General features: G+C 65.8%; 47 protein-coding genes, 1 tRNA gene and 1 pseudogene (2 of these 49 only partly in view). 22 read left to right on the top strand and 27 right to left on the bottom strand.

Annotated features, from left to right (window positions below):
• From ACZY0Q_RS12290 to ACZY0Q_RS12265, 6 genes are all read right to left on the bottom strand, one after another.
• On the bottom strand, positions 1-2,443 hold the 5' portion of the coding sequence (locus ACZY0Q_RS12290) for a LuxR C-terminal-related transcriptional regulator (RefSeq protein ID WP_463917205.1). 296 nt of this gene lie to the left of the window's left edge; 2,443 of the gene's 2,739 nt are visible here — the first part of the coding sequence; it begins with the start codon at positions 2,441-2,443; its stop codon lies beyond the left edge, outside the window.
• 112 nt (positions 2,444-2,555) lie between these two features.
• Positions 2,556-3,152: an aminoacyl-tRNA hydrolase gene (gene pth, locus ACZY0Q_RS12285; protein ID WP_463917203.1), complete on the bottom strand. Its 597-nt coding sequence runs from the start codon at positions 3,150-3,152 to the stop codon at positions 2,556-2,558.
• Positions 3,153-3,231: 79 nt separating this feature from the next.
• Entirely contained in the window at positions 3,232-3,822 is a 591-nt protein-coding gene (locus tag ACZY0Q_RS12280; protein WP_463917201.1) for a 50S ribosomal protein L25/general stress protein Ctc, read from the bottom strand.
• Between the two features lie 318 nt (positions 3,823-4,140).
• Positions 4,141-5,121 carry a ribose-phosphate diphosphokinase gene (locus ACZY0Q_RS12275; protein WP_056348072.1) on the bottom strand — a complete coding sequence of 327 codons (981 nt, stop codon included), beginning with the start codon at positions 5,119-5,121 and terminating at the stop codon, positions 4,141-4,143.
• A complete protein-coding gene (glmU, locus tag ACZY0Q_RS12270; RefSeq protein WP_463917199.1) occupies positions 5,121-6,602 on the bottom strand; it encodes a bifunctional UDP-N-acetylglucosamine diphosphorylase/glucosamine-1-phosphate N-acetyltransferase GlmU in 1,482 nt (493 codons plus the stop codon). The genes ACZY0Q_RS12275 and glmU overlap by 1 nt, the downstream gene beginning before the upstream one ends.
• Before the next feature lie 109 nt (positions 6,603-6,711).
• Positions 6,712-6,783 (bottom strand) — tRNA-Gln (locus tag ACZY0Q_RS12265).
• Positions 6,784-6,933: 150 nt separating this feature from the next.
• On the opposite strand from ACZY0Q_RS12265, the gene ACZY0Q_RS12260 reads away from it, so the two are divergent.
• On the top strand, positions 6,934-7,578 hold the full coding sequence (locus ACZY0Q_RS12260; RefSeq protein WP_463917198.1) for a TetR/AcrR family transcriptional regulator: 645 nt from the start codon (positions 6,934-6,936) through the stop codon (positions 7,576-7,578).
• Between the two features lie 174 nt (positions 7,579-7,752).
• Here ACZY0Q_RS12260 and ACZY0Q_RS12255 read toward each other — a convergent pair whose 3' ends face one another.
• The 5 genes from ACZY0Q_RS12255 to ACZY0Q_RS12235 form a co-directional block, all read right to left on the bottom strand.
• Positions 7,753-9,579: an ABC-F family ATP-binding cassette domain-containing protein gene (locus tag ACZY0Q_RS12255; RefSeq protein WP_463917196.1), complete on the bottom strand. Its 1,827-nt coding sequence runs from the start codon at positions 9,577-9,579 to the stop codon at positions 7,753-7,755.
• A 38-nt stretch (positions 9,580-9,617) separates the two neighbouring features.
• Positions 9,618-10,580, bottom strand: a complete 963-nt coding sequence (locus ACZY0Q_RS12250) for a 4-(cytidine 5'-diphospho)-2-C-methyl-D-erythritol kinase (protein ID WP_463917195.1) — start codon at positions 10,578-10,580, stop codon at positions 9,618-9,620.
• Positions 10,577-11,449, bottom strand: coding sequence for a 16S rRNA (adenine(1518)-N(6)/adenine(1519)-N(6))-dimethyltransferase RsmA (gene rsmA, locus ACZY0Q_RS12245; RefSeq protein ID WP_463917194.1), 873 nt, complete (start codon positions 11,447-11,449; stop codon positions 10,577-10,579). The genes ACZY0Q_RS12250 and rsmA overlap by 4 nt, the downstream gene beginning before the upstream one ends.
• Before the next feature lie 184 nt (positions 11,450-11,633).
• Entirely contained in the window at positions 11,634-12,785 is a 1,152-nt protein-coding gene (locus ACZY0Q_RS12240) for a transglycosylase family protein (RefSeq protein WP_463917193.1), read from the bottom strand.
• A gap of 283 nt (positions 12,786-13,068) precedes the next feature.
• Positions 13,069-14,052, bottom strand: a complete 984-nt coding sequence (locus tag ACZY0Q_RS12235; protein ID WP_463917191.1) for a TatD family hydrolase — start codon at positions 14,050-14,052, stop codon at positions 13,069-13,071.
• Positions 14,053-14,217: 165 nt separating this feature from the next.
• Between ACZY0Q_RS12235 and ACZY0Q_RS12230 the strand changes: the two genes are divergently transcribed.
• Genes ACZY0Q_RS12230 through ACZY0Q_RS12220 form a run of 3 tightly spaced genes read left to right on the top strand, consistent with a single transcriptional unit; the run spans position 14,218 to position 19,230 of the window.
• Positions 14,218-15,324: an AAA family ATPase gene (locus ACZY0Q_RS12230; RefSeq protein ID WP_463917189.1), complete on the top strand. Its 1,107-nt coding sequence runs from the start codon at positions 14,218-14,220 to the stop codon at positions 15,322-15,324.
• Between the two features lie 13 nt (positions 15,325-15,337).
• Complete coding sequence (locus ACZY0Q_RS12225) at positions 15,338-16,747, top strand: DUF58 domain-containing protein (RefSeq protein ID WP_463917188.1); 1,410 nt, start codon at positions 15,338-15,340, stop codon at positions 16,745-16,747.
• On the top strand, positions 16,744-19,230 hold the full coding sequence (locus ACZY0Q_RS12220) for a transglutaminase TgpA family protein (protein WP_463917187.1): 2,487 nt from the start codon (positions 16,744-16,746) through the stop codon (positions 19,228-19,230). The genes ACZY0Q_RS12225 and ACZY0Q_RS12220 overlap by 4 nt, the downstream gene beginning before the upstream one ends.
• A gap of 82 nt (positions 19,231-19,312) precedes the next feature.
• Here the strand turns inward: ACZY0Q_RS12220 and ACZY0Q_RS12215 are convergent, their stop codons facing one another.
• Together ACZY0Q_RS12215 and rsmI are read right to left on the bottom strand one after the other, a co-directional pair.
• A complete protein-coding gene (locus ACZY0Q_RS12215; protein ID WP_463917185.1) occupies positions 19,313-20,812 on the bottom strand; it encodes an NAD-dependent succinate-semialdehyde dehydrogenase in 1,500 nt (499 codons plus the stop codon).
• 171 nt (positions 20,813-20,983) lie between these two features.
• Complete coding sequence (gene rsmI / locus ACZY0Q_RS12210; protein WP_463917184.1) at positions 20,984-21,937, bottom strand: 16S rRNA (cytidine(1402)-2'-O)-methyltransferase; 954 nt, start codon at positions 21,935-21,937, stop codon at positions 20,984-20,986.
• A gap of 46 nt (positions 21,938-21,983) precedes the next feature.
• Here rsmI and ACZY0Q_RS12205 point away from each other — a divergent pair, with 46 nt between their 5' ends.
• Together ACZY0Q_RS12205 and ACZY0Q_RS12200 are read left to right on the top strand one after the other, a co-directional pair.
• Positions 21,984-23,666 (top strand): dolichyl-phosphate-mannose--protein mannosyltransferase, encoded by a 1,683-nt coding sequence (locus ACZY0Q_RS12205; RefSeq protein WP_463917182.1) that lies wholly within the window; start codon positions 21,984-21,986, stop codon positions 23,664-23,666.
• A 67-nt stretch (positions 23,667-23,733) separates the two neighbouring features.
• Positions 23,734-25,176: pseudogene (locus tag ACZY0Q_RS12200) on the top strand (AMP-dependent synthetase/ligase); the annotation flags it as partial.
• Positions 25,177-25,187: 11 nt separating this feature from the next.
• Here ACZY0Q_RS12200 and ACZY0Q_RS12195 read toward each other — a convergent pair.
• Positions 25,188-26,306, bottom strand: coding sequence for a TIGR01906 family membrane protein (locus tag ACZY0Q_RS12195; RefSeq protein ID WP_463917180.1), 1,119 nt, complete (start codon positions 26,304-26,306; stop codon positions 25,188-25,190).
• A gap of 123 nt (positions 26,307-26,429) precedes the next feature.
• Positions 26,430-27,422, bottom strand: a complete 993-nt coding sequence (locus ACZY0Q_RS12190; RefSeq protein ID WP_463917179.1) for a stage II sporulation protein M — start codon at positions 27,420-27,422, stop codon at positions 26,430-26,432.
• Positions 27,423-27,490: 68 nt separating this feature from the next.
• Here ACZY0Q_RS12190 and ACZY0Q_RS12185 point away from each other — a divergent pair, with 68 nt between their 5' ends.
• Positions 27,491-28,291, top strand: a complete 801-nt coding sequence (locus ACZY0Q_RS12185) for an RDD family protein (RefSeq protein WP_463917177.1) — start codon at positions 27,491-27,493, stop codon at positions 28,289-28,291.
• Here ACZY0Q_RS12185 and ACZY0Q_RS12180 read toward each other — a convergent pair.
• From ACZY0Q_RS12180 to ACZY0Q_RS12165, 4 genes are all read right to left on the bottom strand, one after another.
• Complete coding sequence (locus ACZY0Q_RS12180; protein WP_463917176.1) at positions 28,288-29,526, bottom strand: L,D-transpeptidase; 1,239 nt, start codon at positions 29,524-29,526, stop codon at positions 28,288-28,290. The two genes, ACZY0Q_RS12185 and ACZY0Q_RS12180, sit on opposite strands and share 4 nt — an antisense overlap.
• Before the next feature lie 63 nt (positions 29,527-29,589).
• Positions 29,590-31,068, bottom strand: a complete 1,479-nt coding sequence (gene ahcY, locus ACZY0Q_RS12175) for an adenosylhomocysteinase (RefSeq protein WP_463917174.1) — start codon at positions 31,066-31,068, stop codon at positions 29,590-29,592.
• A 132-nt stretch (positions 31,069-31,200) separates the two neighbouring features.
• The gene (locus ACZY0Q_RS12170; RefSeq protein WP_463917172.1) at positions 31,201-31,434 is read right to left on the bottom strand and encodes a Trm112 family protein; all 234 of its coding nucleotides are present in this window, start codon (positions 31,432-31,434) and stop codon (positions 31,201-31,203) included.
• Between the two features lie 79 nt (positions 31,435-31,513).
• Positions 31,514-31,903, bottom strand: a complete 390-nt coding sequence (locus ACZY0Q_RS12165; protein ID WP_463917170.1) for a DUF3499 domain-containing protein — start codon at positions 31,901-31,903, stop codon at positions 31,514-31,516.
• Positions 31,904-32,024: 121 nt separating this feature from the next.
• Between ACZY0Q_RS12165 and ACZY0Q_RS12160 the strand changes: the two genes are divergently transcribed.
• Positions 32,025-32,540, top strand: coding sequence for a metallopeptidase family protein (locus tag ACZY0Q_RS12160; protein WP_463917169.1), 516 nt, complete (start codon positions 32,025-32,027; stop codon positions 32,538-32,540).
• A 4-nt stretch (positions 32,541-32,544) separates the two neighbouring features.
• Here ACZY0Q_RS12160 and ACZY0Q_RS12155 read toward each other — a convergent pair whose 3' ends face one another.
• From ACZY0Q_RS12155 to ACZY0Q_RS12145, 3 genes are read right to left on the bottom strand one after another with little or no spacing between them, the layout of a single operon-like run.
• Positions 32,545-34,137 carry a DUF5719 family protein gene (locus ACZY0Q_RS12155; protein WP_463917167.1) on the bottom strand — a complete coding sequence of 531 codons (1,593 nt, stop codon included), beginning with the start codon at positions 34,135-34,137 and terminating at the stop codon, positions 32,545-32,547.
• Positions 34,130-37,462 (bottom strand): glycosyltransferase family 2 protein, encoded by a 3,333-nt coding sequence (locus ACZY0Q_RS12150; protein WP_463917166.1) that lies wholly within the window; start codon positions 37,460-37,462, stop codon positions 34,130-34,132. The genes ACZY0Q_RS12155 and ACZY0Q_RS12150 overlap by 8 nt, the downstream gene beginning before the upstream one ends.
• Before the next feature lie 29 nt (positions 37,463-37,491).
• Complete coding sequence (locus ACZY0Q_RS12145) at positions 37,492-38,037, bottom strand: WhiB family transcriptional regulator (protein ID WP_463917565.1); 546 nt, start codon at positions 38,035-38,037, stop codon at positions 37,492-37,494.
• A gap of 410 nt (positions 38,038-38,447) precedes the next feature.
• On the opposite strand from ACZY0Q_RS12145, the gene ACZY0Q_RS12140 reads away from it, so the two are divergent.
• Positions 38,448-39,146 carry a TIGR03089 family protein gene (locus ACZY0Q_RS12140; RefSeq protein ID WP_463917164.1) on the top strand — a complete coding sequence of 233 codons (699 nt, stop codon included), beginning with the start codon at positions 38,448-38,450 and terminating at the stop codon, positions 39,144-39,146.
• A gap of 9 nt (positions 39,147-39,155) precedes the next feature.
• Here the strand turns inward: ACZY0Q_RS12140 and ACZY0Q_RS12135 are convergent, their stop codons facing one another.
• Complete coding sequence (locus ACZY0Q_RS12135; RefSeq protein ID WP_463917163.1) at positions 39,156-39,725, bottom strand: GtrA family protein; 570 nt, start codon at positions 39,723-39,725, stop codon at positions 39,156-39,158.
• A 172-nt stretch (positions 39,726-39,897) separates the two neighbouring features.
• On the opposite strand from ACZY0Q_RS12135, the gene ACZY0Q_RS12130 reads away from it, so the two are divergent.
• The 6 genes from ACZY0Q_RS12130 (at position 39,898) to ACZY0Q_RS12105 (ending at position 46,736) form a co-directional block, all read left to right on the top strand.
• Positions 39,898-41,094, top strand: coding sequence for a 5-(carboxyamino)imidazole ribonucleotide synthase (locus ACZY0Q_RS12130; protein ID WP_463917162.1), 1,197 nt, complete (start codon positions 39,898-39,900; stop codon positions 41,092-41,094).
• The gene (purE, locus tag ACZY0Q_RS12125) at positions 41,091-41,678 is read left to right on the top strand and encodes a 5-(carboxyamino)imidazole ribonucleotide mutase (RefSeq protein WP_463917160.1); all 588 of its coding nucleotides are present in this window, start codon (positions 41,091-41,093) and stop codon (positions 41,676-41,678) included. The genes ACZY0Q_RS12130 and purE overlap by 4 nt, the downstream gene beginning before the upstream one ends.
• Before the next feature lie 10 nt (positions 41,679-41,688).
• Positions 41,689-43,335: an LCP family protein gene (locus ACZY0Q_RS12120; protein ID WP_463917159.1), complete on the top strand. Its 1,647-nt coding sequence runs from the start codon at positions 41,689-41,691 to the stop codon at positions 43,333-43,335.
• A 79-nt stretch (positions 43,336-43,414) separates the two neighbouring features.
• A complete protein-coding gene (manA, locus tag ACZY0Q_RS12115; RefSeq protein ID WP_463917157.1) occupies positions 43,415-44,665 on the top strand; it encodes a mannose-6-phosphate isomerase, class I in 1,251 nt (416 codons plus the stop codon).
• Positions 44,666-44,668: 3 nt separating this feature from the next.
• The gene (locus tag ACZY0Q_RS12110) at positions 44,669-45,643 is read left to right on the top strand and encodes a lipid II:glycine glycyltransferase FemX (RefSeq protein WP_463917155.1); all 975 of its coding nucleotides are present in this window, start codon (positions 44,669-44,671) and stop codon (positions 45,641-45,643) included.
• 139 nt (positions 45,644-45,782) lie between these two features.
• Entirely contained in the window at positions 45,783-46,736 is a 954-nt protein-coding gene (locus ACZY0Q_RS12105; protein WP_463917154.1) for a hypothetical protein, read from the top strand.
• A gap of 96 nt (positions 46,737-46,832) precedes the next feature.
• Here ACZY0Q_RS12105 and glpX read toward each other — a convergent pair whose 3' ends face one another.
• Positions 46,833-47,855 (bottom strand): class II fructose-bisphosphatase, encoded by a 1,023-nt coding sequence (glpX, locus tag ACZY0Q_RS12100; RefSeq protein ID WP_181037131.1) that lies wholly within the window; start codon positions 47,853-47,855, stop codon positions 46,833-46,835.
• A 219-nt stretch (positions 47,856-48,074) separates the two neighbouring features.
• Between glpX and ACZY0Q_RS12095 the strand changes: the two genes are divergently transcribed.
• The 5 genes from ACZY0Q_RS12095 (at position 48,075) to ACZY0Q_RS12075 (ending at position 53,366) form a co-directional block, all read left to right on the top strand.
• Positions 48,075-48,755 (top strand): DUF4245 domain-containing protein, encoded by a 681-nt coding sequence (locus ACZY0Q_RS12095; protein WP_463917564.1) that lies wholly within the window; start codon positions 48,075-48,077, stop codon positions 48,753-48,755.
• 9 nt (positions 48,756-48,764) lie between these two features.
• On the top strand, positions 48,765-49,379 hold the full coding sequence (locus ACZY0Q_RS12090) for a carbonic anhydrase (RefSeq protein WP_463917152.1): 615 nt from the start codon (positions 48,765-48,767) through the stop codon (positions 49,377-49,379).
• Between the two features lie 76 nt (positions 49,380-49,455).
• Entirely contained in the window at positions 49,456-50,877 is a 1,422-nt protein-coding gene (locus ACZY0Q_RS12085; RefSeq protein WP_463917150.1) for a class II fumarate hydratase, read from the top strand.
• A 132-nt stretch (positions 50,878-51,009) separates the two neighbouring features.
• Positions 51,010-51,669 carry a TetR/AcrR family transcriptional regulator gene (locus ACZY0Q_RS12080; protein ID WP_463917148.1) on the top strand — a complete coding sequence of 220 codons (660 nt, stop codon included), beginning with the start codon at positions 51,010-51,012 and terminating at the stop codon, positions 51,667-51,669.
• Positions 51,666-53,366, top strand: a complete 1,701-nt coding sequence (locus tag ACZY0Q_RS12075; protein WP_463917146.1) for an MDR family MFS transporter — start codon at positions 51,666-51,668, stop codon at positions 53,364-53,366. The genes ACZY0Q_RS12080 and ACZY0Q_RS12075 overlap by 4 nt, the downstream gene beginning before the upstream one ends.
• A 132-nt stretch (positions 53,367-53,498) precedes the next feature.
• Here ACZY0Q_RS12075 and ACZY0Q_RS12070 read toward each other — a convergent pair whose 3' ends face one another.
• Both ACZY0Q_RS12070 and ACZY0Q_RS12065 read right to left on the bottom strand, forming a co-directional pair.
• Positions 53,499-53,969: an NUDIX hydrolase gene (locus tag ACZY0Q_RS12070; RefSeq protein WP_463917144.1), complete on the bottom strand. Its 471-nt coding sequence runs from the start codon at positions 53,967-53,969 to the stop codon at positions 53,499-53,501.
• A gap of 63 nt (positions 53,970-54,032) precedes the next feature.
• Complete coding sequence (locus ACZY0Q_RS12065; RefSeq protein ID WP_463917143.1) at positions 54,033-54,590, bottom strand: prepilin peptidase; 558 nt, start codon at positions 54,588-54,590, stop codon at positions 54,033-54,035.
• A 59-nt stretch (positions 54,591-54,649) separates the two neighbouring features.
• On the opposite strand from ACZY0Q_RS12065, the gene ACZY0Q_RS12060 reads away from it, so the two are divergent.
• Positions 54,650-55,444 carry a hypothetical protein gene (locus ACZY0Q_RS12060; RefSeq protein ID WP_463917142.1) on the top strand — a complete coding sequence of 265 codons (795 nt, stop codon included), beginning with the start codon at positions 54,650-54,652 and terminating at the stop codon, positions 55,442-55,444.
• A 70-nt stretch (positions 55,445-55,514) separates the two neighbouring features.
• Positions 55,515-56,159 carry a GNAT family N-acetyltransferase gene (locus tag ACZY0Q_RS12055; RefSeq protein ID WP_463917140.1) on the top strand — a complete coding sequence of 215 codons (645 nt, stop codon included), beginning with the start codon at positions 55,515-55,517 and terminating at the stop codon, positions 56,157-56,159.
• Between the two features lie 148 nt (positions 56,160-56,307).
• Here the strand turns inward: ACZY0Q_RS12055 and ACZY0Q_RS12050 are convergent, their stop codons facing one another.
• A protein-coding gene (locus ACZY0Q_RS12050; RefSeq protein WP_463917139.1) for a PhoH family protein crosses the window boundary here: on the bottom strand, positions 56,308-57,671 show its 3' portion. Its footprint extends 67 nt past the window's final position; 1,364 of the gene's 1,431 nt are visible here — the last part of the coding sequence; its start codon lies beyond the right edge, outside the window; the stop codon is at positions 56,308-56,310.

Genomic DNA, 57,671 nt, shown 5'->3' with positions numbered 1-57,671 from the left:
CCATGCAGCGGGCCTCAACGGCATCCAGTTCGAGGGTGGCCGCCAGTTCCCCGCCGGCAAGCAACGTTTTGGCATCGCGGGTCCGGCTGCCCACGGCGATCAGCCGCGAAATTTCCGCCAAGGGGCCCTGGCGATGCCCGGCCACTTGTTCCATCAGCCGGAAGTCAGCTTCGGTGCCGTTGACTGTGGCTCCGAGCAGGCTGATGCCGGCAAGGGTGAACGTGCCTGTTGAGATGTCGCGGCGAGCGGACTGCTTGAGTCGGGTGGCGGCGTCGCTGTCCCCCAGCCAGCGGGCGGCCATATCAGCACAGAATTCAGTGCGGCTCCGGGTGGCATGGTCAGCGGCACCTGCTGTCCGCTGCAGCCTGTCAAGATATTTCCGGGACTGCCCGGCATTGCCGATCTGCGCATATGCCAAGGCGATGGCAGCGTAGGCTGCGCGGAGCATGCTTTGGACGGGCCGCAACTCCAGCTGCGCGGCGGCCGAGAGCAACGAATCAAGAGCCACGGCACCGCGGCCCGAGTACACATAGGCGATGCCGGCTGCGAGCTCCGCGGCGGCACTCCGGTAAGGGAGCCGGTGGAATTCGCGCGCGGACGGCGGATCCAACAGGTCGATGCACCGGCGCCACTGCCCTGCCATCAGGAGCACGTTGTACGCCCTGCCGGCGAACTTTTCACGCAACCCCACGATCTCGGCGGCGTCCGAGATCTGCCCGCCCAGCTGCCTCATCAGGCTCAGTGCGTCCATTTCCCGCCCCGTCATGGACAGTGCGCTCATGAGGATTACCGCTGAGTTCATCCTGAACCAGGTGTCCGGATTCTGCCCGGGGTCCGCAGCGGCTTCCAGCGCGGGCAGGGCGGCGGCATAGTCCCCCACGAACGCCTGGAACTCGAATTCGCTCAGGCTGATCCGGTTGGCCGCAGCAGCCAGTGGCTCCGGCCAGCCCTTTGCTATTCCCGGTTCAACGCCAAGCCGCTCCCGTGCCATCTGCAGAAGTGCCGGCACCCGGGCGGTGTGTTCGGGGAGCCAGACCATAACCCCTGATTTAGCCGCGACAACCCGGGCGAACTCCTCAACGTCCAGGTTGTCCAGCTGCGGCTGGGAAATATCGTCCAATGCCGCCATGGCCTGCACCGGGAGGTCCAAGAGCAGGTAGGCTGCCGCCTTTTGCCGCTGCGCAGGCACCCATTGAGGGTCATTCCGCTTAAGAGCGTCGGCGTACTTGAGGGCACAATGAGGGTCAAAGAGCTGCACTGCGGCTGCGGCAGCGGCCAGCGCCATGACCGGACTTAACTCCGCCTCGCATTCCTGGGTCCAGGCGGCGAACGCCATCAGCTCCTCCACCGTCATCACGGCCGGGTCAGGCTCGTTGCCGCCCAGAAGGAGGCTCCGCAACTCCCGTCGCCGAGTGATGCTCAGCCAGGAGCGGACAACGTCGCCGAGGTATTTTTCGCGCAGTGAAACCCATCGGTGGTCCGAAGAATCGATCTCCAGCAGCCCAGAATCCTCCATGTCCGCCACCACACTGGCACCGTAGACGGTGGTCAGCCTGGACAGTTCCACGCTGCGGGCGCAGGAGAGCATCTCAATGACATGCCGTTCCTCCGGAGACTTTCGCGTCCACTGGGATCGGACAATGTCGTCAAGGCTGGCCGCGCCGTCGAGCACCACCTTGTCCCGAAGCGTCCAGACGGAGTCCGAAAGCACCAGGTTTCCCGAATGCTGTTGCTCAGTGACGAGCGCTTTCAGGAGCAGTGGGTTTCCGCCGACCATGGTGTGGAAGGTGCTGACCAGGGAGGCCGTCACCCGGTGTCCCAGCAGGGAAAGCAGCACCTGGCGGGTCTGCAGTTCATTGAGGTTGTCCAGCCGGACCTCGGTGAGCCGGCGGTCGCTGAGGAGCCAGTGGAAGTCGGCCGGAAGGTCGCTGATCGTGGGTGCCACGGCCACCATGCGGGCGGTACCTGTCAGGAGGATGTTAAGCAGGACGCCTGCGCTCATGTCATCAATGCCGCCGGCGGTGTCCAGGGTGATGACACACTGGCGCCCCGCGGCATCACTTTTGATGAGGGATGTGATGCCGCGGAGGATAGCTGTAGGCGAACCCATGTACGCCTGGGGAAGGCGCGCCAGCAGGAAGGACAGGCAACCGTAGGGCGTTGTTCCGGACGACGGTCCGCTGCGCAGCTGCATCGTCCAGATATCCGGCCCCAGCTCGGAGACGGCTGTCCGGGCCAACGAAGACTTGCCGACGCCGCGTCCGCCGGTGATGACGACGCCCAGGGAGTCGAGGCTGGTCAGGGCCGTACGAACCGCTTCGAGGTTGGCGCTCCGAGCAGGCACGGACCATCGCTGCGGCTCTGATACGCCAGCAGTGTCGGTGCGCAGCTCAACGTCGTTGAGCGGTGACCCACGTCCCCAGCTGAGTGGCTCGATTGACATGAACTTGTCCCCTACATCCCACTAAAGCGGGATAAGCCCCATCGCTCCCCCGCTTAGGAAGAAGACTACCCCTTGGCACACGCAGGTAAACAGGGACAGGCGGTTTTAAGTTTTATTGCTGAACGTCTGACCTGGCCGGATGGAACTTCTGCTGGGCCGCGGCCAGGCCCTCCCTGACCAGTAATTCCACAGCATCGGCCGCCTCATCGAGCAGAAACGGAAGGTCCTTGCGCTCTGCAGTGCCAAAATCGCGTAGGACAAAGTCTGCAGTGTCCATCCGTCCTGGCGGACGGCCCACACCCACCCGTACCCGCAAGTAATCCTTGGTGGCCAGTGCCTTGGACATGTCCCGGAGTCCGTTGTGGCCGCCCTCGCCGCCACCGCATTTCAACTTGATGGTGTTGAACGGGATATCAATCTCATCGTGCACCGCAACAACATGGTCAGGAGCGATGCCGTAAAAGTTCGCCAGGCCTGCCACCGGGCCGCCGGAAACGTTCATATAGCTCATCGGCTTGGACAGCACCACCCGGGGGCCGCCAATCCCCAGCCGCCCCTCGAGGACCTGGGCGCGCGCCTTGTGTGTTTTGAACTTGCCGCCCATCCGGCCCGCGAGTTCGTCCAGGACCATCTGGCCGACGTTGTGCCGGTTGCCCTTATATTCGGCCCCGGGGTTTCCGAGGCCAACGATCAGCCAGGTGTCAGTCATTATTCAATCCTAAGGTGGTCCGGACATGGCTGTGGCCGGCCCCTGACAGGGTCCGGCCACAAATCAAACTGTGCCGTTATTACTCGGCTGAGACTGCGGCTGCGGAATCAGCCTGTGCCTCTTCGTCAGAGACCTCAGTAGCCTCGGAGATGTGGACAACCAGTGCGTCGGCGTCGGCAAGCAGGACCGAACCCTTCGGCAGGACCAGGTCGGAAGCGTGGATGTGCTGTCCGGCGGAGCGGCCTTCGATGTCCACCTCGATGGCGGTGGGCAGGTGGGTTGCCTCGGCCTCGAGGGAGATGACGGTGAGTTCCTGGTTGAAGACGCTGCCCGGAGCCAGTTCGCCAACGATGTGGACCGGGATGTCCACGGTGACCTTCTCGCCCTTGATGACGGTCAGCAGGTCGATGTGCTCGATGATCTGCTTGATCGGGTCGCGCTGGACGTCCTTGACCAGGGCCAGGTGCTCTTCGCCGTTGACGTCCAGGGACAGCAGGGCGTTGGCTTTGCGGACTGCCAGTGTGGTGGCCTTGGCCGGAAGCGTGATGTGGAGCGGCTCTGCACCGTGGCCGTAGATGACGGCCGGGATCAGGTTGGCCATGCGGGCGCGGCGGGCGAAGCCCTTGCCGAATTCGGTGCGGATTTCTGCTGCGAGCTTCTGCTCAGACATGTGTATCTCCTCGGAAGACTAAATGGTGTTCAGCAAGGGCGGAGGTCCGTTACGACCTTCAACGCCGGGCGGCTGTGAGGCAGCCCTTCCAGAAGGGAGATTCAGACCCAGTCGATAACGGAGACCTGCAATCCGGTTTCCGGTTGCACTCCCTCGCCAAGGTGTCGTCAAACAGCTTACCAGCGCCGGGCCCACTTACTGAAAACGGCGGTGGTTGAGCCTGTCTGGTTTCGTCCCCACCCGCCCCCTTGCCTCGCAAGCTCGGCCAGGGAACCCGGCGGGCGTGGGCCCGGACTCAACCACCAAGAGCTTCAAAAGTCAGGCGTTGCCGTCGAACAGGCTGGTGACGGATCCGTCGTCGAACACTTCGCGGATGGCGCGGGCGATCAGCGGTGCGATGGACAGCACCGTCAGCTGCGGGAACTGCTGATTCGCGGTGAGGGGCAAGGTGTTGGTGACCACCACTTCGCGGGCGCCGGATTCGGAGAGCCGCTGTGCAGCGGGCTCGGAGAAGACAGCGTGCGTCGCGGCGATGATGACGTCCTTCGCCCCGGCGTTCTTCAGGACCTGGACGGCTCCGGAAATGGTGCCGCCGGTGTCGATCATGTCATCGATCAGGACGCAGGTCCGGCCCTCGATCTGGCCCACCACAGTCTTGGAGACGGCCTGGTTGGGAACAGTGAGGTCACGGCTCTTGTGCACGAATGCCAGCGGCGCTCCGCCCAGGCGTTCGGCCCACTGCTCCGCGACGCGCACCCGACCGGTGTCCGGGGACACCACGGTGACGTTGTCCGCGGCAACGCGGGTGCGGATGTAGTCCGCCAGGAGGGGGATGGCCATGAGGTGGTCCACGGGCCCGTCGAAGAAGCCCTGGATCTGCGAGGTGTGCAGGTCAACGCTCATGATGCGGTCAGCACCGGCAGTTTTGTACAGGTCCGCCACCAGGCGGGCGGAAATGGGTTCGCGGCCGCGGCCCTTCTTGTCCTGCCGCGCGTACGGGTAGAACGGGGAGACCACCGTGATCCGCTTGGCGGAGGCCCGCTTCAGCGAATCGATCATGATCAGCTGTTCCATGAGGTGGTTGTTCAGCGGCGCCGGGTGGGCCTGGATGACGAACGCGTCGGTTCCGCGGACGCTTTCGCCGGCGCGGACGTAAATCTCCCCGTTGGCGAAGTCATAGGCATCAACGGGCAGCAGCTCGGTACCCAGCTCCTTGGCGATTTCCCGCGCCAGTTCGGGGTGCGCCCGCCCAGCGGCAAGCACCAGCTTCTTCTCGCCGCGTGCCGTAATTTCGCTCATTATCGCTGGTCCTCTTCTGTCGATGCTGGGGTATGTGAGGAATCTGAAGCGGCCGCCTGCGCCAGTTCAGCCGAGCGTGAGCCGGGGCGGTTGGCCACAACCCATCCCTCGGCGTTGCGCTGTGCTGCAACGGACAGGACAAGAGCCCCTGCCGGGACGTCCTTCCGGATCACCGCGCCGGCGCCGCTGTAGGCACCGTCCCCCACGGTGACCGGTGCAACAAAGACCGTGTTGGAACCTGTGCGGACGCCCGAGCCGATCACCGTGCGGTGCTTCTTCTCGCCGTCGTAATTGGCCGTGATGTTGCCACAGCCAATGTTGGTGTCCTCGCCGATTTCGGCGTCGCCGGCGTAGCCAAGGTGGGAAAGTTTGGAGCCGCGGCCAATCGTGACGTTCTTGGTTTCGTAGAACGCACCGATCTTGCCGGTGTCGCCGAGCACGGTGCCGGGACGCAGGTACGTGAAGGGCCCGACGGCGGCGTCCGCACCGATCACGGCGCCGGAACCGTGTGTGCGGGTCACCTTGGCGCCCTCGCCGATGCGGACATCGGTCAGGGTGGAGTCGGGCCCGACGACGGCGTCCCTCGCCACGGTGGTGGCTCCGTGCAGCTGTGTGTTCGGCAGGATACGGACGTCCTCGTCCAGTATCACGGTGGAATCGATCCAGGTGGTGGCAGGGTCAACTACGGTGACTCCGGCGCGCATCCAGGCTTCAACGGTGCGGCGGTTCAGTTCCGCGCCAAGGGCTGAGAGCTGCACCCGGTCATTGGCGCCCTCCACCTGCCAGCGGTCCTCGGTGACGACGGCAGCAACCCGGCCGCCCGACTGCCGCGCGAGGCCCAGTACATCGGTGAGGTACTTTTCGCCCTGCGAGTTGTCAGTGGTGATGTGGACAAGCGCGTCACGGAGGACATCGGCGTCGAAGGCGTAGATCCCGGAATTGACCTCGCGGATCAGGCGTTCGCTTTCCGTTGCATCCTTGTGCTCGCGGATGCCCGTCACGGAGCTGTCATCACCGCGGAGAATGCGCCCGTAGCCTGTGGCGTCATCCAGCAGGGCGGTGAGCACGGTGACGGCGTTGGCCTCCCGCTCATGAGTGGCCACCAGGTCCGCCAGCAGGCTGCCGGTGAGGAGCGGAACATCGCCGTAAGTGACCACCACGGTGCCTGCGAGTTTTTCCTGGGCATCCAGCGCTTGCACGGCCACCTCGACGGCGCGGCCGGTGCCGGGAACGTCGTCCTGGTCCACGATCAGGGCTTCGGCGTCCAGCTCGTTCAGGTGGCGGGCAACCAGGTCCCGCTCGTGGCGGACCACCAGGGCCAGCCGTCCGGGATTAATGCTGCGGGCCGCCAGGAGGGCGTGGCCCACCATGGAGCGGCCGCCGATTTCGTGCAGGATCTTCGGGGTACGGGATTTCATCCGGGTACCGGCGCCTGCTGCCAGAACAATGACGGCGGCTGGGCCGGTAGTCTCGGGGATCACGTACGGGTTCTCCTTGCTTGGTTGCGCGTTGCGCTGGGCGCGGTGCCTGCCCGGCCAAATCGCTGGCGGGGCACCGTGTTCATCCTACTGGACGGTCTTCGCACAGCAGTTCCGCCCATAGGATTCGAACCTATACTCCACGGCTCCAAAGGCCGGGGTGCTGCCATTACACCAGGGCGGACCATGCCACAGGCGCAAAGGCCAAGGCACAAGTATTTATTTTGCCATGGCTTCGGGGCAGCCCGCGACATTGGCAGGAATCACGGCCGCTGGGCCCCTGTCCCGCCCCCGGTTCCAACCGTTTCAGCGGCGCTAGGGCATGATGGAAAATGTGAGCAATAACCCACCCCGGACCCGGATGACAGGCGTGCAGCGGCGCAGCCAGCTGGTCGACGTCGGCCGTGGCCTTTTTGCCGCGCGCGGGCTCGACGGGACCACCATTGAGGAAATTGCGGCCTGCGCCGGTGTTTCCAAGCCCGTGATCTACGAACATTTCGGCTCGAAAGAGGGCCTCTACACGCAGGTGGTGGACTTCGAGTTCCACATCCTGCTGGACTCGATCACCGCTGCCCTGACCGAAGAAGGAAAACCACGGGTCCTGGTGGAACGCGCTGCCCTGGCCCTCCTCACCTACATCGAGGACCGGGCGGAGGGTTTCCGGATCCTAATGCGCGACGCACCGCCGTCGCAGCCCGAAGGTGCCTTCTCCACCCTGCTGTCCCAAGTCACCGCACGCGTGGAACATATCCTGTCCGACGAATTCCACCGCCGCGGCTTCAGCGCCCAGGACGGCGCCATGTACGCCCAGATGCTCGTGGGCATGGTGGCAATGACCGGCCAATGGTGGCAGGACAGCCGCCAGCCCGACAAACACACCGTAGCCGCGCACCTGGTCAACCTCGCCTGGAACGGCCTCACAGGTCTCCAAAAAGACCCGGAACTCCGCACCGAAGATCCAGCGCGAACGAACACTTAAGCCCCTACGTGCAGTCCGTGGTCGCCTTCGCTGCGCAGTGGCCCTTCGCCGTCGTCCGTTGATGTGATGTGTCTAAGCGACGCGGAAGGGCCGGCTGCGGCACCCCCGGCGAGCGGACGTCGAAGGGCCGGCCCCATCACCCAACCCAACTAGCGCCGGGGTACCTGCGGCAGGCTATTCGCCGAGGACTTCCAGGGCTTCCATCCATTCGAGTTCCAGGGCTTCGCGGTCCGTGGCGAGGTCCTTGAGTTTTTTGTTCTGGTCGGCGAGGGCGTCGAAGTCGGAGTCTGCGGTGCTCTTGACCATCTGGTCGTGGATCTTTTTTTCCTGCTGCTCCAGTTTGCCCAGCTGGCGCTCGATCCGGTTCTTGGCCTTGCGGGCGTCGCGCTTTTCGGCTTCCGAGGAACCGGAGGTTGCAGGGGCGGAGCTGCCGCTCGGGCCGGTGACGGGGTTGCCGCCGCCGGTTATTGTGGAGCCGGCAAGTGCCCCTTCGCGGAGTTCGAGGTACTGGTCCACGCCGCGGGGCAGGGCGCGGATCTTGCCGTCGCCCAGCAGTGCCATCTGGTGGTCCGTTACGCGCTCGAGCAGGTAACGGTCGTGGCTGACCACAACAAGCGTGCCCGGCCAGCCGTCAAGGACGTCTTCGACGGCGGCAAGGGTGTCGGTGTCGAGGTCGTTGGTGGGCTCATCGAGCATCAGCACGTTCGGCTCCCCCACCAGCAGGCGCAACAGCTGGAGGCGCCGGCGCTCACCACCGGAGAGGTCCCTGACCGGGGTCCACTGCTTTTCGTTGGTGAAGCCGAGCTGCTCTACCAGCTGGCCCGCCGTGAATTCCTTGCCGCCCACGTTGAAGGACCGCTTTTCGCGCTCGATGACTTCGATCACGCGCAGGTCCGAGACGTCGTCGAGTTCTTTGACTTCCTGGGTCAGCACGGCGGTGACCACGGTCTTGCCGCGCTTGACCTTGCCGGCCGACGGCTCAATCTCGCCGTTGAGGAGTTTCAGCAGGGTGGTCTTGCCGGCGCCGTTGACGCCCACGAGGCCAAGCCGCTCACCGGGGGCAAGCCGCAGCGTGATGTTGTCGAAGAGTTTCTGTCCGGGGTCGCCGCCGAGGAAGTCCAGTGAGACGTTCTCGAGGTCCAGGACGTCCTTGCCGAGCCGGGCGGTGGCCATCTTACTCAGGGCTGTGGAGTCGCGCGGCTCGGGGACGTCGGCGATGAGCGCATTGGCGGCCTCGATGCGGAATTTCGGCTTGGCCGTGCGGGCCGGAGCGCCGCGGCGCAGCCAGGCGAGCTCCTTCTTCACGAGCATCTGGCGCTTGCCTTCCATAACATTCGCCGCGCGGTCACGCTCGGCGCGGGCCAGGACGTAGGCCGCGTAGCCGCCGTCGAACGGGTCCATGATGCCGTCGTGGATTTCCCAGGTCTTGGTGCAGACTTCGTCCAGGAACCAGCGGTCGTGGGTGACCACCAGGAAGGCACCCTGGTTGGCCCGCCAGCGGGTCTTCAGGTGCCTGGACAGCCAGGCGACACCTTCGACGTCGAGGTGGTTGGTCGGTTCGTCGAGCATGATGACGTCGTGGTCCTCGATCAGCAGCTTGGCCAGCGCCACCCGCCGCTTCTGCCCGCCCGAGAGGGCGTGGACGTTGGCATGCCAGTCGACGTCGGAAACAAGCCCGCCCATGACTTCGCGGATCTGGGGATTGCGGGCCCATTCGTAGTCGGCCTGGTCGCCGACGATCGCAGCGCCGACCGTGAGGTCGCCGTCGAGCACGTCGCTCTGGTCCAGGTAACCGATGTTGACTTCGCTGCGCTTGGTCACCCGGCCGGAATCCGGGGTTGAGCGCATCGCCAGCAGGCGCATCAGCGTGGACTTGCCGTCGCCGTTCCGGCCCACCATGCCGATCCTGTCACCTTCCTCGAGTCCGAGGGTGATGCCGTCCAGGACGGTGCGCGTTGCGTACGAAACCGAAAGGTTTTCGCCGCCAAGAAGGTGTGCCAAGAGGACTGCTTTCTGCTGCTCAGTAAGGAAGGGGGCTCTTAAAGGAGGGTATCGGAGATGATGCGGGCGCCGTGCACTGGGCCGTGGACAGCCAGCGCTGTCAGCCCGTAGTGCCGCAGGTCCTCCGCCAGGTTTTCGGCGGCAGACGGATTGTGGGTCAACAGCGCCACGGTGGGTCCGGAACCGGACACGATTCCGGCCAGGGCGCCGAGCGCTTCACCTCGTCCCAGCGTATCGCGGAGCGCCGGGGAAAGTTCAATGGAGGCCCGCTGCAGATCGTTCACCAGGACCCGGCCCAGGGCGTCGGCGTCCCCGCTCCGCAGCGCCTGCAGGATCTTGGGATCCACGGCCGTGGGCTCGGCGACGTCCAGTCCTTCGGCCTCGCGGAGCCGGTCCAGCGTGCGGAAGACCTCTGGGGTGGGCAGTCCATAGTCTGCCGCCACGAGGACCCAGTCGGTTTGGGCTTTGGCCAGGGCCGGCGAAAGGTCGTCGCCAACGCCGAGCCCGACGGCGGTCCCGCCGAGGAGGGAGAACGGGACGTCGGCACCCAGTTCAGCGGCCAGGTGAGCCAACTCGTCCCGCGACAGCCCGCTGTTCCACAGAGCATCGCAGGCCAGCAGGGTGGCCGCGGCATCGGCCGAGCCGCCACCCATTCCCCCGGCCACGGGGACCCGCTTGGTGATTTCGAGGTGCACCCCGGTGGAGTGCTCGGATACATCAGCCATGATCGCTGCGGCCTTGTAGGCCAGGTTCTTCTCATCCAGCGGAATATCCACGCCGTCCAGGTCCAGCGTGCTGTCCGGACTGATGCTGACCGTAATCCCGGGCGTCTCCGTGCTGGTGGCTGCCACTTCCTCATAGAGGGAAACGGCCAGGTAGACACTGGCAACGGAGTGGTAGCCGTCCGCGCGCAACGGTCCCACGTCCAGGGACACGTTGACCTTGCCGGGCGCCTTCACCCGGACCGTCCGTGCGGGAAACTTCCCGGCGGGTGCGTTCACGACCCGGCCTCGCGGGCTTCGGCAATCCGGGCGAAAGCGTGGATGTCGAGGACTTCGCCCCGGGCCGATGGAGCAACTCCGGCGGCAATGAGGCAGCGCTCGGCTTCGGGTGCGCCGCCGGCCCAGCCGGCCAGGGCGGCGCGCAGCGTTTTCCGGCGCTGGGCGAAGGCGGCGTCGATCACAGCGAATACCTGTTCACGGGTGGCGGTTGTTTCCGGCGGTTCGCGCCGGGTGAAGGCCACGAGTCCGGACTGGATTTTCGGCGCCGGCCAGAAGACATTCATGCCGATCACGCCGGCCTTGCGCATGCTGCTGTACCAGGCTGCCTTGACTGAGGGCACCCCGTAGGTCTTTGATCCGGGCCCCGCAGCCAGGCGGTCGGCAACCTCGTCCTGGACCATGACCAGACCGTGCTGCAGGCTGGGGAAGTGCTGGAGCAGGTGCAGGACCACCGGCACGGCAACGTTGTAGGGCAGGTTTGCCACAATGGCGGTGGGCTCAACCGGGAGGGACGTCACCTTCATGGCGTCCGCCTGGACCAGATGGAAAGAGTCTGCCGCTTCAGGGCGCCAGGCCTTGACGGTTTCGGGCAGCTTCGCAGCCAAGACAGGGTCGATTTCAACGGCGACCACCGTCTGCGCGGCGTCCAGAAGGCCCAGGGTGAGGGACCCCAGTCCGGGGCCGACTTCCAGCACGGTCTCGGCTGGCCCGATGTTGGCAACCGAGACGATCCGGCGGATGGTGTTGCCGTCGATGACGAAGTTCTGGCCCAGGGTCTTGGTGGGCCGGATTCCGATTTCTTCTGCCAGCCGGCGTATGTCGGAGGCACCGAAGAGGGGTGCGGGCGCGGCGGCAGTCGGTTCAGTCACCTAGGTATCCTATCCCGGCCGCCGTGGCGGGCCATCCGATTGCCGGGCGGATCAGGCGTGTTACGCGGCGCGTATTTCCGCTTAACGGCGGCGGCCGGCCCCGGGACAATCCGGGACCGGCCGCTGCCTTCTGCTTACCTGGCGGTTGTGGTCAGCTGCCGCCAGCGCATATGCGTACTGGCGCCTAGCTTGTAGCGGCCCAGCCGCAGCCCCAGGGCTGGAGGCCTCGCTGTGCGTACACGCGGTTGGCTATGTCGATCTGCTGCGCCTTGGTGGCGAGGCTGGCGTTGGGCGCGTATGCGCCGCCGCCGGAGCCGATCCAGGTCCGGATGTCGAACTGGAGGCCGCCGTAGTAGCCGTTGCCCGAGTTGATGGACCAGTTTCCGGTGGACTCACACTGGGCGATCTTGTCCCACATGGCCTCGTTCATCATGGCCGGGGCTGCGGCGCCGGTGTTCGCTGCGGCGGCGGCCGCCGGCTTTGCCTTGGTGCCTACCGTGACCTTTTCCGTCACGGGCTGCACGGAAACTGTTTCGGAGACCAGGGTCCGCGAGGCTTCACGGCCGTCAACCATCACCAGTTTGTAGCTCTTGTCCACCTTGCCGGCCACGCCGGCCTGGGTGACCTCTTTCTCGCCCTTGAAGAGCTCGCCGCTCTCGGTGGTCAGGCTGTCGAAAGCAACATCTTCGGTGGTGGCTGCGGTCTGGCTGGTATCCACCCGGGAGACCTTGACCACCATGTTGTTGACCACGTGCGCGTTACCGGGCTGGGAGGTGCGGTCGTCGACGCCGAGGGTGATGCCGGCGTCCTCCAGGACCTGGGCCACGGTTCCAGCAGTGGTGGTGGCCGTGGCGGCCTTGCCGTCGGCAACAATGCTGACGGTCTTGGGCGTGGAGATGGAAACAAAGGATCCGGCCACCGCGAGCTGGGCGTCCTTCGGGACGGAAACGGAGGAGGAACTGGCTACCCCGAGTTCGGTAACCAGGCCGGCAACATCCGGCGCCGTGGTGTTGATGGTCTTTTCGGAACCGTCCAGGCTGACCTTTACGGCCTTGGCCATGTTGACGTTGATTACGGTGCCGTTCTCCACTTTGGCGTCCGCCGCGGGCGAGACGCGGTCAGCCGACTTCAGTTCTACGTTGGCGCTTTTCACTACCTGGCCCACGGTGCCGCCGAAGGACTGGACTGAAGTCACTTTTCCGTCGACGTTGAGGGTAACGGTTTTGTTATTTCCGACGAAGGCCACGAGGCCCAACACCAGCGCACACAGCACCACCAGTTGGGTGCCCACCTTGATAAAACTGAACTTGCCGTCCGTTGTGAAGAGCTTGACCACGATTGCCCGTAACTTTAGATCGATCCGGGCACGGGGAAAAACGCAGTGAAATAGCCGGCGCGTGACCCTGGGGACAAGCTCCGGGCACCGTTGCGCCGCCACACTCCGCGCGGCAGGCAGGCGGCATAAAAGCCCGGCCTGGTCCTGCTGCGAATGAAGTGAAATTATCCGAAGGCCTTCCCCGACCCCGGCTAATAGTTTTCCACTGTAACCGTAGCGTTATAAAGCGGCCAAGAATTTTACATACGTGGTATGCAAAGCAAGCATTCCGACGAGACGCAAATCACGCCCACGATCCGTACGCCCGCACGGTATTTTCGCTGATCCGGGTGCAGAGTTCGGCGAGGTCGGTTCCTGTCAATTCGGCCATGGCACGGACGGTGTACGGCACCATATAGCTGGCGTTGGGACGGCCCCGATGCGGATGCGGAGTCAGGAACGGAGCATCCGTTTCCACCAGCACGAGGTCCGGGTCTGCCACCGCCAGCGCGGCGCGGAGGTTGGCCGCATTCTTGAACGTCAAGGTGCCGGCGAAGGACATGTTCCAGCCCGCCGCGTTGCAGATCCTGGCGAGCGCCTCATCACCTGAGAAGCAATGAAACACCACGCGCTCCGGAGCCCCCTCCTCGCGCAGGACCTGCACCACGTCGTCGTGCGCGTCGCGGTCGTGGATCTGCAGTGTCAGGTCCAGGCGCTTGGCAATATCGATATGCCGCCGGAACGAATAGCGCTGGTGGGCCAGCCCTTCCCCCTCTGTGCGGAAGAAATCTAGGCCGGTCTCGCCGATGGCCCTGATCCGGGGATGGGAGGCCAGTTGCTCGATCTCCGTCAGCGCATCCTCCAGCTCGCCGCGCCTGGCATAATCCGGGGCGTCATTGGGGTGCAGTGCCACGGCTCCCAGCAACCTGCTGTCCAGGTCAACGGCACGGACTGTGAACCGGGAGGACTCCAGGTCGCAGCCCACCTGGACCGCCCCCTGCACGCCGACGGCCTGGGCAGCATCCATCGCCGCGGCGATGCCCACGGGGCTCTCGCCGTCGGGGAAATCCAGGTGCATGTGGTTGTCCATCACGGGGACCGGCAGCGGCTCCGGCGCCGGCGGATAGTCCGGCCGCGCCTGCCTCTTGGAGCCGGCCGGGGCGCCCACTGAGGCGCCCACTGGGGTGCCGGCTGGGGTTGCGGCTGCAGCCTCAGCGGCAGCGTCGGCGGCCTCTGCTGGGTCCGCCCCGACTGCGCGGTAGGCGGCGGGAATAAGCGAATTGCACATCCCTCAAGCCTAGCGTCGGCCGATCCTGTGCAGAATTCCCGGAACTCTCTGTCAGCCAGGGCAGTTGTGTTAGTAGGCTGGTACGAACAGATGCGAACGCCCACCGCCGGGCGAAGGCAGGCCTGCTGTCCCGTCCCGGGTGATCCCCGGGCTGAAAGGTTGCAGATGGACTCCCACCGCCGCACCGCCGTCAACGAGGTAACCCCTGCCAGCCGGAACCTTACCGCTGTGACGGAGCCGGTGGGCCACCTCAACGGCCACAAGGCAGCTGCCATGGACTCCGAAGCGTTCCACGCAGCCAGCCAGCGGATCCTGGCCTCCATCAACACCGTCATCGACGGAAAGTCGGATGCGGCCAGGCTCGCACTGACGGTGTTGCTGGCCCAGGGCCATCTGCTCCTGGAGGACGTGCCAGGCGTGGGCAAGACCCTCCTGGCCAAAACCCTCGCCCGGACCATCGACTGCACGGTCAGCCGCATCCAATTCACTCCCGACCTGCTGCCCTCGGACGTAACGGGGGTGTCCATCTACAACCAGGCGTCGCGGCTGTTCGAGTTCCGCCCGGGTGCCGTGTTCGCCAACATCGTCATTGGCGACGAAATCAACCGTGCTTCGGCCAAGACCCAATCCGCCCTCCTGGAGTGCATGGAGGAACACCAGGTGACCGTGGACGGGGACTCATACAAACTCGACGAACCGTTCATGGTGGTGGCCACCCAGAATCCGATCGAGATGGAAGGCACCTATCCGCTCCCGGAAGCACAGCGCGACCGTTTTATGGCTCGGATTTCCATGGGCTATCCGGACAAGGACTCCGAGATCGAGATGCTGGAAACCCATCAGGCAACCTCCCCGTTGGCCAAGGTCTCCCCCGTGGTCACCGCGGCGGATGTCGCAGCGATGATCGCCACCGTCCAGCAGGTTTACGTTTCCCAGGCCATCAAGGAATACACCGTCTCGGTAGGCCGCGCAACGCGCGAAAGCCCCCTGCTGCGGCTGGGCGCCAGTCCACGCTCCATGCTCCAGCTGCTCCGGGCTGCGAAGGCCACGGCGGCCCTGGACGGCCGCGATTTTGCGCTGCCCGACGACGTCGTCAGCGTGGCGGAATCCGTGCTGGCCCACCGGATCATCCTGGACCGCAAGGCGGCCGGCGCCGGCGAGACCCCACACAGCGTCATCCGGGGCATCCTCTCCCGGCTCCCGGTGAACCAGGACCCGAACAGCCCGGCCCGGGCATCGGCCCCGCCGGCCGGATTGCGCCGGAACCACTAGGCAGGGCTGTCACATGGCGCTGCGTGACCGACTGCCCCGGCACCTGTTCAGCCAGCGCGGCTGGGGGCTCCTGGCCGCAGGCGCCGTCTGCCTTTTGTCTGCGCAGATCATGGGGCGGCGGGATCTGCTGAGTTTGAGTGTCCTGCTCATCGTCCTTCCCCTGGTTTCGCTCGCCGGAATCAGGCTCCTCAAGCCCCGGTTCCAGGTTTACCGCGAGTTCAACCCGTCCCCGGTGGAGACCTCCGCTGCGACCACGGTTCGGCTCGCCGTGGCACGGACGGGTTCCGGTGGCGGCCGGGCCATCATGGAGGAACGGCTGCCGCCACGGTTCGGCGAATCCCCGGCCTTCCATTTTCCCGCCCGCTCCGCCAAGGGCGGGACCAGCAGGTACGAATACCATTTGCGTTCCACCAAACGCGGCCAGTACCTGATCGGCCCGGTAACAGCTGAGTTCACTGATCCGTTCGGGTTGTCCCTGCACCGGCGGTCAATTGACGACGGCGACACCCTCACCGTGACGCCGGCCGCCGTCGAGCTTCCCGTGACGGGCCTCGCGGGAGCCCGCGGGAACGACGGCATCACAGCAACGCGTACCCGCGCCAACCCCAGCGACGATGACGTCATGACCCGCGAATATCGCCCCGGCGATCCCATGCGCAGGGTGCATTGGGCGGCCACCGCCCACCACGGCGCCCTGATGGTACGCCAGGAAGAATCTGTCACGACGCCGGAGGCCACCCTCATCCTGGACCAACGGTTCGCGGCGTTTTCCGGGGGACACGGTTCCGGTTTCGTGGGCAGTGCGGCCGTGGACGGACACGGACACGAGATGATCACGAGCGGCACGTTCGAGTGGGCCGTGGTGGCCGCGATCTCCATCTGCACGCACCTGTCGGAACGGAACTATGCCCTCCGGCTCCTGGACCCCCGCGGCGAACCCGCATTCCTGCGTTCCCCGTCCGCACCGGAACCGGACGCGGAAGAGTTCAGCGGAGTCTCCGGGCTCCAGTCGATCGCCGAAAGCCTCGCTGCCATCCACCTGTCCGGTCCGCACCACGTTGCCCGGGACCACGGTGGCCAGGATGCCGGACCGGCTGATTTCGACGATCACCTGATGGACAAACTCTCGGCCCACCGGATGCGTGGGCCCCTTATTGCCGTGCTCGGCAGGATCTCGCCGAGCGAGGCCAGAGCCCTCGCTCCGGCGGCGGGTTACGGCGCGAATGCCTTCGCCATCATCGTTTCCGACAGGCCGGCGGATGCGGAGGACTCTTTGGAGGCCCTCCGCCGGGGCGGCTGGAGGGCAGTGGCCGTGCCAGCCTCGGTTTCAGTCCCGGATGCCTGGACCCACTTCGACCAGGGTGGTGCGGCGCCTGCCACGGCTGCGGCCGACGTCCGCCGCGGTGCGGGGGTGGGGCGGTGACGCTGGCACCGGAACGCAACGCTTCCCGCGAGAAGGCTGCCACGGGTACCCCGGGACAGGTCCCGGCACGGATGCGGGCCGGGGTGTACCCGTGGGCCATGGCCGGGGCCGTGGCCCTGTCTGTGGCCGGCGCCGCGATTTCCCTCAACGGCGTCCTGCGCGGTTGGGCGTGGTACCTGCCCATCCTGACCACGGTGGTGGTGGTCTGCCTGTCCATCGCCACGCTCCGCGCGCTGAGGGCCCAGCCCCTTGTAGTGGCAGCCGGCGGCTTTGCGTCCCTGATCGCGGTTCTCACACTGACGTTCTTCCGCAGCACGGGCATTGCCGGATTCATCCCGTCCGGGGCAACGCTGGCCGAAGTGGACAGGTTCATCCGCCGGGCGAGCGAGACCGTCCTTGCGGAAAGTGCCCCGGTGGCTCCGAACGCAGGAATCGTGATGGTCAGCTGCGCAGCCCTGGGCCTGACCGTCATCCTCATCGATGCGCTGGCCGTGCCGCTGGGCATGCCGGCAACAACCGGTCTGGGCCTGCTGGCCATCCTGGTGGTCCCCGCCACCGTGAAGCCCCAGAGCGTGGGGCTTTGGGGTTTTGTTGCCACGGTGGCCGGGTATCTGCTGATCCTCGCGTGCAGCCAGTGGTTTGCACCGGATTCCCGCACGTCAGCCGACAGCGGCCGGAATCCCGGCCAGCTGCGGCGGGCCGTGCTGACCGGAACCGTGGCGCTGGTGGCAACCCTGGCGGTGCCGGCGGCAATTCCCGGTTTCGACCACGGCACGTTTCCGCAGGGCTCCCGGCTGAACCCTTGGGGCTCCGGTACCGGCCTGAATCCCATGATTACCTTGGGAAACAGCCTGCGGGCGCCAGCCGGAAGCGGACGGATCACCTATGCCACCAACGCGGCCGGGTCACTGTATCTACGGTCCGTTACTGTTGACAATTTCGACGGCGAATCCTGGGGACCTGATGACCGGGACGCCGAGCGCCGCCCCTTGGCAGGACAGCTTGAGACGGGCTACGAGATCGTCGCCGAGGAGCAGCTCCGCCAGGTGACTGCCGTGGATACCGGGACGTTCACCAGTGCGTACCTGCCGTTGCCGTATGCGCCCGAGTCAATCCGCGGGCTCAACGGTTCCTGGACGTGGGACCCGGCCACGCTGGCCGTTAAGGGATCCAACACCAACTCGCGGGCACAGCAATATGTTGTGGTGTCCTCCGCGCCTAAACTCACAGCCACCCTGCTTCAACAGTCTTCGCAGGCCGTGCGGGGAATCCGTGAAGATTTCACCAGGGTTCCCGGCAACGTCCCGGACATAGTCCGGAGCACCGCTGACACGGTAACGGCTTCCAGTGACACGCCCTTTGCCAAGGCCATGGCCATCCAGAAGTACCTTCGGTCTGGGGAGTTCACCTATTCCCTCCAGTCACCTGTCCAGGGCGGCTACGACGGTAACGGCCTTTCGGTGCTGGCCGATTTCCTCACCCAGAAGAGCGGATACTGCATCCACTACTCGTCCGCGATGGCCGTAATGGCCCGCTTGGAGGGTATCCCCAGCCGCATCGCGGTGGGTTACGCGCCGGGCCGTACCACCGGTTCCACGGTTCCCGTGGCCGGGCAAGGTGCACTGCCGGAGTATGAAGTGGACGCCCGGGATGCCCATGCCTGGCCCGAACTCTACTTCCAAGGACTGGGGTGGGTGCCGTTCGAACCTACGCCGTCGCGTGGTGTTATACCCGCTTACGCCGCGGAAACCAGCACCTCAGGTAGCCCCGGATCGCTTGAAAACAACGACGACCTCCTTCCGGGCACAACAGCCCCGGCCCCCACACCAAGTGCCACGGCCGCGCCCCTCCCGGGCGCAGGTGGCGGCGAAGGGGACGTGGGGCAGGTGCTCCTGCCGTGGCTGCTCGGGACAGGAGCCGCGCTGGGCCTTGTCCTCCTGGCGGCCTCGCCACGGCTGGTGAGGATGGGGCGGCGTGCCCGGCGGCTCCGCACCGGGGACCGGGCCCGGGAGGACGTGGTTCCGCTGGCGTGGGCTGAAATCCGCGACCTCGGAACCGACTACGGGCTGCCACCGGAATCCAGCGAAACAGCCCGGACATTCTCCGCACGGCTCCGCCAGTCATCCCTGCTCGGCGAAAGTGGCGGCATGGACGACGCCGCACACCAGGCCATCCGCAGCCTCACCTCCGACTTCGAACGCCGGCACTACGGCCCGCCTGTCCAGGACATAACAGGCCGCGGCAGGACCGGGGCGATTCCCCCGCGCATCGCGGCAGTTCAGCAGTCCCTGCGCGCCAACGCCTCACTCCCCCGACGCCTCCGTGCCGACTGGCTCCCGCCGTCGGTTCTGGGACGGTGGGCCTGGTTCCTGGCTGCCCCGTTCAAGGGGCTCAACAGGCTGGCGCGCCGGACGGCAAAAGCCGCCGCACGCTCCTGGTCGAGGGCGCGCGACGGCTTGTTCCGGCCGCGGGGTAGCCAATAGCGGCTAGCTGCATTGGTTCCCCGCGGGCGCTGGAGGAACCGGCTGACCGGAGGATAATCCAGTCGGCCGGAGGACTATCCGTTCAGCTCGCGTAGGGGTCGGCGATGCCGATGTACTGGGTGTAGAGGTATTCCTCGATGCCCTCGAGGCCGCCCTCACGTCCCAGCCCGGACTGCTTGACGCCGCCGAACGGTGCGGCGGCGTTGGAGATGACGCCGGCGTTCAGGCCAAGCATTCCGGTCTCGAGCCGTTCGCCCATCCGGATGCCCCGGTTCAGGTCCCTGGTGAAGACGTAGGCCACGAGCCCGTATTCGGTGTTGTTGGCCAGACGGATCGCTTCGTCCTCAGTGCCGAAGGTGATGATCGGGGCGACGGGGCCGAAGATTTCCTCGGACAGGATCCGGGTCCCTTCGGTGACGCCGGTGAGGATGGTGGGCGGGTAGAAGTAACCGGGGCCTTCGGCCGGAGCGCCGCCCAGGACAGCCTTCGCGCCGGAGGCCACGGCGTCGGTGACGAGTTCGTGGACCTTGTCCCGGCTCTTGGCATCGATCAGCGGACCGACCTTGGACTCCGGCTCCGTACCCCGGGCAGTGGTCATGTCCGCCATCTTCGCGGCGAACTTCTGGGCGAATTCGTCGGCGACGGACTCGTGGACAATGAACCTGTTCGCTGCGGTGCAGGCCTCACCCATGTTCCGCAGCTTCGCCAGCATGGCACCGGCGACGGCGGCGTCCAGGTCTGCGTCCTCGAAGACCAGGAACGGGGCGTTGCCGCCGAGTTCCATGGAGGTCCGCAGCACGGTTTCGGAGGCGTCGGCGAGCAGGCGGCGGCCCACTTCGGTGGAGCCGGTGAAGGAGAGTTTACGCAGGCGCTGGTCCTTGATCAGCGGACCCGTGGTGGCTCCCGCTGTGGACGTGGGAATGACGTTCAGGACTCCGGCGGGCAGGCCGGCTTCCTGCATGACCGCGGCGAACAGCTGCGAGGTCAGCGGCGTGAGGTTGGCGGACTTGAGCACCATGGTGCAGCCGGCCGCGACAGCAGGGGCGATCTTGCGGGTGGCCATGGCCAGCGGGAAGTTCCACGGCGTGATCAGCAGGCACGGTCCCACCGGCTTCTTGGTCACCAAGAGGCGGGACTTACCGTCCGGTGAGACCGAGTAGCGGCCGAACGCACGGACGGCTTCCTCGGAGAACCAGCGCAGGAACTCGGCGCCATAGGTCACCTCGCCCCGGGCTTCGGCCAGGGGTTTGCCCATTTCCATGGTCATCAGCAGCGCGAAGTCTTCGGCACGCGCCGTGACCATTTCAAAGGCACGGCGCAGGATCTCCCCCCGTTCCCGGGCCGGGACCTTCGCCCACGACTCCTGGGCGGCGGCGGCCGCGTCCAAAGCAGCCTTGCCGTCCTCCGGGCCCGCGTCGGCAATGCTGAGGAGCAGTTTGCCCGTGGCGGGGTCCTCAACGTCGAACGTCTTGCCTGAAGCCGCCGGGCGCCATTCGCCGTTGATCAGCAGTCCGGTGGGAACAGAGGCCAGCAGCGCGCTTTCGCGCTCCGCGGTAACAGCTGGCAGTGCGGTGACAGTCACGTTGACTCCCTCGTCAGTAAGGTTAGGTTCAGCCACTCCACAGGCCTCGCGGCCTGCCTTCCCGGCTGATTTACTGTCAGACTACTGCCGTGGCCGCCGGAGGGTCTACGCCTGGACGCACTAACGCCACCGGACAACGTTGTGCAGCTGCACAGCTGGGATTTCGCTCGCTCAGCGTGCCGCGAGGACCGCGGAGTACAGCTCCCGCTTGCTGACACGGACGTCCTCAGCGACGGCGGCTACGGCTTCCTTCAGCCGGATTCCCTGGGCCACGAGCTCGTTGACGGCGGCTACGTGGTCTTCGGGGGTGCCCGGCGCCTGCTCGGGGGCGCCACCGAGCACCACGGCAATCTCGCCGCGGACCTCGTTGCCTTCGGCCCACAGCAGCAGTTCCCCGACCGTCCCGCGGATGACTTCTTCGTAGGTTTTGGTCAGTTCGCGGCACACAGCGATCCGCCGCTCGGCACCGAAGCGCTCGCGCAGAGCCCGCAGCATCGATTCCAGGCGGTGCGGCGCCTCAAAAAACACCATGGTCCGGCGTTCGGCCGACAGGTCCGCCAACCGCGACGCCCGTTCGCCGGCTTTCCGGGGCAGGAATCCCTCAAAACAGAAACGGTCGGTGGGCAGGCCGGACAGAGCCAGCGCGGTCAGTACTGCTGACGGGCCCGGCACGGCGGTCACGGTGAGTCCCGCTGCCACAGCCCCTTCCACCAGCCTGAACCCCGGGTCCGAGACCGAAGGCATTCCGGCGTCTGTGACCATAACCAGCGTTTTGCCGGACCGGACGTGCTCCAGCAGCTCCGCGGTCTTGGTGGCCTCGTTGTGCTCGTGGTAGCTGATGACCCGCCCGGCGACAGTGACTCCAAGGTTCTGGACAAGGCGGTGCAGGCGTCTGGTGTCTTCGGCGGCCACGATGTCTGCGGTCCCCAGGAGTTCGATCAGGCGGGCCGATGCGTCGCCGGCATTCCCGATGGGCGTTGCGGCCAACACAATCCGGCCTGGCCCCCCGGCAACCGTTGCCGGTACGTCCACTGTCACCTGCGATTTTGTCGCTGGCCCCTCGTCGGCGGCATCGGAAGGTTCTGCAGGGCGGGAATCGGCGAAGGTGCTGGGGTTAGGGTCCACTCCCCCAGCGTACTGCTGGCGGGCGGCCCAAGCTGCAAAAGGTAGCATGGGGCTCGTGACGCAGACCTCCATGCGGCCTGCCGAGGCCGGCCAACCCCACCCGCCGGCACGAGGCCCCTGGATCGCCCGTCCGGCGGAGGCCTTCTCCGCTGCAGCCCTCCGCGAGCGCCTGATTGGAAGCACCCGCAGCTGGCGGGATTACCCGCCGTCGCTCCGTCTCTGGTTCTGGCTGGTGCCTGCCCTGACCACGGTGATCGGCGGCGTCCTGCGGTTTGTTCGGCTGGATACGCCGCACAGCCTGGTCTTCGACGAAACGTATTACGTTAAGGACGCTTACTCCTACGTGGCCAGCGGCTACGAACGGGGCTGGCCGGACAAGGCCAACGATTCCTTCAACGCCGGCAACCCGGCCATCCTCCTGGACACACCCGAATACGTAGTCCATCCGCCCGTGGGCAAGTGGATGATCGCCGGCGGCATGTGGCTGTTCGGCGCCGATAATCCATTCGGCTGGCGGTTCGCGGCCGCATTGACCGGGACGCTGTCCATCCTGCTGCTCACGCTCATTGCGTTGAAATTGTTCCGCTCACTGCCGCTGGCTGCCGCCGCAGGCCTGCTGCTCGCCGTCGACGGCCACCATCTGGTGATGTCACGGACATCACTCCTGGACATCTTCCTGATGTTCTGGATCCTGGCGGCCTTCGGAGCATTGCTGCTGGACCGTGATGACGGTCGACGGCGGCTGGCAGCACGGCTGGGACGGCTCGCAGCCGCATCCCGGAACGGCATCCCCTCCACCAGCCAGCTACTGGCGGGACCGTGGCTGGGTATCCGATGGTGGCGCCTCGCTGCGGGCGTATGTATGGGCCTCGCTGTGGGCACCAAATGGTCCGGCCTGTTTTTCCTCGCCGGTTTCGGCGTGCTGACGGTCCTCTGGGACCTCAATGCACGGCGTGTCGCGGGAATCCGCGGTTGGGTCAGCGCCGGAATCATCAAGGACGGACTGCCCGCCTTTGCCAGCATGATTCCGGTTGCAGTGGTGGTCTACACCGCCACCTGGACGGGCTGGTTCCGTTCCGAGGGCGCCTACTTCCGGCGGTGGGCCCAGGCCAACCCATCAGCGGAATGGGGCTGGCTGCCTGATTCCCTGCGTTCGCTGGCGCATTACCACCTGGAGGCCTACAAGTTCCATCAGGGACTGGGCTCCGAACACCCCTACGAGGCAAGTGCTTGGAGCTGGCTGGTGATGGGCCGGCCGACGTCGTTCTTCTACCAGAAACCGGAGCAGGGCGTTCCCGGCTGCGACGTGCCCAACTGTGCCTCAGCCATTCTCTCGGTGGGGAACCCGATGATCTGGTGGGCAGCGGCCATCTCGCTGGTGGTCCTGCTGTTCTGGTGGGCCGGGCGCCGTGACTGGCGTGCTGGGGCGATCCTTGCGGGTGTGGGCGCCGGCTATCTTCCGTGGTTCCTGTACCCGGAGCGGACCATGTTTTTCTTCTACGCAGTCTCCTTTGAGCCTTTCCTGGTGCTCTCGCTGGTGTATTGCCTGGGCCTTGTCCTGGGCCGGGACACCGACCCGCCCTGGCGCCGGCGCTCCGGTGTTTATCTGGTGGCACTCTTCGTCGCCGGGGCAGTCCTGTTGTCCGCTTTTTTCTACCCGGTGTGGACGGCGGAGATCATCCCCTACCAGGAATGGCGCTTCCGGATGTGGATGCCGTCCTGGATCTAGGGCAGGATTGCATCAGACCCTGACCAGCCGCGAACTGCGTTGAGGCAGCGGAACGGAGAGGCCACCCGTGCGAGAAGCAAGCACAAAACTCCTGGTGGAGCTTGAGCCCGGCAGCAATGTCACCGATCTCCTGCGCCGTCGGGAGGCCGCCAACCCAGCCCACGCCCTCTACGCGCGCAAAGGCCCCAACGGCTGGACCGACGTTCCGGCTCGGAAATTCCTGCACGATGTGTGCGCCCTGGCCAAAGGACTGATCGCCGGCGGCCTTGAGCCGGGCGACACCGTGGCCGTAATGTCCGCCACCCGCTATGAGTGGGCGCTGGTGGACTTCGCCATCTGGTTTGCCGGCGGCGTGAGCGTTCCCATCGAGGAGACTTCGACGCCCGGCCAGGTGGAGTGGATCCTGCACCACTCCGGCGCGCGGCGGGTACTCGCCGAGGACCGCCGCAAGGTCGCAATGATTGCAGGCATCCTGGAGACGTCCGCCCTGCTCCGGGACCGCCTGGTCGCCGTTGTGAGGATGGATAACGACGGCGAGGCCCCGGACCTCGCCAGCCTCTCGGCTGCCGGAATGGGCGTCACGGACGCCGAGCTGGAACGCCACCGCTCCGCCGCGGGCCTGGACGACGTCGCATCCTTGGTCTATACCTCCGGGACCACCGGACGCCCTCAAGGCTGCGAGATCACGCACGGCAACTTCGCGCTGGTGGCCGTCAACGCCGTCGCCTTTCTCCCGGAGATCCTCAGGGGGCAGAATGCGCGCACCCTGATGTTCCTGCCACTGGCCCAGGTGTCCGCACGCGCCGCCCAGGTGGCGTGCCTCCATGCCGGCGCCACCCTGGGCCACGTCACGCGTCCTGCTGATCTGCCGGTGGACCTGGGCACGTTCAAACCCACGTTCCTCCTGGCGGCGCCCCGGATCTTCGGGAAGCTCCGGGCGGACGCCGCGCACCAGGCTGCCGGGTCAATAAGAGCCAGGGTCTTCACGGCAGCGTCGGACGCGGCCGTCCGCTTCTCCACAGCACAGGACCATGCTGCCCGCGGCCGGGACAGCGGACCTGGACTGGCGCTGCGGGCGCAGCATTCCCTCTTTGACCGGCTGGTGTACCCGAAGCTCCGCCAGCTCCTGGGTGGCCGGGTCCGCTACGCGGTATCGGGGCCGGGCACCCTGGCGTCTGAGGACGCGCACTTCTTCCGCGGCGCCGGGATCCGGGTTCTTGAGTGCTACGGGCTGAGCGAAACAACGGCACCGTGCACATCCAACACGCCGGCCCGGACCAGGGTGGGCAGCGTGGGCATCCCCCTGCCGGGCACCACTATCCGCGTGGCCGAGGACGGCGAAGTGCTGGTCAAGGGGATCGGCGTGTTCAAGGGTTACCATTCCAACGAGGCCGCCACCGCCCGGGCCTTCGTGGACGGTTTCTTGAGGACCGGAGACCTCGGCGAGCTGGACGCTGAGGGCTTCCTGACCATCACGGGCCGCAAGAAGCAGACCGCTAAAGCCAAGAACTGAACAGCCGCTTAGGGCTGGACTTCAGCGGCGTCCTGGTCATCCTTGGCCAGTCCGCGACGGCGGCGCGTGGGCCAGGTGAGGATCAGCGTCACGAGTGCTGCCAAGACGACCAGCGCGGCGATGACAATGCCGGCATCGATCCAGAACTGGCCCGGGAACAGCCTGATCAGGGTGTCTTCCAGAGCGAACGTCCAGGAACCGTTGGCAAAGAAGATCCGGTGGAACTCGGTGAAGAACTGCTGCCAGCCGAGAACGGCCAGCGCGCCAAGGCCCAGGATGATCGCCAGCGCAACGATGGATCCTGCGAACAGCCCGCGGCGCACTCCGCCGATGCTCCGGCGGCGCAGGTACGCAATGGCCACGAGGCTGAGGACAATCAGGAGGGCTCCCCCGCCAAAGGCCGAGAGGATGACAAGCTTCACGTCGGCCATGTGGCTGACTTCGCCGTCCTTGAAAAGGTCCCCGCCGCTGCGGTTGACGAGGTCGCCAAGGTACCGCGGCCCCGCCCAGTTGCTGAGGTAGTCAACCGCGTAGGAGCCGTACGTCATCCGGTCGTCGGTGCTGAAGCCGTACCCGTCGCCGGGGAACCCTGGCCGGTTGTACTCGGCCCACAGGAACAGCGGGCTGGTAACCGCGCGGACGGCCAGCACCAGCAGGATCACCGGGTAGAAAAGGGCCAGCAGGACTTGCCAGATGCGCGGAGCCACGGGCTTGGCGTTGGCTGCGCTTTCGCGCTCCGCGTTGCGGCGTTCCACTTCCTCCTGCGGCGGACGGACCTGCAGGGCCGACGTGGGGAGCGGCTCGCTGAAGTGGGCACCGTTTCGGGTGGCGCCCTGCGCGGACGGTTCTTTGCGGAGTGACTCTTCTACGGAAGGTACGACGGCGGGGGGTTCGACGGCGGGGGGTTCGACGGCGGCCTCCGCGGCTTTGCGGCCGGCGCGGCTTTCGGGCTGGGTGACACCGCCCTGAACGGCACCGGAGCGACCGGCCGGGGACGTGTCGGGAGTGCTGGAGCCGGAATCATTCAGCCAGGCAAAAGCGGGTTCGTCCGAGTCCGACGAAGTATCCAGGTCCGGATCCGGCTGCGGCTCCGTGCGTTTGGCAGGGGTCGGCGAATTGTCGTTCACAGCAGCGTCACTTCCGTTGGGGTCCGCGCCGCCGGCTCTGATCCGGGCAGCGCCGTGTATCTGATATTGAGCCTACCGCCCGCTTCTCCGAGAGCGTGAAGAGCCACCCCGGTGCCGGTGGATTCATGCGGCGATTTCGCTGTGTCCGGCGTCGCCGGCCACCAAATCGCCACGTTCACCGGCGTCATAGGCCCGCCGTCCCCACACCAGGACGTAGCCCCAGTAGGCGGCCAGTACTGCCAGGCCGATGCCGATCTTGGCCCATACGGGAAGCGGGCTGGGCGTGACAAAGCCCTCCACCAATCCGGAGACGAACAGAACCAGCAACAGCCCCAGTGCAACGGTGATCAGCGACCTGCCTTCGTCCGCCACGGCCCGTCCCCGCGTCCGTGGTCCCGGGGACACCATGGCCCAGAAGATCCGCAAGCCCGCAGCACAGGCAATAAAAACAGCTGTGAGTTCCATCAGGCCATGCGGCAGGATGTAGCTGAAAAACACATCCTGTTGGCCCACTGCGGCGAAGACTCCTGCGGCAATCCCGACGCCCTGGGCGTTCGTGAACAGGATCATGGGTACCCAGATGCCGGTGACGCCCAGGGCCACCGCCTGGGCGCTGATCCAGGCATTGTTGGTCCAGACAGCCCCCGCAAACGAGGCCGCAGGATTCTCCGAATAGTAGTCAATGAAGTCTTCCTCGACGTATTGCCGGACCGCAGCCTCCGAGGCAACGGACCGCAGGGCATCCGGGGACGTCCCGATCCAGAGCGCGTAAGCGCCTGCCACCAGCACAAAGGCGGCGCCGCAGGCCACCGTCAGCCACCGCAGGCGATACAGGGCGGCAGGCAGGGCGGCCACGAAGAAACGGGCCAAGTCCGCCATTACGTTGGACCTTGCGCCCGTGAAACGGGTCCGTGCCTGGGCCAGGGTGGCGGACAAGGAGGCGGACAGGCCGCTCTCCGGGGCAATGGACCGGATGAACGAAAGGTGCGCCGACGTCGACTGGTAGAGCCGCAGCAGCTCGTCGGCTTCGCCGCCGCTGAGGCGCCGCTTATGGGCGAGCTGGTGCAGCCTTGACCACTTGTCCCCGTTGGCGGCGGAGAAGGCATCCATATCCACGGCAACAGCCTAGCCGCCATAGACTGTGAGGGTCCGCAGGATGGCTGGCAAGGGATTGGGGTATCCGTTTGAGTTCGATAATCACCGGCGAGGCCGTGGTCCTGGAACTGCGCCCCGCAACCTTTGCCGCCCGTGCCCTTGGCCTGCTACTGGATGTCCTCCTCAACATCATCCTGCTCGTCCTGATCCTGCTGGGCATCGCGGCCGCCGGCCAGGACCTTGACGAGGCGGCCCTGCGGGCTCTGACACTGGTGGGCGTGGTCTTCTGCTTCGTTATTTTCCCCGTGGCGGTGGAGACCCTCACACGGGGCCTTTCGCTCGGAAAATTGGCCACCGGCCTGCGGGTGGTCAGGGACGACGGCGGGGCTATCCGGTTCCGCCACGCGGTGATCCGGGGGCTGACCGGATTCCTGGAAATCTACCTGACCCTGGGCGGCCTCGCCATCGGCGTCGCGCTCTTCAACAGCCGCTCCAAGCGGCTGGGAGACATCCTCGCCGGCACGTATGCGCTGCGCCGCCGCGTGCCGGTGGAGGCGCCGGTCCGTGTCTTTGTTACCCCACACCTTCAGTCCTGGGCAACAGCTGCGGACATCGGACGGATTCCGGATGCCACCGCACGGCAGGCTGCCCAATTCATTCGGCATGCCGGGCTTATGTCACCGCTGTCCGCCGCCGGCATGGCCGCGTCGATCGCCACGGAACTTGCCGGGCATGTGGCCCCGCCACCGCCACCGGGAACCAGCCCGGACCAGTACTTGGCGGCCGTTACGGCCGAACGCCGTCACCGCGAACTTGCGCGCCTGCAGCAGGCCAGGCGCCGTAACTCGGCCACGGCAGAGCGCTTGGAGCGCCTGCCGTTTGACCCTTAGTTGTTGTACTCCGCCCAGGGGATGTTCCAGTCGCCATAGCCGTCATCGACGGCGGCGTAGTCGCCTTCGGTGTTAATGATCTGGACCACATCGCCAGTGGTCATGTGCTCAAATACCCAGGCGGCGCCGTCGGGAGCGAACCCGATGCAGCCGTGCGAGACGTTCGTGTTGCCGATGTACGGGAAGGCGGACTCGAGCGCCTGGTGGATGTAGGCGCCGCTCAGCGTGAGGCGGATGGAATACTCCACGTCCACTTCGCCGTAGTAGGCCGGATCGCCGGGCTTGAGTCCAATGCTTGCCGCCCGGAAGTGGTCATACCGGTTCTTCTCCATCAGGACCGCGTAGCCGCGCGCTGACGGGAAGCGCTTGTCGCCCATGCTGACCGGGAGGGTTTTCACCACCTGGTCGTTGACGCTGAGCGTAAAGGTGTGTGCGGTGGCGTCGGCGATGGCCACCCGCTTGTCACCGAAATTGACCGTGACTTTTTTGTTGAAGTTGGCGATCTGGCCGTTGCCAAGGTCCACGCCGAAGAGCTGCATGTCCATGGTGACGGTGGAGTTCGCGGCCCAGAAGGCCTCGGGGCGGTACCGGACCATGGTGTCGCTGAACCAGTGGAAGGCTCCGGCCTGCCCCGCGCTGGAGGTGATTTTGATGGCCTTCTCCACGGCATCCCGGTTGACCACCGGTTCGCTGAAGATGACCTGCAGTGGCTGGCCAACGCCGACTTTCATCCCGTCCAGGGGATAGATGGCGGCGTCCGCCTCGTGCGTGCTGGAAACCGTACTGAAGGAGTTTGTAGTGCTGGTTTCCCGCCCCGCACCGTCGGTGACCACGTATGTGTAGCTGTATTCGGTGTTGAATTTCAGGGGGTCGGTAGCAGTCCAGCTGCTGCCATCCCCTGCGAAGGTGCCGTGGACTGCTTCGCCGGCGGTGGTGGTCAAAGTGACACTCTCGATCCGGCCGTTGCCAACCTTGAGCGACACCGGCGTGGCCGGGTTCACCTGCTTTGCGGCGTTGACCGGTGTGACATCGACCTTGACCGGGGCCACCACGGGCGATGCGACTCCGGGTGCGGACCGAACCGCGGAGCTGGCTTCGGACTCCAGGCCACCGCGTGCGAAGCCCGGCGCGACGGCGGCGAAAACCCCGCCCGTTGCGGCAAGGACACAGACGGCTGCCACCAAGAGAATCTTCTTGGCGGTCCCCCGCCGGCGTGGCTTAACAACAGGTTCCATAGTCCGATCTTAATGCTTGGACGTAACAGCCCCGGGCGCGATCGGCACCCGGGGCGTCACACGTCAGTAACGATAGTGCTCGGGCTTGTACGGTCCGGCGATGTCCATGTCCAGGTAGTCGGCCTGTTCCTTGGAGAGTTCCGTGAGCTCCACGTCGAGGGCGTCGAGGTGCAGGCGGGCAACCTTTTCGTCCAGGATCTTGGGCAGGACATAGACCTGGTTGTTGTATTCACGTTCGCCTTCGGGCTGGTCCCGCTTGGTCCACAGCTCGATCTGGGCGATGGTCTGGTTGGCGAACGAGTTGCTCATCACGAAGGACGGGTGGCCGGTGGCGTTGCCCAGGTTCAGGAGGCGTCCCTCGGACAGGACGATGATGGAGCGCTCGTCCGCAGTCCCGCCGTCGAGCACCCACTCGTGGACCTGGGGCTTGATTTCCACCTTTTTGATGCCGGCGATCCGCGCCAGGCCGGCCATGTCGATCTCGTTGTCGAAGTGGCCGATGTTGCCCACGATGGCTTTGTCGCGCATGCCGGCCATGTGTTCGGCCAGGATGACGTCCTTGTTGCCGGTGGTGGTGATGAAGATGTGGCCTTGGCTCAACACCGACTCAAGCTTGGCCACCTGGTATCCGTCCATGGCTGCCTGGAGGGCGCAGATGGGATCGATCTCGGTGACGATGACACGCGAACCCTGGCCGCGGAATGCCTCTGCGGCTCCCTTGCCGACGTCGCCATAACCGCAGACCACGGCCACCTTGCCGCCCATCAGGACATCGGTGGCGCGGTTGATGCCGTCAGGCAGCGAGTGGCGGATGCCGTACTTGTTGTCGAACTTGCTCTTGGTGACCGAGTCGTTGACGTTGATGGCAGGGAACAGCAGCTTGCCCTGCTCGGCCAGCTGGTAGAGGCGGTGCACGCCGGTGGTAGTTTCCTCGGTGACGCCGCGCAGCCCGGCCCCGATCCGGGTCCACCGCTGAGGGTCTTCCTGCAGGGAAGCGCGGAGCACGTCCAGGAAGATCCTGCCTTCTTCGGACTCGTCCTCGCCTGTCGCCGGCACGGCGCCCGCGGCTTCGAATTCAACGCCCTTGTGGACCAGCATGGTGGCGTCGCCGCCGTCGTCGAGGATCATGTTCGGGCCAAGCTCCGGGTTGGTGTCCGCGCCGGGCCAGGCCAGGATCTGCTGGGCAGTCCACCAGTATTCCTCCAGCGTTTCGCCCTTCCAAGCGAACACGGGGACACCCTGCGGGTCCTCGACCGTTCCTGTGCCCACCACGACGGCCGCGGCGGCATCGTCCTGGGTGGAGAAGATGTTGCAGGAGGCCCAGCGGACCTCGGCACCAAGGGCCGTGAGGGTTTCGATCAGGACAGCGGTCTGCACCGTCATGTGCAGGGAGCCAGCGATCCGGGCACCCTTCAGCGGCTGGCTGGGTCCGAACTCCTCGCGGAGTGACATCAGGCCGGGCATCTCGTGCTCGGCCAGGCGGATCTGGTGGCGGCCGGCTTCGGCCAGCGAGATGTCGGCTACTTTGTAGTCAAATGTCATGGGGGTTCCTTTGCTTTGTCCGATGGTGGCGACGGCGTTGAAGCGTCTGCGCAAGAATGCGACTGCTGGTGGTGGGGCGGGTTGTCCAGGCGCTGTCCGGGCAATACCTGCGGTTTTGTCCGTGGCCGGGGTTTAGCCCGTGGCCGTCCCGACAGCGGGATCGTGCTGGTCCGAGCCGGCAGCGGTTGCGGCCTGGAGAAGTTCCGGCGGCAGCAGCAGCGGGATACCGTCCTCGATCGGGTAGCGCAGCTTCACGCCCGAGTCTCCGGCCGCCATCGACACCAGCTCTTCGCCTTCCTGGACCACGGGCGAACCGGTCACGGGACAGCGAAGGACGGACAACAGTTCAGGACTGATCTTTGGCATGATTGGTGCTCCCGACAGGGCGCGCGTTCGCGCCGTTGGCTGACTGATTAGTAGGTTCCAGCCTACCGCCAGATCCGCCTCAGGAAGGTTCGCGCAGTGCGCGCAGATGCCCCCGGCGGACGCCCTCCGTGCCGGCTGGGGCCTCCAGCGCTGAATGCGAGACCCGCTGCCCCGGCGTGGCCTGCGGCTTCGGCGGTTGTGCCGCCGCTTCGCGGACCGCGTTGGCAAGGGCCAGGAGGTCGTCCGGTCCCGGCTGCTGCGGGCTGGTCGGCATCGCCAGCCGAAGCACTTCCCAGCCGCGGGGCACTGTCAGGGACCCTGCGTGCTGCTCGCACAAATCGTAACAATGCGGCTCGGCGTAGGTGGCAAGCGGGCCCAGGACGGCGGTGGAATCGGCATAGACGTACGTCAAAGTTGCCACCGCCGACTGACGGCAGGCTGACCTTGAACATTGACGGATAGCTCCCACGACATCACAGACTACTCCGTATCCTTGCCCGTTCGGAGTATTTGCCGGAACGGGCGCCGCGCCCTGGCACTCAAACCGGGGTTATGTCGCGTAATTCTGCGCCCGGGTTTACAGTCAAGGTATGCAGTCATCGAACCAAGATTCAGCTTTTTCGGTCCGTTTGGCTGACCCGGATGTCCGCGCCGCAGAAACGGGCTCGGGTTCGCCCGGCCGCAGCTTTGCGATGCGCCGCCGGAACCGCCACGGCCGCGGCCTGCGTGGGGAGCTGATGTTGCCCACACTCCCCGGTTATCGGACGCGCTCGGACCGCTTTGATGAGATGGTGCTGGATTCCGCGCAGCGGCTCCACGACATCTGGGGCAAAACGCTCGACGGCGTCCGGTTTGCCGTTGACGAAATACCCCCGCAGTTGGAGCAACTGGTGGCCGACGCCGCGCAGCCCCCCATGGGCGCCTACACTCCCGCCACAGCCGACGAGGGCCCCGTGATTACCCTGTACCGCCGTGTGGTTGAGCAGGGTTGCGGCAGCCGGGAGGAACTCCAGGACCTGGTGCACGATGTTGTGGTGGAACACACCGCCGAAATGCTTGGCGTGGCGCCGGAAACGCTGGATCCGGTCTACCGCCGCCGGTATTGACCGGTCAGTACCCCAGGGACACCGGCACCTTTTCGTGCCCTGAAGCGGCCGGTGTGAAGGCTACCGTGGAAATGTCGTCCCGGCCCTCCTGCTCCAGGAGCAGCGCGCCGTAGGCGGCGTCACCCGATGCGGAGACAACGTAGGCCACCACTTCGGACTCGTCCACCTTCTCGGGGACCTTGATGGAAGTGGTGGTGCCGCCGGCGACGTCGGCAGTGGCGGCCGCGCGGATCCTGCCGTCCGCGGTGACGGCAGCGTAGGTGACCGTAGCCCGGTTCTCGAGGACGCCGAACACGAGGATCCGGTCACCGCCCTGGGGCACGGGCACCACGTGCTGGCTGCCCAGCCGGACCCCGGAGGCTGCCCAGGCCACGTCCGAAGCCTTCTCGTTCGTGACACCCCGCGTGACCCGGACCGCAGCCACAAAGGACACGTCCGAACTGGTGGACACCGTGTAGTGGCCGGTAGGTACGCCCGCCAGCGAAATCTCGGTGACGGCCCCGGCTTTTGCTGTGACCACGCCGCCGCCAGGGAGGGCTTTCTGGCCGTCCCGGCCGTAGAGCTTGACCTCCACTACCGCATCCGACGGTCCGGGCACCGTGATCGCCAGCGCAGGGCCGGCGTCGTTGTAGCCACTGTTTCCCGTGAGGGCGGAGATCGCGCCGGCATCCTGGATGTCGACCCCGGTCATGACCTGCCGTGCGGCCGGAGCAGCCCCCGGAGCAATGAAGTCGATGCCGCCGGGCGTCAGTCCCCTCAGGACACTCTGCTGGATGGCCGCGGCCACGGGACCGCCTGCGCTCCGTACATGAACCGTGAGCCGGGCTTCACCAGGGGCCAGGCCGGCCAGGACTATTGAGCGGGTACCGCCCGGTGCGACCAGCAGACCCCTGCTGCCTGGGGCCTGGATCTGGCCCTTGCTGCCGAAGAGCTCCAGGCTGACTGTGGCGGGTGTACTAGAGGCGTTGCTGAGCACGAGGACGGAAGTGCGGCCCACTGTGGTGCTTGCGCCCGAGAGCCAGAGATCGTTGGCGGGTGGCTGGCAGTTGGCGGCGGCCGAGCCCTGCAGGTCACCGTCCGTGGCGGTGAATTTCATAACACCGGCGGCTGAGGGTTTCTGGCCGGCCTGGGCGTCGGCGCTCAGGAGGGTGGCGTCGTCCACGCTGTGCCCGGCGAGGACGCCGGCGGTCAGGTCCTGGGGACCTGTCCCCTGGCCGGGCTGGCTGCCGTCCTTGGCGATTTCGACGGCGGGCGTCCCGTCAAGGGCGGCGAGCCGGCTGCCGGGAAGCACCCCGCCGGGGGCGCTCAGGACGGCGCCCGTGACGGTGCTTCTCGCCGTCGAGGATTCGGGGCTGAACTGGGGATCGGTGCCCGCCTCAGTCCCCTCGAGCAGGCGGGCAGGTCCGGCACATACCCCTGCGCTGGCGCCGGCGGGAACAGCCGCCAGCACGGCCGGAATGCTGCGGTTGCCCGCCGGCTGCGGAGCCACCGACGCGGCAGCGAGCACCGCACCGGCCGCGGCCACAATCGCCACAGCCGAGACCAGTCCTGCCAGCATCTGCTTGCGCGGGGTCCTGCGGGCGGCGTCCTTATGCATTCTGGTGTTCCTTACGCAAAGATCCTTCGTCCCGGGACAGCCCGGTGTTGGGCCGGCGGGCGGGCATGGGAATGGCGAGCATGACAGTGAGTCCGATCACCGTGATCTGGGCGATTCCGGACCACAGGGCCCAGGGGGCGTCGTAGCGGATGGTCAGCTGTCCGGCGGAGGCCGGCAAGGTGAACGCCTGGGCCGAGCCCGACGTCGTTGCCGTGAGCTTCCGCCCGTCAAACCAGGCGCTCCATCCCGGGTCCGCCCGTTCAGCGAGCACCACCAGCCGCCCTTCCGGTCCCCCGGCGACTGCGGTGTCGACGTCGTCGTATTTGGAAGGCACCAGCGCCACGGTGGCTCCGGCCCCGTCCACAATCCTGACGCGGTGGGCAACGTCGGCGGGCTGCAGCACAGGCTGGTTCAGCGGCGTGATCCGCCAGAGCCAGCCGACATCCGTCTGGCCGACGGCAACGAGCCCTGGCACAGCGTCCATTCTGCTGGCCGTAAGCTGGGCCGCCGTATCTGCCGAGCGGAGCACCACAAACCCGGCACCCAGGCGTTCAAGCTCAGGCCGGGGATCCACGCCCTGCCCGGCCACCAGGGTGGCCACGACACTTCGGATGGACGCCGTGACGTCGTCGTCCTCCCTGACCGTCTCCTGGCCGGGTGCGCCCAGAATGTTCCGGGCTGCGGCGATGGCTGACATGCTGTCCAGCGTGGTCCCGGCGCCGCGCATCAGGGCTGCGTCATAGGCACCGTTTTCCTGGGTGCTGATGAGCAGCGTGCGTGTCTGCTCCGGCCCGGTGCCCCGGTCGATGGCGGTGGCGGGAAGCGTCCGCGCACTGCCTGCCTCCACCAGGCGCGGCGTTCCCAGCGCAGGCCCGGACGGCACCACGGCGGGGAGTGCTGTGGCTGTAGACCGGAGCAGGTTCTGCGCCGACCACACCGCCATGCCGGCCAGCGGACCGGCCAGCAGCACCACCATGGCAAGCGCCGTGGCGGTGCGGAGCGCCACATTGCGCCGAATACTGGGCGAGGCCGCCCGGTCTGCGGCATCAAGCAATCGCTCGGCACCGATCAGGGCTGCCCCAAGCAAGGCGAACCCGGCGGCGGAGACGGCTGGACCGGTGAACGGTGTCACCAGGGTGTCGGCAGTGGCGCCGGTGGCAACGTGCCCGGCCAGCCAGCTGCCGGCGAAGATCACCAGTGCGGCCACCCAGAGGACACGTGCGGTCCTACTGCGCTTACCCGGGAGGAAAAGGGCGGCAACGGCCAGCAACAGGACGGGAACAGCCAGGAGCAGTGCGAGCACCAGTGCCCACGGGATGGCCTGGCTGCTGAAGAACGGAAGGCCTGACAAGCCACCTTCGGCGGAGAACAGCAGCGGCTGGCCCAGGAACTGCTGCCACAGCGGGGCTGCCTCGAACCCCAAGGGAACACCCGGGTCTGCCAGCAATGCCCGGGGCCGGTCGATGACGGACAGGCCGAAAGGAATAAAGAGTGCGGCGCTGGGCAACAGGGCCCACCACACGGTGCGGCCACGGCGGCCAAGCATCAGCCCGCAGAGCACGATAAGCACCACGGCGGGAATCAGCAGTGAGGGCGCCGACGCGGTCACAACGCCCAACGCCAACCCTGCGGCGGCGGCAGCGGTCCAGGACGGCATGCCGTTGATCCCCGGCCGTGCAGGCGGTTTCTCGCTGAAACGCCGGTCATCCGGGGACGGGACAATGAAGCGTCCGTGGCCCACGGCCGAGCCAGTGGCACGTAAGAGCGCCAGAACCAGCAGCGGAATCATGATGTGGGCCACCAGGGCACCCGCGCGGCCTTGGTTCAGCGCTATCTGCAAGGCCGGAGCGGCCGCCCAGAACAGCGCGGCAACGAGGCGGAAGCGGCGCCGGATGGTCAGGCCACCGGCCGCAAACCACGCCGTCAGGCCAGCCAGCGGAGCGGCGAGCAGCAGGAGCCACGCCATGGCCGCGTTGGCATCTCCGCCACCGAGCAGGCCAAGGATCCAGAGCACATAGCCGAAGGGGTCTCCCCTGCCCGGAAGTCCGGCTCCCAGGCTGATCCACCAGCTGGACGCGTGGTGCCACACTTCACCAAGGGTGGCGGACACGGGAATGAGGCCCCCGCCTGAAACTGCTTCGGCCCGGAACAGCCCGCTGAGCGCCATGAGGGAAGCCACGGAGGCGATAAGCACGGCCGCGAGGGCGCCGGTCCCCACCCAACCCCGTTCGCTGGTGGTCATTGCCGCGAAGTCATCTGATGAGTCCCCGGTGGGCTGGTGCTCCAGGGGGTCATTGATCAGGCCGTCGGCCGTGGAGTTGTCGGCGCCGAGGGCCTCCATGAGGGAGCGGCGGTGGTTCCAGACCTCACGCCGCGGTGTCTGCAGCTTCTTGATGACCGACCGCCGGATCCGCCGGCTGCTGGCCGCCGTCCTGCGTGCCTTAGCGACGGCACCGGGCCGGGCCAGGGCAGCGAACGTGGCCACCAGTTGGGAGAAACCATGCCCGGGATCCTTGACTGCAATGCTGAGCACGAGTTTGAAAAGGCTGCCCAGTAGCGCACCGGCTGCATGGACAGGCACCTTCCAGAGCGGGGCATGCTTGAGGCGCAGGTGGACCTGGGCTTTCCGCGCTGCGGAGGCGTTGCCCTGGGCATGGGGGCGGTGGGCTACGTGGAACATCCGCGCAGTCGGAACGACCACCACGCGGTGCCCTGCGAGGCGGTTGCGCCAGCAGAAGTCGACGTCGTCGCCGGTGCCCGGGAGCGCGGGGTCGAACCCCTTCAGGAGCTCCCAAATGTCCCGGCGGACCAGCATGCCGGCCGAGTTTACTGCAAAAGTGTCAGTGCGGCCGTTGTACTGGCCCTGGTCCAGTTCGTCGGCGTCGATCAGGGTAAGCCGCTCGGCCCAGCGGCTGGTGGAGAGTCCGACGTCGATCAGCCGGCGTTCGGCGTGCCAGTCCAGTTGCTTGCAGCCGGCCACGGTCACCGATGGTGCCCGTTCCACGGCACCGAGCAGTTCTGCCAGCGCTTCCGGCGCCGGGGCCGCGTCGTCGTGAAGCAGCCAGATCCACTCTGTGGCGGCTCGCTGGGACTGGCCTTCCCAAGGCGCGTGCGCGTTGAGTCCGGCGCGCACGGCGCCTCCCATGCCGCTCTTGCCATGCGGGAAGGTGCTCACATTGGTTGCGCCGAAGGCCTGTTCCAGGAGGACGGCAGAGTCGTCGCGAGATCCGGTGTCCACCCCGATATGGGAATCCGCGGGCCGGGTCTGGTCCGCGAGGGCAGCCAGGGTTCTGGGGAGATAGGCACTGCCGTTGTGGGACACCACAACGGCAGTGACGTGTACTTCCTGAAGAATTAGATTGCTCGCTTCCTTAGCCGCCGGCGCTCACGCTCGGAAAGGCCACCCCAAATGCCAAACCGTTCGTCATTTGCCAGCGCGTATTCCAGGCACTGTGACCGGACATTGCATGCCCCGCAGACCTTCTTGGCGTCGCGCGTGGATCCGCCCTTCTCCGGGAAGAAGGCCTCCGGATCCGTCTGCGCGCACAATGCATCAGTCTGCCAGCCGAGTTCGCCTTCGTCGTCGAAGTCCTGCCGGAATGGCAGTCCGACCCACACCGGCTGGGTGCTTGTACCCTGCGCCGGGGTGCGCAGCTCCATGGGCGGATCCAGGTCGTCATCGTCCTGGTCGTGTCCGCCGTCGAGGAGTGCTTCGTGCGCCGCCAGGAAGGCCGTGGCCTGGTCCTGGAGGGAGTCTTTGGTGTTGCGGTTGTAGCGGTCCGCGGCGTCAGGATCGGCGGGATCCACATACCAGTCGCTCGGCACCCCACGTGCGCGGTATTTAGCCGTTGCCTGGCCGGCGACGACGGCATCTTCATGGATACGCTCTGCTTGCCCCACGGCGACCCTCCTGAAAGTTGCAGTCACTGCCTGGATCCTTGGACACTCGGTTGTGTGCCTGAATTTGTGCAGCGACTTTCTATATCTAATTACACGTGTGTAACTAGTGGGGAGTCAAGCTGTGGACGGATAATAATCAACTTTCCGGCACAATTGCTGGCACGCCACGCCCGGAGGTTTTCCGGCGGCTCGCCGAGCCGGAGGCCTGGCGGTCCACTTCGGCGGCCAAAATGGTCCCATTTCCGCTGAATACCGGCCGAAAATACAGGCGCAGCCCGAATAAGACAAATAACATGATAAATTCCTGTGAGTAACATCACAGCACCACTGGACTCTCCTGTGCCCTTGAGAGACTTCGCGCGGGCACCCCCTTCAAAGCCGCCACACGGCGTCCGTGACAAGATAAAGCCATGAGCATCCCGGCGATAGATCTGATGACCACCCTGCGTTCCGGCCACGCCACCTCACCCCGCCTGACCTGGTATGGACCGGACTCCGAGCGTGTGGAACTCTCCGGCCGCGTGCTGGACAACTGGGTGGCCAAAACCAGCAATCTGCTGCAGGACGAACTCGACGCCGAGCCCGGCATGCGCCTGAACCTGGATTTGCCAGCCCACTGGAAGTCACTGATCTGGGCGCTGGCCGCCTGGCAGTTGGGCATGGAAACAGTGCTCGACGGCGGGGAGGCGGCGCTCCTCGTCACCGACCGGCCAGGAACTGTTGAGGGAAAGTACGACGCCGTCATTGCCGTCGCGCTTCCGGCGCTGGCGATGCGGTGGCCGGGTGAGCTGCCGGCCGGGGTCCTCGACTACGCCGCCGAGGTGCGCTCCCACGGTGACGTCTTCATGGCGCACACGGAGCCGTCAGCCGCAGCCTGCGCCATTAGGGCCCGAGCAGGCCAGCAGCACATCCACGAAAACCTGATCACTGGTTTTGCGGCGTCCCATGAGGAAGGGGTCAGGCTTCTGGTCCCGGCCACTGAAGGGCTGGAGCCGGCGCTGGCGGACTCGCTCGGCGCGTGGCACAGCGGCGGTTCCGTGGTGCTGGCGCACCCCGATGTGGAATTTACGGACAAGCTGCTGGCCGCGGAACGCATCCACGGCAAATAGCGGCCTGCGTCAGGGCTGCCGGCGGCCTTCCGGTGAGTCCCCGCCCGGCTGTTCCCCGAGTAGGGCGGCGGCGGCCTTCTCCTGATGGTGCCGCTCGATGAGCTCGTGGTCGTGTGAGAACTCCGGCTCCTGGTCCAGCTCTTCGTTGAAGACCCAGAACCGGTAAGCGAAGAAGCGGAAGATGGTGCCCAGAACCAGACCCACCACGCTGCCGGCAATAAAGAGCGAGGGCTTGTCGTTCAGGTCCAGGATGTATTTCGCGAACCAGACGCAGCCTGAGGCGATCAGGAGTCCCACCAGGTTCATAATGGCGAACAGCATGGCCTCACGGGCCACATTGGCCTGCTTGCGGTGGCGGAACGTCCAGTATCGGTTGGCAACCCACGAGAAGATGCTGGCGACGATGGTCGCGACGGCCTTGGCCCACACCTCACTGCCATGCATCGGACCGGTGAACAGCCAGATGAAGATTGCCGAGTCAATGACGAAGGCCACACCGCCCACGGCTCCGAACTTGGCCACTTCACGCCAAAATAGCGAGGCGAGCCCCCGGATACGATCTGCAAGTGCGCTAAACATGACCCTCCATGGCCGTCCGTTCAATGGGCCACACGGCCAGAGGTCTATTTTAGACCCGAAAACGGTGAACCGGCCCCCGCGGAGTGCAGAGTGGGGACGGAAATACCCGAAAAGGGGGCCCCTCGGCGTCCCAAAGCCCGGATCCGGTGAGCTTTTCTGTAGGCTGGCACATGTGACTTTTCCAGTAATCGGCGTGGTTGGCGGCGGCCAACTCGCGCGCATGATGGCCCCGGCCGCTACCGCCCTCGGCTTTGAACTCCGTGTCCTGGCTGAGGCGGAGGACGTTTCAGCCGTATCTGCCGTGTCCACTTCACCGGTGGGTGACTACAAGGACCTCCAGACACTCCTCGACTTCGCGGACGGCTTGGATGTTATGACGTTCGATCACGAACACGTCCCCACGGACCACCTCCGGGCGCTTTTGGCCGCCGGCGTGAATGTCCAGCCCGGTCCGGACGCCCTGGTCAATGCCCAGGACAAACTGGTGATGAGGGCTGCCATCGACAGCTTGGGGCTCCCAAACCCCATTTGGGCTGCCGTGGCTGACGTAGCCGCACTTGTGGCCTTCGGCGACGAAACCGGTTGGCCCGTTGTCCTCAAGATGCCCCGCGGCGGCTACGACGGCAAGGGCGTTCGGATCATCGATTCCGCCGAGGCCGCCGACGAGGCGGCTCCGTGGTTCGAGGCCATGAGCCCGCTCCTCGCGGAAGCCAAGGTTGAGTTCAGCCGCGAATTGTCCGCACTCGTGGCCCGGACACCGGGCGGCGAAGCGAGGGCGTGGCCCGTGGTGCACACCATCCAGGTGGATGGCGTCTGCGACGAAGTCATTGCCCCTGCCCTGGATATCCCCCTCGAGGTAGCCGCGGCCGCGGAAGATGCGGCGTTGCGCGTCGCCTCGGAACTGGGCGTCACCGGAGTGATGGCGGCGGAGCTCTTTGAAACGCCGGGTTCAGGCGTCGGCTTCCTGATCAACGAGCTCGCCATGCGGCCCCACAACACCGGCCACTGGACCCAGGACGGTTCCGTCACCAGCCAGTTCGAGCAGCACCTGCGGGCGGTCCTTGACCTGCCGCTGGGTGCTACGGACATTCTGGGCCCGGTAGTGGTTATGAAGAATTTCCTCGGCGGCGACAACCAGGACCTGTTTTCCGCCTACCCTGCCGCCCTTGCCAGCGAGCCGGCCGCCAAGGTCCACTGCTACGGCAAGTCAGTGCGCCCGGGACGCAAGATCGGCCATGTCAACCTGGTCGGGACCTCCACGGATGATGTGGACTCGGTCCGGCAACGCGCAACCCGGGTGGCGGCCATCATCCGCGACGGCCGGGTTCCCACCGAAGAATCAGTACGGATTTCCGAGGAGAACGCATGACCACCGAAACCACCACCGGCAGCGCCGGCACCCGCCCCCGTCCCATCGTTGGGCTGGTTATGGGCTCAGATTCGGATTGGCCGGTCATGGAAGCCGCCGCGGATGCACTGGCTGAGTTCGGCATCCCCTTCGAAGCCGATGTGGTCTCCGCTCACCGGATGCCCACCGAAATGATCCGGTACGGCCAGACCGCCCACGAGCGCGGGCTGCGGGTCATCATCGCCGGCGCCGGCGGAGCCGCACACCTTCCCGGCATGCTGGCAAGCGTGACGCCCCTGCCCGTCATCGGCGTCCCGGTCCCGCTGAAGACCCTGGACGGCATGGATTCCCTCCTCTCCATCGTGCAGATGCCAGCCGGCGTCCCCGTCGCCACCGTGTCCATTGCCGGTGCCCGGAATGCAGGCCTGCTCGCGGTCCGGATCCTCGCGTCAGGAACGGACGAGCTGGCAGCCTCCCTGCGCGCCGGCCTCCTGGACTTCGCCCAGGAACTCAACGACGTCGCCTCCCGCAAGGGAGCCAACCTCAGGCAGAAAGTCAGCGAAGTCTTCGCCGACGGCAATGGTGTTCTCCGGGGCAGCCGTTAAGGAACCCGACATGTCCAGAAGCGAACCCCAGCAGCCAGCAACCGGCACAGTCATGACTGATCCCGTCCGGTATCCGTCCAGCGCCTCCGTGCCAGTCCGGACCAAACGGGGTTTTGCCCTGGTCCTGATGACCCTCCTGGTGCCAGGCAGCGCCCAAATTGTGGCCGGCGACCGCAAGCTCGGCCGCATTGCCCTGCGCGTCACCCTCAGCGCTTGGGCTTTGCTGGCGCTCACCCTGCTGATGTTGGTAGTGAACCGGTCGCTGGTGATCAACGTCCTCACCAATCAGTTTGCCTCGCTGGTGATCATCCTGGTCCTGGTGGCACTGGCGCTCGGATGGGCGTTCCTGTTCATCAACACACTCCGGCTGATCCGCCCTGTCCTGCTGGCACCGGCGGCGCGTCCCGCCGTCGGCATTGCCCTGGTCCTTGCCCTGGTCCTGAGCAGCGGCACGCTTGGGTATGCCGCGTACCTGCTGAACGTGGGCCGCAACGCCATCGGCAATATCTTCGCGGGGGGACCTACTATCGATCCCGTGGATGGCCGCTACAACTTCCTGATGATGGGCGGTGACGCCGGCGACGACCGCACTGGCAGGCGCCCGGACAGCCTCTCCGTGCTCAGCGTGGACGCCAAGACCGGCCAGACTGCCATCATCTCCGTGCCCCGCAACCTGCAGAACGCCCAGTTCAGCGAAGGCTCGCCCATGCGCGAGATCTACCCGGACGGCTACAACTGCGGCGACGAGTGCCTCATCAACGCCATCAACACCGAAGTGACGAATGACTACGCCGACCTCTACCCGGGCGTAGCAGACCCCGGCGCCCAAGCCACGCTCGAAGCAGTCTCAGGAACGCTGGGCATTACCGTCCAGGCGTACGTCCTGGTGGATATGGCGGGCTTCGCCAAACTCATTGACGCGATGGGCGGCATCAAAATCAAGGCCGGCGGCTGGGTTCCGATGAGCGGTTTCTTCGACGAAGCTACCCGCACCCATGGCATGCCATTGGGCTGGATTCCTGCGGGTGAACAAACACTCGATGGCGAGCACGCCCTCTGGTACGGCAGGTCCCGCGAATACGTCGACGACTATTCCCGGATCCAGCGTCAGCAGTGCGTCCAGCAGGCCATGCTGAAGCAGCTGGACCCTGCCACGCTGCTGTCCAAATTCGAGGACATCGCCAGCGCAGGCACCAAGGTTGTGGAGTCCAACATTTCGTCGTCCCAGCTCGGCAGTTTTGTGGATCTCGCCACAAAGGCCAAGGGGCAGGAGGCCAAGCGCCTCACCATCGGCCCGCCCGACTTCGACGCGTCCTTCTCCACGGTGCCTGACTTTGACATCATCCACGCCAAGGTGGATGAGCTGCTTGCCTCCGCGTCGGCACCGCAGGCCGTCGCGCCCGTCGACGGCCTGGTTGAGCCCGCCACTGCCGGCGGACGGCTGCAGGCGTCCGCACAGGTGCCAATGGCTGCGTTACTGGCAGCCGGTGGAGCCCCCGTGCAGACCGCCCCACCGTCGTCGGACTTCACGCCGGTAACCACAACGCCCGACGGCGAGCCGATCACCGAGGAGCTGCTGAACCAGCTCAAGCGCGAGCGTAACGAGGAAGCTATCCGCCAACTTGTGGCCACCAACGGACAATGTGCGCCGCAGTAGGCGCCTGCTGCCGTCCTGACTGCGTCGAACCCTGACCGCGTAGAACCACCGAACCGAAGACCAAGAACGGACACCGGCTGTGTACGAAATTGAGAACGTCCTCCGCGACTACGCTTGGGGATCCATCACCGCCATGGCAGGGCTGCTGGGACGCCCCGAGTCCGGCCGCCCGGAAGCCGAACTCTGGATCGGAGCCCATTCCGGTGCCCCTTCCATGGCCCGCCGGGCGGACGGCACCGTGGCAGCGCTGGATGCCTTGATTGCCGAAGATCCAGAACATTTCCTGGGCAGCGAATCTGTGGCCGAGTTTGGCCCGCGGCTCCCGTTCCTGACCAAGATCCTTGCTGCCGCCCAACCGTTGTCGCTCCAGGTCCATCCCAGCATTGAACAGGCCAAGGTAGGTTTCGGCCGGGAGAATGCTGAAGGCATTGCGCCCGATGCCGACCACCGCAACTACCGCGATGACAACCACAAGCCCGAAATGATCTTTGCGCTGACGCCGTTCGAAGCGTTGTGCGGGTTCCGGGCGCCGACTGAAACCCGGAAGATCCTGCTCCACCTGGCCGCCTGCTTCGACCGCGTGGAAACCGGGATCCCGCCCCTGTTGGTGGAGCTCGTCGACGTCTTGGAAAACCCGGATGAGGGTGCCGGTCTCAGGAGTGCCTTCGAGCGGCTGATCAAGGGCGGCGACGACGTCTCGCACACCACAGCGTCGGTGGCGGCCGCCCTGGCCTCCGGTGCTCCGCTGGCTCCGTACCAGGCGGAATTGTCCACGGTTATCAGCCTCAACGAGAAGTACCCGGGCGATCCGGGCGTCCTGATTTCACTGCTGCTGAACAGGATTTCGCTGGCCCCGGGTGAGGCCGTCTACCTTCCCGCGGGCAATGTACATGCTTACCTGCACGGCATGGGTGTCGAAGTCATGGCGTCCTCGGACAACGTGCTCCGTGGCGGGCTGACGCCGAAGTACGTGGACGTGCCCGAGCTACTGCGGACCGTGGAATTCCAGTCGGTGGCCATCCCCAGGCTCACTCCGGAATTCTCCGGCCTTGGCCAGGAGCTCTATCAGCCGCCTTTCCGGGAGTTCCAGCTTCAGCGGATCGAACTGGCACCCGGCGCAGAGCCGGTCCCGCTGGCACAGGCGGGAGCCGTCGTCGTCATTGTTGTTGCCGGATCGGTGTATCTCGATTCGCCCAAGGGCGACCTGCAGCTGGCCCACGGCGGCAGCGCCTTCCTGCCCGCCGCGGAAGCACCGGTAAATGTCCACCCGGTGGCCGGGGCCGAATCACCGGCCATTGCGTTCGCCGTGACCACGTCGCTGAAGGCCTGAGCCGTGGAATTCTTCCTGCAGACGCCCGCCTGGGCGGATTTCCAGTCGTCGCTGGGCCGCACCGTCCATCAGCAGTCCGGCCCAGGCTGGAGCTTCTTGGCGGTAGAGGAGAAGAACCCGGCCGGCAAGGTCCTGTACGCCCCCTATGGACCGGTGGCATCCACCGCGGAGGCGTTCGACGCCGCCCTGGCCGCCCTGGTGGCAACAGCCCGGTCGTGCGGGGCAGTGTTTGTCCGGGTTGAGCCGGTGTCCGCCGGGCTCGAGATGCCGGCCGGCGCGGAGCTTAGCCGGCGCGGCCTGCGGCCGGCACCCGTGAACCAGCAGCCTGAACTCAGCTGGATCGTTGACCTCGAAGGCGACTTCAAGGATGTCCTGGCCGCGATGAAGCCCGTGAACCGGAACCTTTACCGGAACATCCACAAGAAGGGCGTCACCTTCCGGACGTCACAGGAGCCGGACGACATCAGGATCCTGCTGAACTTCCTGCACATGACAGCCCGGCGGAACGGATTCAAGCCGCAAAGCGACGAGTACCTGACCCAGGTGGCGGCCTCCCTGATGCCCGCGGGCGCTGCGACGCTGTTCATCGCCGAACTGCACGGCGGGCCGATCGCTGCGGCCTTCGCCTACGATTCCGCGGACACCCGGACGTATGCCCATGCAGCCCTGGATGACACGCACCGCAAGCTCAGCGCTGGCATACCGCTCCTGGTGACCCTGATGGCGGACGCCAAGGACCGGGGCCTGAAACACGTGGACCTGTGGGGCGTTGCGCCCGCGGACCAGCCCGACCACAAATGGGCGGGATTCACCGCGTTCAAGAAGTCCTTCGGCGGCCACGAGGTGGCGTACCCCGGCACCTGGGACTTGCCCGTGAAGAAGCTCCGCTACAACGCCTATCAGCTGGCCCGCAAGCTGCGCGACAAGCTCCGCACACTCCGCTCCCCCGCTTCAACGCCCGCCCGAACGAACACTTAAGCCCCTCCCCCTGGCGCGAACGTACACTTGGGGCCCCAAAAGGCGCCGATTTAGGGCCTCAACTGTACGTTCGCGCGGAGGTGTGACGCTGGCCTGTGGATAACAGCCTCGGGCCCTCGCGTTTCCTGCACACTGAAGCATGGCTCTCTCACCGCTCCCTGACGAGCTACTGGCAGGTTCCTTCACCCCGGCCATCGCGGCCGGCTCTGGCGTTTCGCGCAAACGGCAGCGGCAACCCGACGTCAGCATTCCATCCCGCGGCATCCGCATACCTCTTCATGGGAATTCGGCCGCGCCTGCGAACCTTCGCGCGTACACGGCGCTGGACAATTCGTCTGCCCTGACGCATCACTCAGGAGCGAGGGTATGGGCACTCGGGCTTCCGCCTTGGCTTGAGGAGGACTGGCAGATCCACATCGCCCGCGGCCGGTCAGACGGAAAACCCAGGCGCAGGAACGTGGTTGGCCACCGGTTGACGTTCCAGCCGGGTGAAGTTGTGATGTACGACGGCGTCCGCGTCACCTCGCCTGCGCGGACGTGGTTGGATCTCGCGAGCCTCTTGACCGTCGACGAATTGATCGCCGCTGGGGACTCGGTTGTCGTGGCACACGGGCCTGACTTCCCCCGTCCGAAGGAGCCTCTGGCCAGCATCGGCGATCTGCGGCGGATGATGGCCTCCCATCCAGGCATGCGGGGCATGAAGACGGCACGGCTGGCCATCGACGAGATACGCGTCGGGGCCGATTCGCCGCAGGAAACGAAGATGCGTTTGGCCCTGTCCCGGACCAGCATTGGCGAGCCGGTCCTTAACTGTGTGATTCGCAACAGCTGGGGCCAGCCCGCCGTTTGGCCCGACGCCGCCTACCCGACACAAAGAATCTCCCTGCAATATGACGGCTTCCATCACTCCGACCCACGGCAGGCCCGGCTTGACGCTGCCCGACGCGCAACGACCGAGCGCCTCGGCTGGAATGAAATCAGGGTCTTCAAGGACGACCTCGAGGGCGACAAGCCCTTTCTGCTGGAAAAGATCAGGGCAACACTGAGGCGGCCGGGCGGCCAGTCTGAGGGCCAGTCCACCAGCAGGGCGTGATCCCTTGCGCGAACGTACAGTTGAGGCCCCGATTCCGCTCGAATCGGGGCCTCAACTGTACGTTCGCGCGTCCCCCGAGGGGGCGCAGGGGCGAACCTAGTTCTTGCGGGCGTAGCCTTCCCACTTGCTGGCCTGGTGCTCGCCGTCAACAAAGCGGATGGTGCCGGACTTGGAACGCATCACGATGGACTGGGTGAGGACCTTGTCCTTGGAGTAGCGGACACCCTTCAGGAGGTCGCCGTCGGTGATGCCGGTGGCCGCGAAGTAGCAGTTGTCGCTGGACACGAGGTCGTTGGTGGACAGCACGCGGTCCAGGTCGTGGCCGGCGTCGATCGCCTTCTGCTTCTCGTCATCCGAGGTGGGCCAGAGCCGGCCCTGGATGACGCCGCCGAGCGACTTGATGGCGCAGGCCGCAACGATGCCTTCCGGGGTGCCGCCGATGCCCATAAGGGCGTCAACGCCGGTGCCGGAGCGGGCTGCGGCAATCGCGCCGGCAACGTCCCCGTCCATGATGAACTTGGTGCGCGCACCGGCTTCACGGATCTCTTCGACCAGGGGGCGGTGGCGGTCGCGGTCAAGGATCATGACGTTGAGCTGGTTGACCTTCACGCCCTTTGCCTTGGCGATCAGGTGCAGGTTCTGCTTGACCGGCAGGCGGAGGTCCACCATGTCGGCGGCTTCCGGGCCCGTAACGAGTTTCTCCATGTAGAACACGGCGGACGGATCGAACATGGAGCCGCGCTCAGCCACGGCGAGAACGGCCAGGGCGTTGTTGATGCCAAGGGCGGTCAGGCGCGTGCCGTCGATCGGGTCAACAGCAACGTCGCACTCAGGACCGGTGCCGTCGCCAACGTGTTCGCCGTTGAACAGCATCGGGGCTTCGTCTTTTTCGCCTTCGCCGATGACCACAACGCCGTTGAAGTGGACTGTGTGAAGGAAGGAGCGCATGGCGTCAACGGCCGCGCCGTCAGCTTTGTTCTTGTCGCCGAAACCAACCCAGTGGCCGCCGGCGATGGCCGCAGCCTCGGTGACGCGGACAAGCTCAAGGGCTAGGTTGCGGTCTGGCTCGTCGATGCCCACGGCCAGGGAGGGGGAAATCGTGGAGTACTGCTGGGTCATAGGCGCTGGTGACACGTGAACCTCTTCTTCGAGTGGCGATCATTGGACCCGCGCGGCCGGATTCAGCCGGTGCGGTGATTCCTCTGGTACTGATCATAGTCGTGGCGGCGCCTTAGAAGCGTGGCATGACGCAGCCCTGCAACATGGACCTTCCGTCTCGGGCCATCCCCCGACTGTGAGTTGCGCCTGAACATGGGCGACTATAGAGGGGTGAGTGAAATGCAGGAAAAGACCAGTCCCGGGACCGACCCCTCCAACTCCGGAGCTGAAGGCGACGGCGCAGGGACGGCCGAACCAGCCTCCGTGCGCCCAGTGATCCCGGCCGCAGCGGCAAAACGCGCCAATGCCTCCGTGATCGGCATGATCGTTGCCTTGGTGGTCAGCATCGCTGCCTTCCTGCCCGTCATCCTGATGAACCCCCTCCCCAAGAGCGAGGGATTCCGCCCGGACATCGATGTCAGCGCCGTGGCCCGGAACGCCACGGATGTGGCAGGATTCACACCGGTGACACCGGACACGGGCAAGTCGTTTACGTCCAACTACGCACGGTGGGAGTCCGGCAGCGGCAGCGGCGTTCCCACTTGGGAAGTTGGCTATCTGACCCCGAAGGATTCCTTCATCGGCCTGGTCCAGACCCGCCAGTCCAACCCCACCTGGCTCGTCCAGCAGACCAAGAGCGCTCCTGTGACAGGAACGCGTGCGGCCGGCGGACAGGAGTGGGAGCTGCGTGACACCGGCAAAGGCGAGAAGAGCATGGTGCTGAATTACCGCGGAACCACCGTTGTCCTGACGGGAAGCGCACAGCTGGACGAATTCGCCGAACTCGCCACCGCCGTCGTGCAGTCCATGGATGCCAACCCGGCCGTCACAGTTTCACAGTCACCCAGCACCGCCCCGTAAAGTAGGCCCGTGGCTACCTATCTGACCCCTGCCCTTGCCTGGCGCCGCATGCGCGAAGGCAACGAACGTTTTGTTGCCGGCGAATCGTCGCACCCGAACCAGGACGCGTCCCGCCGGTCTTCGCTGGTGGAGAACCAGCACCCGTTTGCCGTGATCTTCGGCTGCTCGGACTCCCGGCTCGCCGCGGAGATTATCTTCGACCTGGGCCTGGGGGACGCCTTTGTGGTGCGCACCGCCGGCCAAGTAATTGACGACGCCGTATTGGGCTCCCTGGAGTACAGCATCAGCGTGCTGGGGGTGCCGCTGATCGTGGTGCTGGGGCATGACAGCTGCGGCGCCGTCAGTGCCACCAAGTCGGCAGTGGACACCGGCAACATGCCGGTGGGCTTTATGCGTGACCTGGTGGAGCGCATCACGCCCTCGGTATTGACGGCCATGCGGAACGGCGAGCACGAGGTGAACGACATGGTGGTGGAGCACGTCAAGCAGACGTCTCAGCGCCTGGTGGACAGCTCCCGTGTGATTTCCGCCGCAATCGAGAACGGCCGCGCCGCGGTGATCGGCCTCTCTTACAGCCTTGCCGAGGGCCGCGCGAACGTGGTTTCCGGGATCGGCGACGTCTAGGCCCGGCCGGATTCGATCCCCGTAGCATGCGGTTCACGGTTTTAGTCCGGGCCCCGAATCGCCCTAAGCTAGCCCCATGACTTCCACTGAAGAATTCCGCATTGAACACGACACGATGGGCGAAGTCCGCGTCCCCGTGAACGCCCTGTACCGTGCACAGACGCAGCGTGCAGTTGAAAACTTCCCCATCTCCGGCAAGACCCTGGAGCGTGCGCACATTGAGGCGCTCGCCCGGGTCAAGAAGGCGGCCGCGCAGGCCAACGCAGAACTTGGGGTGCTCGACGGCGAGCTGGCCAAGTCGATTGCTGCCGCCGCCGATGAGGTAGCTGCCGGCAAGTACGACGGAGACTTCCCCATCGACGTTTTCCAGACCGGCTCCGGCACGTCCTCGAACATGAACATGAACGAGGTCCTCGCCGAGCTCGCCACCCGCGCCCTCAAGGCCGCCGGCAGTGACAAAGTTGTCCACCCGAACGACCACGTCAACGCCTCGCAGTCCTCCAACGATGTCTTCCCCACCTCGGTCCACGTTGCGGCCACCTCGGCCCTGATCAACGACCTCATCCCGGCGCTCGGCTACCTCGCCGAGTCCCTGGAACGCAAGGCCGTGGAGTTCAAAGACGTCGTCAAGTCCGGCCGCACGCACCTCATGGACGCCACCCCGGTGACGCTCGGCCAGGAGTTCGGCGGCTACGCAGCCCAGGTCCGTTACGGCATCGAGCGCATCAACGCAGCACTCCCCCGTGTTGCCGAAGTTCCGCTTGGCGGCACCGCGGTGGGTACGGGCATCAACACCCCGGCAGGCTTCCCGGAGCGCGTCATCGAACTGCTCGCAACGGACACCGGCCTGCCGCTGACCGAAGCCCGCGACCACTTCGAAGCCCAGGCCAACCGCGACGGCCTCATCGAAGGCTCCAGCCAGCTGCGCAACATCGCGATCTCCTTTATGAAGATCAACAACGACCTCCGCTGGATGGGCTCCGGCCCCAACACCGGCCTCGGCGAAATCGCCATCCCGGACCTCCAGCCGGGCTCCTCGATCATGCCGGGCAAGGTCAACCCCGTCATCTGCGAGGCATCCATCATGGTCTGCGCCCAGGTCATCGGAAACGACACCGCCATCGCCTGGTCCGGCACCAACGGCGCCTTCGAGCTCAACGTCGGCATCCCCGTGATGGCCGCCAACCTGCTCGAGTCCATCCGCCTGCTGGCCAACACAAGCCGGGTCATGGCGGACAAGATGATCGACGGCATCACCGCGAACGTGGAGCGCGCCCGCTTCCTGGCCGAAGCTTCCCCCTCGATCGTGACGCCGCTGAACAAGTACATCGGCTACGAAAACGCGGCGAAGATTGCCAAGAAGGCCGTGGCCGAGGGGCTCACCATCCGTGAGACCGTCGTCGCCATGGGCTTCCTGGAGCGCGGCGAGGTCACCGAAGAGCAGCTGGATACCGCGCTGGACGTTATGTCCATGACGCGCCCGCCGCACAAGGCCTAACCCAGCCCAAGGCTCGCAAACGAGAAGTACGACGGCGGCCGGCACCTTCCCCACGGAAGGCGCCGGCCGCCGTCGTTCGTCGCGCCTGCATTCTTTTTGCACTCTTGATGATTTAGTGCAAAACTTTACTTTGTGGATAATAGTGCAAACATCGACGGCGGCCTCCGGGAACGCAAGCGCCAGAAGACGCGGCAGGCCGTCACCGCCGCGGCGCGTTCGCTGACCGCAGCCAAAGGACTCAACGGCTTCACGGTGGAAGAGGTCTGCGAAGAGGTGGGCATCTCCCGCCGCACGTTCTTCAACTACTTCCCCACCAAGGAAGACGCCATCCTCGGCCACCACGACGACGAGCACCCCGGCGAACTCATGGCCGGCTTCATGGCCGGCGGCGGCGAACCAGGAACCATTTCCGAGTCCCTGCTGGCCGACCTCATCCAGCTCACCCTGGACATCTGGGCGTCGAAAGTGGATTCCGAATCCGCCACGGACGTCCGCCAGCTCATCGCCGCCATCAAGAAAGAACCTCAGCTGGTGGCAAAGATCGTCGGCATCAGCGCCGAACGCGAGGCCGCGTCGCGCCAGCTCATCGCCCAACGTGAAGGCGTCCCTGCCGATCATCCTCTAGTGGTCATGGCCGTCACAGCGATCACCGCTGTAGCCCACCACGCGCACGAAACCTACTTCTCGGCGTCGAACATCCGCAGTTTCCCCGAACTACTCCTCGAAGACGCCCAGGCCCTCAAATCCCTGTTCGCGCAGAGCCTCCCCACCACCTCCGAAGGATCATCATGAGCACCACTGCCAGCCCCAAGGCAGCAGCCGGCCCACTGCTGCTGACCCAGAAACGAATCTGGATCATCTTCTCGGCGCTTATTGCCGGCATGCTGCTCTCCAGCCTCGACCAGACCATCGTCTCCACCGCCATGCCCACCATCGTGGGTAAGCTCGGCGGCGTAGAGCACCAGGCCTGGATCACCACCGCCTACCTGCTGGCCACCACCATCGTGATGCCCATCTACGGCAAGTTCGGTGACGTCCTGGGCCGCCGGAACCTGTTCCTTGTAGCCATCGCCCTGTTTACCCTTGCGTCCGTGGGCTGCGCCTTGGCCACCGATTTCTGGGGCTTTGTCATCTTCCGAGCCATTCAGGGCCTGGGCGGCGGCGGGCTGATGATCCTCTCGCAAGCCATCATCGCGGACATCGTTCCTGCGAAGGACCGCGGCAAGTACATGGGACCCCTGGGCGCCATCTTCGGCCTCTCGGCCGTGGCCGGCCCACTGCTCGGCGGATTCTTCGTAGACCACATGACCTGGGAATGGGCTTTCTACATCAACATCCCCATCGGCATCGCCGCGTTCGTCACAGCCTGGTTCACGCTGACGCTGCCGAACAAGAAGGCCGAGAAGCGGATCGACATCCTGGGCGTGATCCTGCTCTCCGCAGCCACCACTTGCCTGATCTTCTTCACCGACTTCGGCGGTAAGAAGGACGAGGGCTGGGATTCACCGCTGACGTGGGCCTTCGGCGCCGGAATGCTCATCTCCGCCGCAGCTTTTGTAATGGTGGAACGCCGTGCGGAGGATCCCATCATCCCGCTCAGCCTCTTCAAGAACCGGATCTTCGTCAACGCCACGGCCATCGGCTTCACACTCGGCCTGGGCATGTTCGCCGCCATCGCCTTCGTCCCTACCTTCCTGCAGATGTCTTCCGGGACCTCAGCCGCTGAATCCGGGCTTCTGATGCTGCCCATGATGGTGGGCCTCATGGGCATGGCCATCTACTCGGGGATCCGGATCTCCAAGACCGGCAACTACAAGATGTTCCCCATCCTCGGCGCCTCCCTGACCATCGCGGCGATGCTGTGGCTGACCACCCTGACCGCAGAAACGCCCATCTGGGTCATCTGCGTCCAGCTGTTCGTGTTCGGCGCAGGACTGGGATCGATCATGCAGGTCATCGTCCTGGTGGTGCAGAATTCTGTCCCCGCGGATCAGATCGGCACGGCAACCAGCACCAACAACTACTTCCGCGAAGTCGGTGCGTCCCTGGGCGTGGCAGTGTTCGGCGCGATTTTCACCAACCGGCTTTCGGAGTCGCTGACGAACGCGTTCACCGGCGCCGGAGCATCCGCGGAACAGGCGTCGCAGTCCACGAGCACACTGGACCCGCAGGCCCTGAGCCAGTTGCCTGACCAGCTGCGCGACGCAATCGTGAACGCCTACGCGGACTCCCTGGCGCCAGTCTTCTGGTACTTGGTGCCGTTCATCGCCGTCGCGCTGATCCTGGCCATCACCTTGAAGCAGATTCCGCTTTCGGACACCGCTGGCATGGTGGCCCGGGGCGAAGCCATCGGCGGCGAGCAGGCGGAACGGCTGGAGGCAGAGCACCTGGCCCTGCTGAAAGACGGGACGCTGAAGGAGCCCGCCGTCGCCGGCGCCCCGGACAGCCTGAAGGACGACGACGGCGAGCTGGCCTCCCAGCGCCGCTGACCGGCGCCCTACGGCAGTAAGCCGCAGCGGCTGTTAGCCATAGCGGCGGACGCCGCAACCATAGCCTGCAGGGGCGCCGCGATCTTGGGGGTCGCGGCGCCCCTGTTGTTTGTCACCGAAGAGCTGCTCCGGTCACGGCTCGAAATGAGCCGCTTCCTCCGGCGACAGGGCACGGCGGATGCTGGTGAGGTGGCCCGGCATCAGCTCAGGGAGGCCGTCCAGGCTGAACCATCCGACATCCAGAGACTCGTCGTCGTTGACGCGTGCCGTGCCTGAGACATACCGGCAACGGAACACCACATCCAGGAATTCACAAACGTCGCCGTTGGGATAAGTGAACGGTCCTACGGTGCCCACCGAGACAACCCGTTCTGCCTCCGCCACCACCGCGGTTTCCTCGAAGATTTCACGCACGAGTCCCCGGGCTGGTGGTTCGCCCGGGTCGAGCATGCCGCTGATCAGTGCCCAGTGGCCGTTGTCGGCGCGACGGGCCAGGAGAACACGGTCGGAGTCGTCCAGGACCACCCCGCGGACACCCGGGACCCAAAGCGGGTCATGGCCGATTTTCTCGCGGAGCTTGAGGACGTAATCAGGAGCAGGCATTCTGCCAGCCTAGCGGCCGATTGCGGCTTGGGCGCCCGAACTGGCAGGGCACTACGGACCGCGTCAGGCAGGCAGCAGCATGGCGGCAGCGGCGCCGGCGAGCATAAACGGGCCAAACGGGATGGAGGATTTCAACGTGCCGCGGCGGGCCGCCAGCAGGGCAAGGGACCAGAGGTCACCCAGCAGGAACGCCGCGAAGGTCCCCGCAAAGACGTGCCCCCAGCCGAGGTAACCAAGGTACATCCCCAGGACCCCGGCCAGCTTCACGTCACCAAAACCCATGCCGGGCGGGTAAACCATCCGCAGGACAAAATAGAAGCCCCACAGCACGGCTCCGCCGGCCAGGATGCGCAGCGCCGGAATCCCCAGCAGCTCGGCAGCGCCGTCAGGCGCCGCCGGGAGCGCGGCCGGACCGGCAATCACGTGAACCACGGCCGCCGCCAGCAACAGGACCCCGGCCACGCCGTAGGACGGGAAGACAATCCGGTTGGGCAGCAGATGGTGTCGCACGTCTATGACCGTCAGGCGGACTGCCATGACAATAAAGTAGGCACATGCGGCCAGCACCAGCCAGAACGCCAGCGGGGTGGCGTCCCACAGTCCATCGAGTCGTCGGATCACCCCTCGGATGCTACTGGATTCGTGCGCCGCACCGCAGAGCCCACGCGTAAACTGTGGATATGTCGACATGGGATACCAGGCGCCGGCCGGATCCGGAGGGCAGTGCCGCCGCTGCGGACCTGAGCACCATGTTCCGAAACCTTTGCCGGTCTTCGCCCTGGAAATGGCAGTCCCTGCGCTTTGAATACTGGGATGAACCGTTCACCAATGTCCCGGATCCTTCTGCTCCCCTGGTCCGCGCCTGGCTCCGCCGGCCCGGTGCGCTGCGCCTGGAAACCGCTGACCGGCTTGTCCTCCACAGCACCACCGGAATCAACGATTCCAAGGACGGTTTGTACGTCAGCGCCACCCGCAAGTCCTGGCTGTTGCCGCCCCACCTGGTGGCGCCCGTTTACGACGACGGCGGCCTGGTCAGGCGCCGGCCGGAGGCAGCATACGGCGAGCCCGGCTTTGGAAACGGCCGCTTCTCGGCAGCCCTTGATCCCGTGGAACTCGCCGGAAATTCCCCGGTCCCCATCGAGTTTCCGGGCACCAACGCCATGGAGATCGACGCCGTTCGCCGCGTCGACCACCACGGCCGGCCGGCGCTGGAGGCAACCGTGACGCCTACCGCCTCCTACCGTCCAACGGATCCTGCCGCTCCGCTCTGCCTGCCCGGCAGCAACCGGGTGCGGATCGACCTGGAGACCGGCGTCTGTGTTTCCAGCCAGTCGCTGGAAACGGCAACCCCGGATTATGGTCACTGGATCCGGATCCTCGCCGTGGACGAATACATGCTGGACGACCTGTTCGTGGCCGAGTCCATGAACCTTACGGACGTCCGCCGCCACATCAGCTGGGACATCCGCACCTGACCACAGTTCCTTCTCAGGCCTCATCGGCGGTTGACAGGCACCGTGGTCCGCCCTGGGCTAGGCTTCCCTGATGACCGCGCTGACTTCCATCTGGCCCCTCTTCGGACTCGAGCTGACCACACCCCGACTCGTGCTGCGGCCCATCGCCGACGCCGACATCCCCGCCGCAGTTGCAGCGGCCGCGAGCGGAGTCCACGAACCCGGCCGGAACCCCTTCAGCACGCCCTGGGCGGAGCTTCCCGCAGAGGAGCTTGGTCCAAAAATGGCGCAGTGGTATTGGCGGTGCCGTGGCCAGGCCACGCCCGAGGACTGGACCCTGCTCCTGGGCATCTGGCACGAACAGGAATTCATCGGCTGCCAGGACATCGGTGCCAAGGACTTCGCCACCCTCAAGACCGTCAGCACCGGCTCATGGCTCAAGCAGTCCCTCCATGGCCAGCGGCTCGGCACTGAGATGCGCGCCGCCGTCGCGCTTTACGCGTTCGACTGGCTCGGCGCCGACGTGGCCGAATCCGAAGCCGCCGCCTGGAACGCCGCCTCCCTGGGAGTGTCCCGTTCCCTCGGCTACGAACTCAACGGCGTCTACAGGCACTCCTGGGGCGGCAAAATGGAGGAAGTCCAAAAAGTGCGCCTCACCCCCGCAACCTTCAAACGCCCCGACTGGCCCCTGAAGGTAGAAGGCCACGAAGCCGCGGCGAAGTACCTCGGGATGTGAGAGAGCGTCCGCAGGAAACCCGTTAAAAGTGAGAGAGCGTCGGTGGCGGACGTAAGTGAACGCCGGGTCAGCCTTCCGGCAGCGTGCGTCAAAGCGAGGAACGAGCAGCACGCAGAGGAAGGGCGACCCGGCGTTCGGACCGTACCGCCTAAATCTCGGCGCCCTCCAGCAGCTCTGTTACCAGGGCTGCGATCGGCGACCTTTCGGAGCGGGTCAGGGTGATGTGGCCGAAGAGGGGGTGTCCTTTCAGGGTTTCGACGACGGCGGCGATACCGTCATGCCGGCCGACGCGCAGGTTGTCACGCTGGGCGACGTCGTGGGTGAGGACGATCTTGGAGTTCTGGCCGATGCGGCTCATCACGGTGAGGAGGACGTTCTTCTCCAGTGACTGGGCCTCGTCGACGATCACAAAGGCGTCGTGCAGGGAGCGGCCGCGGATGTGGGTCAGCGGCATGACTTCCAGCATGCCGCGGTCTATAACTTCTTCCACGACTTCCTGGCTGACCAGGGCGCCGAGCGTGTCAAAAACGGCCTGTGCCCAGGGGCCCATCTTTTCCGACTCGGAGCCGGGCAGGTAGCCGAGTTCCTGGCCGCCCACGGCGTAGAGCGGCCGGAAGACGATCACCTTCCGGTGTTCGCGGCGTTCCAGCACCGCTTCCAGGCCGGCGCACAGGGCCAGTGCGGATTTTCCAGTGCCGGCGCGTCCGCCGATCGAAACAATCCCGACGGCGGGATCCATCAGCATGTCGAGGGCGAGCCGCTGTTCGGCCGACCGTCCGTGGAGCCCGAACACGTCCCGGTCCCCCTTGACCAGCCGCACCTGCTTGTCGGCGCCCACCCGGCCCAGGGCTGAGCCCCGGTTGGAGAGGATCACCAGCCCGGTGTTGACCGGCATTTCCGCGGCTGCGGGGATGAAGACAGGCTCGTGACCGTACAGGGTGGACATTTCGTCCTCAGTGGCTTCCACCTCGGCGACGCCGGTCCAGCCCGAATCCTTCACGAGCTCGTTGCGGTATTCGTCGGCTGTAAGTCCCATGGCGGAGGCCTTGACCCGCATGGGGAGGTCCTTCGAAACCACTGTGACGTTCCGGCCTTCATTGGCCAGGTTCTTGGCCACGGCAAGGATGCGGCTGTCATTATCGCCGCTGCGGAAACCCAGCGGAAGCACCTCGGCGGAAATGTGGTTCAGCTCCACCAGCAGGGTGCCGCCCTGGTCGCCGATGGGTATGGGCCGGCTCAGGCCGCCGTGTTTCACCCGGAGGTCATCGAGCAGCCGGAGCGCCTTGCGGGCAAAGTAGCCCAGCTCGGGGTCGTGCCGTTTCCCCTCAAGTTCGGTGATAACAACGATGGGAACAATGACCTCGTGCTCGGCGAAGCGCAGCAGCGCCCGTGGATCCGAGAGCAGGACGGAGGTGTCAATGACGAAGCTGCTGATGGTGGCGTCCCTTCCGGAGACAGCAAAACCGGCCGCAGAGTTTTCGTCTGCTGCACCGGTTTTTGAGGTAGCTCGCG

It is taken from the genome of Pseudarthrobacter lactosi (assembly GCF_055412785.1).
This window is presented reverse-complemented; position numbering and strand designations above follow the sequence as displayed.

Excerpts from the sequence above, each read along its gene's own strand:
- ACZY0Q_RS12160 (WP_463917169.1), top strand. The coding sequence starts at position 32,025 with ATGCAGTCATCGAACCAAGATTCAGCTTTTTCGGTCCGTTTGGCTGAC.
- ACZY0Q_RS12155 (WP_463917167.1), bottom strand. The coding sequence starts at position 34,137 with ATGCATAAGGACGCCGCCCGCAGGACCCCGCGCAAGCAGATGCTGGCA.
- ACZY0Q_RS12085 (WP_463917150.1), top strand. The coding sequence starts at position 49,456 with ATGACTTCCACTGAAGAATTCCGCATTGAACACGACACGATGGGCGAA.
- ACZY0Q_RS12280 (WP_463917201.1), bottom strand. The coding sequence starts at position 3,822 with ATGTCTGAGCAGAAGCTCGCAGCAGAAATCCGCACCGAATTCGGCAAG.
- ACZY0Q_RS12140 (WP_463917164.1), top strand. The coding sequence starts at position 38,448 with ATGAGCATCCCGGCGATAGATCTGATGACCACCCTGCGTTCCGGCCAC.
- ACZY0Q_RS12120 (WP_463917159.1), top strand. The coding sequence starts at position 41,689 with ATGTCCAGAAGCGAACCCCAGCAGCCAGCAACCGGCACAGTCATGACT.
- ACZY0Q_RS12135 (WP_463917163.1), bottom strand. The coding sequence starts at position 39,725 with ATGTTTAGCGCACTTGCAGATCGTATCCGGGGGCTCGCCTCGCTATTT.
- ACZY0Q_RS12225 (WP_463917188.1), top strand. The coding sequence starts at position 15,338 with ATGGCGCTGCGTGACCGACTGCCCCGGCACCTGTTCAGCCAGCGCGGC.
- purE (WP_463917160.1), top strand. The coding sequence starts at position 41,091 with ATGACCACCGAAACCACCACCGGCAGCGCCGGCACCCGCCCCCGTCCC.
- pth (WP_463917203.1), bottom strand. The coding sequence starts at position 3,152 with ATGACTGACACCTGGCTGATCGTTGGCCTCGGAAACCCCGGGGCCGAA.
- ACZY0Q_RS12170 (WP_463917172.1), bottom strand. The coding sequence starts at position 31,434 with ATGCCAAAGATCAGTCCTGAACTGTTGTCCGTCCTTCGCTGTCCCGTG.
- ACZY0Q_RS12230 (WP_463917189.1), top strand. The coding sequence starts at position 14,218 with ATGGACTCCCACCGCCGCACCGCCGTCAACGAGGTAACCCCTGCCAGC.
- ACZY0Q_RS12205 (WP_463917182.1), top strand. The coding sequence starts at position 21,984 with ATGGGGCTCGTGACGCAGACCTCCATGCGGCCTGCCGAGGCCGGCCAA.
- ACZY0Q_RS12095 (WP_463917564.1), top strand. The coding sequence starts at position 48,075 with ATGCAGGAAAAGACCAGTCCCGGGACCGACCCCTCCAACTCCGGAGCT.
- ACZY0Q_RS12070 (WP_463917144.1), bottom strand. The coding sequence starts at position 53,969 with ATGCCTGCTCCTGATTACGTCCTCAAGCTCCGCGAGAAAATCGGCCAT.
- ACZY0Q_RS12075 (WP_463917146.1), top strand. The coding sequence starts at position 51,666 with ATGAGCACCACTGCCAGCCCCAAGGCAGCAGCCGGCCCACTGCTGCTG.
- ACZY0Q_RS12235 (WP_463917191.1), bottom strand. The coding sequence starts at position 14,052 with ATGTGCAATTCGCTTATTCCCGCCGCCTACCGCGCAGTCGGGGCGGAC.
- ACZY0Q_RS12105 (WP_463917154.1), top strand. The coding sequence starts at position 45,783 with ATGGCTCTCTCACCGCTCCCTGACGAGCTACTGGCAGGTTCCTTCACC.
- glpX (WP_181037131.1), bottom strand. The coding sequence starts at position 47,855 with ATGACCCAGCAGTACTCCACGATTTCCCCCTCCCTGGCCGTGGGCATC.
- ACZY0Q_RS12055 (WP_463917140.1), top strand. The coding sequence starts at position 55,515 with ATGACCGCGCTGACTTCCATCTGGCCCCTCTTCGGACTCGAGCTGACC.
- ahcY (WP_463917174.1), bottom strand. The coding sequence starts at position 31,068 with ATGACATTTGACTACAAAGTAGCCGACATCTCGCTGGCCGAAGCCGGC.
- ACZY0Q_RS12275 (WP_056348072.1), bottom strand. The coding sequence starts at position 5,121 with ATGAGCGAAATTACGGCACGCGGCGAGAAGAAGCTGGTGCTTGCCGCT.
- ACZY0Q_RS12180 (WP_463917176.1), bottom strand. The coding sequence starts at position 29,526 with ATGGAACCTGTTGTTAAGCCACGCCGGCGGGGGACCGCCAAGAAGATT.
- ACZY0Q_RS12060 (WP_463917142.1), top strand. The coding sequence starts at position 54,650 with ATGTCGACATGGGATACCAGGCGCCGGCCGGATCCGGAGGGCAGTGCC.